Source organism: Nitrospirota bacterium (genome assembly GCA_016195565.1).
Classification (GTDB): Bacteria; Nitrospirota; Thermodesulfovibrionia; order Thermodesulfovibrionales; family UBA1546; genus UBA1546.
This window is the reverse complement of record JACPZK010000022.1, coordinates 1-57,671: the sequence shown is the minus strand read 5'-3', so window position 1 is coordinate 57,671 and position 57,671 is coordinate 1. Positions and strand designations below refer to the sequence as shown.

Here is a 57,671-nt window from a genome sequence, read left to right as displayed (position 1 = left end):
TAAATTGCTTACAGGTTATGGAAAGCCGTTGCTTTCACAAATGTTAATGTATAACACCTTGAACATGGAATTCAAAAAACTTTCTCTCCATAAAGATGCGCACTGTTATGTGTGCGGGAACAGGAAAAGAGATTGTGGATAATGTTAGGGAAAACTCTGTTTTTCTTGCGTCTCTGCACAAGCAAAGTAGAGTCTTTGAGAAAAGAGGCGGAGCGATTCAGAACAAATAATTACTAAGATGCGATTTTCCTATCCCTCCTCTTTTTGAATCCGGCACAAAAGCCCTCTTAACTGATAGCTGCCAAAGGCAGGGTCATAGGGAGGGGCATTATTGGTCAGCAGATTGGCATTTGATTCCCATACCCCGTAATCAGGTCCCGGCTTTTCAGGGAACCACCATCCGTGTTCAACATTGATAACATCAGGATGAATATCTTCCGTGATTAATGCCTTTAACCGTATACGGCCCCGCGGTGAACTCACTATTACCCAGTCACCCTGTTTAATACCGTGTTTTATGGCTGTATGGGAGTGAATTTCCACCTGTGGATACGGCCTGCGGTTCCGCAGGGATTTTATCTGGCGGTGTTCGCTGTGAAAAAACTCCAGCCTTCTGCTTCCTGTAGTAAGTACATAAGGGAATTCCCTTGCAAGTTCAGGAGACTGCAACGGACTTTCAGGAGGTTCCTTGTAAGTCGGCAGCGGCTCATAACCCATTTTTTCAAGCGCCTTACAATAAAGCTCAACCTTCTTAGAAGGTGTTCGGAAACCGTCTTTTTCATATTTTTTATACACGTGAGGAGGGGACACAAAACCTCGTTCTTTAAGCTCATGGAAATTAATGCCCAGAGGAGACAACTGATAATTTATGATGTCTTTAAAACTCTGCTCCGAGCCGGGCAAGTTCAATCTCACGGAAAGTTCATCCATAATCCATTCATCCTGACGGCATTGCCCTGTCTCAGTTGTCTTTTGCTGTGCCATAACAATATTTTCAGCGACAAGCGGATAGCCGATAACCTGCTCTACCTCGGGCCAGAAGGCTGCAGGGAGTACATAGTCAGCTATAGCAGCAGTGGGCGTCATAAAAAGATCTGTTACAATTAGAAGGTCCAGTTTTTGGAGGGATTCATAGACTTCTCTGGAATTGGCGACTGTGGTCAACGGATTGTTTCCGAAAATCAGTAAGGCCCTTATCCTGTAAGGCTCTCCTGTCCGCATTGCCTTAAACAGCGCTGGGATGTGTGCAGAGGGCATGAATGCGCGCCAGCCGCCAAGGAGTTTGAAACTTTCAGCCCCAAGGCGTTTTTTTGACATGCCGTCAGGCAGTTTGTCCTTCAGGGTAGGGTAGCCGCGAACTATATTCATCCCTATGATATCACCGCCCGGAATGTCAATATTTCCTGTCAGGGCGCGCAGTATGGCTATGGACCTCACGGTTTGCAGTGAATTTGAATTTTGCTCAAGGCCCAGTCCCCATTCAAGCACTGCGGGTTTATTTACAGCATACATTTTTGCCGCCTTAACAATATCCGCCGCCGGTACCCATGTAATAGCCTCCGCCCATTCAGGAGTAAATGGGGCTACATGGCCTTTTAATTTGTCAAATCCAAAGGTCCATTTTTCTACAAATTCTTTGTCATAAATCTCTTCTTTTATGATCACATTAATCATGGCAAGCGCCAGTGCAGCATCAGTGCCGGGGCGCACCGGCAGCCACAGGGCGCATTTTTTTGCTGTTTCTGAACGCCTCGGGTCTATTGCTATGCCGATAGCGCCTTTATCCAGAGACCTTCTTACAACAATGGATAATTCCCCGTCAGGCCCTGAAATTAGCGGATTATGTCCCCAGAAGAGTATGCACTTTGGCTGGGTATCTCCGTAATAATCCCCGACGATAAAGTTACCGTAGGTAAGGTTGCTTACCGTGATACGCGGGATAAAACATTGTGCAAGCCCCGGCTCATACCAGTTCGGGGTGCCAAGCTGGTTTGCAAACCGTACGGTATGCATATAGTGGTGGCGTCCTGTACCCTGTCCTAATGCAACAGACTCGGCGCCTGATTCTTTCCTGATGGCATCAACCCTTGAGGCTATTTCATCAAGCGCCTGCTCCCATGAAATTTTTTCCCATTCCCCGCCGCCTCTTTCGCCTTTCCGTTTCAGCGGGTCTTTCAGTCGGTCAGGATGATTGGCAATTTCGGGAGTACTAAGCCCTTTGATGCACATCCAGCCCTTGCTTAAAGGCGATTCAGGGTCGCCTTTTACCTTGATCACCCTGTCGTCTTTTACATGGAGAATTGCCCCGCAGCCGCCATGACATATCCTGCAGACGCTTTTAAAAATCTGTTCGTTATTTTGTGAAGCTGTCATTTTAGATTTTTTTGTGATAGTATCGCCCAGAAAGTGCCTGTGCCCAGCGAAACTGCCCTCACCGATAGAAAAAATGGCGATAGCAGGGCGACAATTAAATCTCTTGTAAGCGCCAGCCTGATGAATGGGAGGGTTGACAGAATAAATAAAATCAGACAGAGGATTACAGGATAAAACATCAGATTTGGCAGTAACCATGTAAGAGGCAAGCATGTTAAGAATAAAAATAAAAAAAGTATTTGTAATTTTAAGCTCTGAGGAGTATATGAATCCTTCAACATCTTGTCTGGATATCTTTTATAGACAACCATTCTCCAGTATCCCCTCCAGAATTTAAGACGGGCATATCTCTTTACAGAATCGGGGTGGTTCAAATGATAAACAATTGCGTCAGGATTGAAAACCATTTTATAGCCCGACCGAGACATTTTGTATGAAAGTTCCGTATCTTCATTATTTGCAACAGGAAAAGACGGGTCAAAGCCGCCTAATGAAATAAAAACCGATTTCCTGTAACCTGCAGAATATGTATCTACCATATCAATAGATTCAGTTTTTTTCAGCATATTGAATCGTTCTTCAAATTCTATCTGCGCAAACCGCGCTGTCAGTGTTTTTTGCTCTGTTTTATATGCTCCTTTGACTGCCATAACCTCAGGATTATTGAAGGGCACGGCCATTTTTTCTATCCAGTTTTTTCCCGGGATGCAGTCAGAATCCGTAAAAAGTATTATCTCTCCCTTAGCCTCCTTGGCGCCTGCGTTTCTTGCTGTAGCAGGACCCTGATTTGTCTGGAAAAAATATCTTACGGAAAACTTTTTTGCTTTTTCAGCGGTGCTGTCCGTTGACCCGTCGTCAAGCACTATTATTTCGTAAGCCTCCTTCGGGACAGACTGATTCATTAAAGATTCAAGACATTTCCCAATCGTACCATCTGCATTATAAGCTGGAATTATGACCGAGTACAGTATCATTTTTACTCCGTAATATCGGAGCCTCTGAAGAGATATTTTAAAAATGTCTTTGCGGACTTGAGGGTCCTTCTGATCTCCCTCGGGGAAAAGACCATCTGCCTTATCTTGTAAAAAAGATACGCGGGCCTGAGATAAAATTTCCTTCTCGCGTCATCGCAGAATTTTACCATCTCACCGGGTGACAATTCCTGTGTTTTAATTACGGTGTTATGCAAGCCGCCGGGGGTGAGCCATTTGGAAAAGTCTTCCGTGATAAGGTATCCCCTGTCTTTATACCAATGGTAAGCCTCGGTTCCGGGATAGACCATCACAGGATAAAACTGCATTGTATCGGGATTAAGGCGTTTGGCAAGGTCAAGGGTTTGTTTCATTGTCTCTTTTGTCTCGCCTGGCAGACCGGCCATAAAACAGCCGTGAATAAGGATGCCCGCCTTTTTTGCATTTTTCATAAATTCAAACATTTTCTCACGTTTAATATTCTTTTTCATGTTGTCGAGGATCATCTGGCTCCCGCTTTCAAAGCCGACGCAGAATGACCTGCATCCCGCCTCTTTCATTATCTTCATTGTCTCAAAATCAAGCCCGACCCTGGCATTAGCAGTCCATGATATTTTTATCTTTTTCTTTATTATCCGCTCCGACAATTCAATGCATCTATTTTTGTTGACAGTAAGTGTATCATCCTCAAAAAAGATCGCCTTTGTTTGGGGGAAATTTTCCACGATATATTCTATTTCGTCGACGACATTCGTAACGCTCCTCGTTCGAAAGCCGCTGCCCATCAGCGTTTGAGGGTAGACGCAAAAGGTGCATTTAAAAGGACATCCCCTGCTTGTTGTAATCGTTACCATTGGATAAAGGGCGTTCGGATTAAAGTAGTTTTCTATTTTTAGGAATTTTTTGTAGACCCGGCTTACAAACGGCAGTTCATCCAAGTTTTCTATATATGACCTGTCAGGAATATGCGTTATTCCTTTACCGCTTCTAAAACTTATCCCCTTGACATTATTCAAGTCTCCGCCTTTTTCAAGTGTTTTGGCAAGGTCTAACAGTGTATAGTCGTACTCATGCCGTGCAATTGCATCAATCTTATTATTTAAATTCAGTGTTTCCTCAGGAAGCGCGGATACATGTGTGCCGACAAGGGCTATGAAAGACGAAGGGCATATCTCCTTTAATTTGCCTGCTATAGATGTATCGTTATAAATGCTGGGAGTGCTTGTGTCAATAACTATAATATCCGGCTGGAGTTTTTTAGCTTTCTCAGCAACATCTTCCATGCTGTAATCGTCAGCAGGCGCATCAATCAGTTCAACTTCAAATCCATTTTCCATTAAGACGCCTGCGGCATAAGCAAGCCACATGGGAAAGTAAAGGGTCCCGCTCTTTGTAACCGCAGGACTCCTCTGGGGCCTTGAAAATTTTTTCAAAAACGGCGGATTAAGCAATAGAATTTTCATTTACGCAACCTTTCTTGTTATATCGTCATATTGTCTGATCTGTTCTGTCAGAAAGCCAAGCTTTCCTCCAAACTCAATAGCCTTTGTAGGGCAAACTAAGAAACAATATAGACAGCCTATGCATCCATTATTACGGTGCTCTGCAAGCCCTTCAGGCAGCTCTAATCCCACAGGGCAGTAGTCTTTGCATTTTGTACAGCCTTTTGTACAACGCCCCTTGTCAAAAGAAAAACCTTCAAATGACATTTCCTCCTTAATAAAATTATCCTGCCTAAGTCCGGAAAGAAAAAGCAGTTTGCCAAATAACTCGGTTGCTGCCAGATAGGTAAAAAATTTTGTGTTGCGGACAGCCAGAAAATACTTCTGCCTTTTAGGACTGTGTATAAAAGAGGCGAAGAAATTTGCCTTTGGTTTTTCAAACTCTTTAATTAAGTCATTGATGTCCTGACTTTGTATGAATTCGTGATAGTCTTTGGTTATAAGGCCTTTGTCTTCAGCCAGTTTTAATGTGGTGATTAAGCGGTAATCAAAATTGGCAATTTTTGCACATAACAGGTCTATGAGATAGGGGTTAGCTCCTAAAATAATAATCCCCATTTTTTTAGGTTTGCCCCTTGTAGGCCCGAGTCCTTCCATGGCTATCAGGCCGTCAACTATATGAAAATTTGGCTTTAAATGCTCATTTATATTTAAGATATTCCGCGCCAGACTCTGGTGTGTCTTTTTCTTGTTTTCCTGACCCACAAGGCAGCCCATCAGGTTTTTAAGGCACACACTCATTCCGACTTCAAAATGAGTTTTGAGTTTAGGCATATTGATAATAAAATCCGCCTCTGCGCAATCTTTTGCAATACCTGCTTTGACTCCATTTTCAAAAGCAATATAAACCGGTTCCGCGAAATTAAAATCAATTGCCTTAACGCCATAATATTTTGCCAGTTCATCTATTTTAAGCCGGGAAATGACGCTGATATTATTTCTGTAATAACCGCTGTTAGTGCCTTCCCCTATTGCAATATTTTTATATCCATTAACTTTGAGGTATTCAATGACCGCTGCAAGAAGCCTCAAATCAGTTGTGTTTCCTGTAAGAGCGTTCATGTTGGCGTTAAGGTTTGGCTTAAGCAATATTTTTGATGTCTTTGATGCAGGAAGCAGCTCATGATATTCTTGAAGAGACAAAAAGAGCCTCTCCTTAATTTCTTTTGCTGAGTAAGCCGTTATAATGTTCAGTTTGAAAGCCATTTGCCAAATCATACCCTAATGCCGGTGACATCTTTTGAAAAAGTCAAAGGCTTGTCACAGCATTCAATATTATAATCTTTCCGGTAGTTAGAAATTATTTCGCTCACGGTCTGAATCCGATTGTCTCTATATTTCACGAACCTGAACCATTCCTTTATGATTTCAGGACTATTCTCAAAATCTATTTCATGGGTAACGACCCCAAAGATTTCATTATCAGCAGATTTATGATATTCCTTCTTAAGCTCTTTAATATTTTTCGCATCAGATAAAATAGACATTCCCGTCTGAATGACATTTTTGCCGTTAAGTGTAACGTTCTTTGGCCTTGTCCTCGAATGACGAATTTTTATTCCTTGTGTGTCGTATTTAATGCCGTCAGGGTAATCATGCGCTTCATCAGTTATGGTCCCTGTCAAAATCTGATACGGGTGAATAAGTTCATTTACAGTATTTATCATGTCCGTAACATTTCCGCGATATGAGGAATTATTTTCTTTCCCCCGCCTGTTTGTATATCCGTCCCAGTCGCGGTGATCATAACCGTGGTGATGAAGCCCGGCTTCGTGCCCATGTCTCTGCCATCCCTTGAATAAATTGAATTTGTATCTGTCATTCAGTATGTATTCAGCCCATTGCGGCGTAAATTGCAGGGTCAGCTTTGCATCATACCGGTCTGCTAATTTAATAAGATCAACAGTTGCAGGCCAGAAGGTATTTTGATATTCAAGGCGTCTTGTATCTCCGCCAACCTCAAAATGTATTACAAAAAAAGTGGAGAAGGGGGCTGAGAAACTTTCATGCTTTTTAGCGCTTTTCATCCTTTCAATATTTTTTCAGGCAACTTCAGACCCTTATCAGCTATTTCATTCATAATATCCTTAACAGCCTCACAAACATCATCAGTAGTTATAGCCGTCATACATTCATTATGCACCCTATGATTACAGACATCTTCATCGCAGGTGTATCTGCATGGAAAATCTTTTTCAACTACCCTGTGGATATTGCCATAGGGGCCTGTCTCATTGCTTTTAGATGGACCAAAAATAGCAACTGTCGGCGTCTTCATGGCAGAGGCAATATGAAGGGGAGCGGTGTCATTGCATATAAAGAGATTAAATCTTTTCAGCAGGCTTGCAAGAATCCGCAAGTCGGTTTTGCCGGTAAGACTGACTGCTTTGGCGCTCATTTTCCCCATAATGTCTTCAATCAATTTTATTTCTTCCCCTGAACCCGTAAAAATAACTTTAGCATTATATTTTGATATTATCCAGTCAGCAACCTCTGCGTATTTCCGGGCGGACCAGCACTTCAGGCCTTTCCTGCCTCCTGGATGGATGCCTATGACGGTGTCTGAATCGGCAATTCCCTGAGCAGTTAATAAGGCCTTGCCGAAGTTCCTTTCTTCCGCGGTTAAATACAAATCCCACGCAAATTTACCTGTTTCGGCTCCTAAAAATCTTACAATGTCAAGATGGTACTCTACCTTGTGTTTTATTTTCTCATAAGGGACAATCCCCGTTAAAAGAAACCCTCCTCCTGCTACTTTATAACTAACCCTATGCCTTGCCCTGCAGAGATATGCTATAAGAAGGATGTCTCTAATATCGCCCCTCGCCTCTATTACCAGATCAAACCTTCTATTCCTCAACCTCTTTAAAAAATCCCCGAACGTCTCGGATTTTTCATAAAACCAGAAAGCGTCATAAGTAATGACATCATCCACATACGGGTTGCCTTTAAAGAGGTCCTTCGCGGCGTTTGCGGTCAAAAACGTTATCTGTGAGCCCTGATAAAACTCTTTTAAGGGCTTGAGCATCGGGAGCGTCATTATTACATCGCCTATGTAAGCGGTGCGCACAACGAGTATTTCCTTAACCTCCTCTTTCCGAGGAGGCGAATCTTTCCTCAATATCCTCGCAGGCGTCCAGAGCGCATAACCGATTACATCCGCTATCATGGTTGCCACCCGTTTCTTTTTGTTAATTATTTTGTAGAACAAACTCTCGGTCCTGGTATCTTTCCTGTGATGGTATCTTCTATGTTTTCTTAAGCCTTTTTACTTTGGGCGCACAGAGGCCGTTGAGTGTCCGGTAAAGCGCACCCGCGAACATATCAGCGGCCTTTATCACAGGCACCATGAATTTATTATTAAGAAACAACAGAACCGGCCCACTTATAAGTATCCGGACCGTCCAGACAGGAAGCCATCCCTTTTTAATGAGCGAGAAGAGCACATTGAAATACCCGAAGCTGCGCCTTGTGTAGCTCCTATTGAGTATCTCCTTTTCCTCATCATTTATAAACCCATCCTTCTTTGCCATATCGTACATCTGTGTGCCCGGATAAAGCACAAGCGAGAATGTCTGCAAATTATAAGGCTTCGGTATCCTGGAGATAAAGCGTAGGGTCTCTACCTTGTCCCTGTCTGTCTCGTATGGTGTATCGAGTATGAAGTCATAATGCGGGGGTTCGAGCCTGTCCTTGTATTTGTTAATTATGTTCATGGCCTTTAAGACCCGCTCATTAGACATATTCTTGCGATTGAATAACGCCTGCACATGGCTGCTCCCTGTCTGAATACCCATCTGTACACCCCTTAAGCCCGTGTCCACAAGAAGGGCCATCTTCTCCTCGTTTATTGTCAGAGGGCTTCCGAGAGCGAAGAAAGGAAGCCCTATCTTCTCTTTATAAAGCTTGCAGAATTCTTTTGTCTTCTCAAGGTTTCTTGAAAAAAACGAGTCGTCCGAGAACCAAATGTGCCCCACAAACGGCATGGTCTTCTTTACAAAAAGTAACTCCTCCACAACATGCTCCGGACTCCTCCACCTGAGGTAATCGTGGCCTCCGTACATGTTCTTAAGCGTGTCGTTTACACAGTAGGAGCACTTATGGGGACAGCCCCTGCCTGACATGGTTTGGTAACCGCACTTTGATATGAAATTCGAAATGTAACTTTCCTCCATCATGGTCCTCATTAAATCCGTCGTCATCGCAGTGATAGCGCCGTTATGCATAACAAAATGGTTCTCCATGCTGTAATCGGGTATGGGGTATTTATCGAGATCATCCGAGAGCCTCTCAAGAGGGTTCCTTATGATATTTCCATCCCGCTTTACGCAGAGGCCCCTGACACCGTCATAGTCCTCCCTCCTCTCCATCCTGTTGAGAAGCTCAAGCATAACCTCTTCCCCATCACCGATACATACCATATCCGCGTGCATGAGGCACTGCTCAGGCATTACAGTCGCGTGCACGCCGCCCCAAATGACAGGCTTTTTAAGCCTCTTTATCTTCTCGGTGATCTCGATAGCGCTCTGATAGAAGTTCGTCATGAGCGTTACGCCGATTATATCGGCATCAGCGCATAAAGGGATTATCCCCTCAAGGACACTATCGTTGTATCTCTTCGTATCGGCGATATCATCACCGCAAGGGTCAGGCAAAAAGATTATCTGTGTCTTGTGGCCGTGTTCCTTGACGTAAGAAGAGATATTTCTTATGCCGAAAGCAGTTATATCCGGATACGGCGAGATGAAAGTTATCTTCATGCATTAGCCTCTTTAACTTTTGTCTCTCTTAACATAATGGACAATCACATGCATCTTCAATGGCCTCAATATCCTGAAAGAGGTTGCAAGCTCATATACCACTGTCAAAGGGAAGATGAACTTCGAAAATACGAAGAACGAAGGGTCCCCTACATAGCCTGTAAACTTCTTCTCAAACCCCAACTCCCTCAATGCCTTATCGAGCTTGCCGACCGAATTGCATTTATAGTATGTCGGGAACGTGTCCTCCTCTATCTCCGGCGGAAGCGCCCTCTTTTTAATCCTGTCCCTTATACCTTCTGGCATCACCGCATTAAAGAACATGAGCGGGTTATATACGCTGTTCGTTACGAGTATCAGGCTCCCGTTATTCTTCAACACATTCCTAAATTCGCTGAATGCCTTTTTGGGCTCCGAGAGGTGCTCAACGACCCACTGCGAGACTATCACATCAAATGTCTCCTCCTTGAACGGAATGCTGTAAACGCCTGAGACGACCTTGTAGTCCATAGCGGCATTTTGCTTAATAGCGCTCAACTGCATGTCCATGCCCACGGTATAGGCAGTCTTACCCCTGTACTTGTTCATGATACCCTTTTTACCGCACCCCGCATCGAGCACCTTAATGTCCTTCCTTATGAGCGGGGCAAGACATTCGTCATAATAATCATGCACGCTGCTTAAGGAGTTAAAAATAGACTGCAGGAACTTCGGGTGCCTGCTCAGGCTGGCCTCTTTTTTCCTCTTCTCAATTTCGTCAAAGTATCTCAAGCTGAACCTTCTTCAGTATGGGTTTGAAGTTCCTGCCTTGCTAAACTTGCGGTTGGAATAGCCATGCCTAGAAAGAACCATATCAGCGTTCTTTTATACTCAAAATCCACAAGCCCATGCACTCCAATGGCTACAATCCCTCCCAAAATGGCTATACGCATAATTTGCATGTAGGACGATTGGTCTCCCTGTGGAACTATAAAACATCTGTAGAGGCTCATTATCAAACTGATCAGAATGCCTACTCCTATTACGCCAAAATCAAAAAGGAACGAAAAATATAGGCTATGAGAATGAACCTTTTTTAGATAATAATTGAAATTTCCCACCCCAAGGCCGAGAAACAATGTCTTTTTAAGCTTTTTAAATCCCTTCTTCCACATATGGACCCTGTCAGGCGCGACTTGCTTTGAGCTGCTCACGGTCTCAACTCCCCTGACCAACAGCCGAGGGGAGACCTTCGTGCGCATGACCGAGTTTAATATCGTGTTCTGCGCCTCAAAAATAGCAAATACGGATAAAAGGAAAATTATGCATATTAAGAAAAAGTGCCTGTTGTATTTTCTCGTGAAAAGGAAAATGAAAAAGGCCATAATAATCAGCACGCCAGTGCCGCCTCGTGACATGGCCAGAAGATTTGCAGCAATAGACAGGATTGATATAACAATCAGGATCAGCCTTCTAAATAATTTATTTTCCCAGGCAAAAAGTCCTATCGCGACCGCAAGTGTAAGGTTCATAAGAAGTGCTGATTCATGAGCATAGGTAAAAGCGCTCCCTCTTTTAATGTATCCGTCTGTTTCATATCCTGTCATAAGCTCTAATACGAATGCAAAATTCTTTGAAATGGAGTGCTGGTACACGAAAAGACCAGATGGGGGGTAGACTACAAAGTAGAGCAGGATGGTAATCAAAGCCTGAAGTCCGCCGGATATAACCCAGCACCACATTACTTTTCTGTGCATTTTTTCATCTTCAATGGAATTCACGAACAGGCTGAACAGACACGCGTTCAAAAAGACTATAAAAAGTTGAACAGTACTGTGCTCCAGATTTTGGGTATATAGCAATGTAGTGGCTCCATAAAGGAAAAGAATGATATTCGCTATGGCGAAAGGATTTCTAATGCCCTTTGATTTTATTACAGAGATCGTTGCAAGCATCATTCCAAGGAATGAGATTATAATTATTGGTGCGAAAATCGGTATTCTGTCGTTCATCGCAATGGAAAAGTGTATATTCTGCAGATCCTTGACCATAATACCAACGCTTCCGGCGCTGAAAGGAACGAGAAAGACCAACAGATAAACAGTCCACTTGTATTTTATAAAAAGAATGCAAGCCGCCAGAGAAGCAAGTAGTATCGGTATCAGGATATACCATTTAATAAAAGTAGATAAGACGGCTATTATAAATAGGACGAGCGCAAAAACGGACCACTTTAGAACAGCAGCCATACGCTCGAATTTTATAGAGTTGCAAGCTTCATAAACAGAATTCATAATGTTAGCCATACTAATTCTATTCGGTTAAGAAAACAGGCTCCCTTCCAATTTCGAAAGTGATCTTTCCATTCGATGCTTTTTTAATCTCAGTCCCTGAAATAGTTTCTACTTTCACGGACTTCGCTTTGCCTACCTCAAGGGTAACCGGCTGAGGCGCTACTATCTTCTTACTCGTTACAGCGGGCATATACATCTCATCCGTAGTATCGTAAAGTAAGGGATTTAGTGCGATCCATGCCCTGTGCCCCTTTTTATTTTTGAATTCCTCGATCCAAGGATTACTTGAATTAACCTTTCCGGAAATGGATCGAGAATATATCGGATATTCTTTTAGCAGCGCGACGAGGCGCTTCACTGCATAATACTGTTTCCTTTTGGCGCCGGTTTTGTCGTCTATTAATCCTGCAGTGCCCTGTGTCCTGACGCCTGTTATTATCTTCGCGCCGATGTTGAATTTCTGCGAGTTTGAAAGTGTGTGAATATAACTTTCCACCCATAGAACAGAGGCTTCATCCTCGTCAAGCCAGTTCCAGTTTTTCTTGCCGTTAAGCAAAAAAGGCGTGTCTACAAATCCTTCGGATATTAAAATTGGCCTGTCGCCGTAACCGTATTCGATGAGGATAGAGCGGTAAGTCTCAAAAAAATAATACTCCGAAGCCAGATCTCCTGGCCTGGTTCCCTGCAAGTAGGACGTGTTCTTGGGATAATCATGGAACATGAATACGTCAAATTTCGGTCTTGCCTCAAAATACGCCTTATAGAATGCCTTCGTATATCTTTCCACATGCTGCCTGCTCTCGTTGATAAATCCGGCTGAGCCAATTACGATATCCGGGTATACTGACTTGATCCTGTCGTACGCGGCATTGTCGACCCGTACCAGATCTAGTGCTGTAGCCCGCCACGGGGCGCGGCTCCAGGTACCACTCCCGTCATTTTCCTGATTCGGTTCGTTCTGTAATTCAATATAGCCGATACGCATGCTCTCCTTGTATCTCCTTATGAACTGATAGACAAATTCCGCGTAGGCTTTTGCGTTCTTTTGCCTTTCAATATCGATAGGAGAAATGAACATGGGGATTATCGAGATACCATATTTCATGGACAGACCGGCAAGGTTGTCGTAATCTATCTTTCTGTCCCCTGAAATCTTTTTTTGCCAAAACCAGCTTGTATCATCCGGATGGACGAAGTCCATCGTTACGAATATTTTGAGATGGGTGAATCCAATATCTCTGGCGACTTCGAAATATCCATCGAGCTTTTCGACCTTTTCAGTATCGGGGCCGGATATTTTAAGGCCATAAATAAACGGGATATGCTTTTCCACCTGTCCAGGCTCCTGCGCAACGGAGAATGTGAAAAGGCTTAAAAGGACAAAAACCATGCTTATAATTGAAACGCTTGTTTTCGTAAAGCCCTCCTGCTTCTCCCGAAAAAAACTTTGCGTGCGCTTAAGTCTGATAACCCGTACCTTTTGGTCTCCAAGTATCCTCTTGATCGCTGCTTTAGGACGAAATCCATGGAATCGATATTTGTTCAGCAGTTCCCTCTTTTTTCCGTTTTGTTATCATACCGATTTTTTGCCCCTTCTGCAACCTCGTTTCCACTTATCTGATGCCATGTTATGCAGAATTAATCACTATTTTTCCCACACTCTTCCACGATGAGCCTAAACCTGATTAAGGCAGTATGGAAGATTCCAGAATTCCATTTTGAACCCGTTCTCTCATTATCTGCAAGATCATCCCAAAATGACATGGGAATCTGAGGATATATGATTCAAAACTTCTTGCGAGCTTCTGAGTATTGACCGCAATCGTCTTTTCCTCGTCCTTAAAATAATCAAGCTCTATGGGCGACTCGAGAATCAGCTTATGGGTATTATCCCTGTTCCTGATGATAAAGGTCGGAATGATAGGTGCGCCCGTCTTCAATGCTATCCTTACAGGTCCCGGAGACAGTGTTGTCTCCATATTGAACATATTGACCTTGATCCATTTTTTTCCAACCCTGCCGTCCATCGCTATGGCTACCAGTTCGTTCCTTTTAAGAGCTTTAAGGGCAGCATGAAGAGATTGGTGCGCGCTTAAAAATGTGATAGGCAAACTGCTCGAATCCTTTCTTCTTATCTCGACCACCCTTTCGTATACTGGTGAGTCCAATTGTTTGACAACTCCCGGGCCGCCTGTAAGCTGGTTTACGAGATACCCTCTATAAGCAAGGGCGAGCGGGACAAGAAGGTGGGAGCCGAAATGGGATAAAAGTATTATAGCCCCTTTGCCCTCCTTGACTGCCTGATTCAGATATTCCAATCCTTCGATAGAAACGACCCGTTCAAGCCTTTCTTTGGTAAAATCACCGAAGATTACATTCTCAACCTGTCTTTTGTAATAAATAATGAAACTCTTATGCGCCATACTTTGCAGTTGTTTTTTAGATCCGTCCTTAAAGATTTTCTTAAGCTCGCTAATAAGCGTTTTTCTCTTTTTCGTGGCGCAAAGGTATGCAACCGTTGCGCTTATGGATGCCGCTCTGTACATGATTTTTAAAGGAATAAACCTAAGAATGGGGCGAAGGACAACCCATACGAACCATATAATTGTGTGTTTAACTGCCCTCATAAATCGCTTCATTCTATGTAACCCAGCGCCTTGAGGTTCTCGTGGACATTGTCCTCGTCTGACTTAGAATAGCCGTCTTTTTTATCACTATCGCTACGCCCTTTGGTGAACTTCACAGGATTTTTTTTAAGGAAGTCCTCGTCAAAAACCTCGGTCAGGACCTTGCCGTCAATGTCGTTAGGAACGGGAGAGTTCATCAAATGGAGAATAGTTGGCGCCAAATCTATGATTTCAGCGCCTTTGATCTCTTTTCCCTTCCTTATATGCTTGCCCTTTATTAAGAAAATTCCATGTGGAAAATGGTTGCCGGTTCGCGGATCATCGACGTATTTTTCTGTCACCCTGACCTCAACCCCGTCCTCTCTGAGACAAGCCAAGCCTGAAAGCACTACCCCCTCTTTCCACCATATAACGATGTCAGGGGCATTAGAAACATGCTTTCCATGATATACTTCCTCACCTTTGAAAACTTTCTCTATAACCCTCTGCCCTGTTTTTACATCTCTGCACTCGTAGAGTTTCTCAATAAGATTATTTCTCAATTGCTCGTATTCTTCACCATGGGAAATGATGCCGAAAGGCTCCCTTCCTTTTAGATTTATCCTCGGCTCATAATGGAAGAAAACTTTAGTTCTCGCCCAGTCATATGAAGAGAACCGCCAAGTAGATTCAACTTTATCCCTCAGATTCGGTACTAATCTGTTGAGAAATCCTTTGACACGCATATTTAGATGCTTGTTCATCTGATTATATATCGACTTGAGCGCTGCGGTTTGCATAGTTCTCAGTAAATTAACAGAGTATGATTTTTCGTTCTCTACGGCAAAGCGCATCTTTTTTAACCACAGAGGAAGGTATTGGGTCGCACCGTGGTTGGGACCATGTCCATGATCGGACATCACTATTATCGTCGTTTCCTCTCCTATTTTTTCGATTAATTCGGATATGATGCGATCGCATCGCTCGTAAATGTTAAAAATAGCGTCACGGCATTCTGTAGCGGCATGAGGATCGTGAAGAGGGTGTTGGGGATCCATGTAGTGCCAGAAATAATGCTGCACCTGATCTGTCGCGATAAAAAAAGCTATCAGCAGGTCCCAGTCACGGGTTTCCATAAGATATTTAGAAACCTTCGCATGCGCGTCAAGACTGTTTTTGATTGCCTCTATCGCCAGAGAGGGTTTATTCTCCACCATATACTTTTTAACCGTCGGGAAAAGAGGGTAACCCCCAAATTTTTTCAGTATCTCATCTATCATCTCAGGGGGATGTGAAAACCCCTTGCTTTTGACAGTAGGAGCGTTCCAGCCTGATATCATAAAGCCATCAAGTGTGTCGGCTGGGTAAGTCATGGGTACATTAAGCACCCCGGCCTTCTTTCCTGACTTGTTTAAAAGTCCCCAAAGAGTTTCTCCATCCCTGTCTATAGAACTATAGTAGTGGAGCTTAAGGGTGTTCGGCACAAAATCGAGAAAATTATAAAGGCCGTGCTTGCCCGGATTTTTGCCAGTGGCAAAAGATGTCCATGCAGATGGACTCATCATGTCAGGAGTTGATATTAACTCGCCGTAACACCCCTCTTCCATGAGCCTTGCGAGCGCAGGGAGTCTCCCCTCCCTGACCCACGGTCTTATTAGGTTGAATGTGGCTCCGTCAAGGCCGATGACAATTACCTTTTCTCTCATTTATTCCCCCTGTAATAATTGAATGCACATTACCGTATGGTTATGCTGTTGTCACCTAAACCGGTCTTGATCCCTGCGGCTCTTTTTAAAAACCCGATCTCCTCCTGAGAAAACGCCTTGAAAGCAAATAGCATGACAGGATATATCAAGAGTACCGCGCCGGTCGCTATAGCATAATTAATCCATGAGAAGGCGATAAGGAAAAGAACGATAACACACGCCGCGAGCGCTGGTTTGTATAAGACCTTTACAAAGCTGAACACATTGAATATGTCAGACAGGTAATAGAGGCCGGCTAAGAATATCACTGCCTGCGAAATAGGCACAGCAGCGCTTGCCGCTATATAGCCATAGTCCGGGACCATGATGAAATTTAAAACGAGGCTGACAAAAAGCCCAAGGGCTGTCAACACCACCTGATAGCGCTGCTTTTTCAGGCTTATGAAAAGGATTTCAAAGAATGTATTTAAAAAAAACAGACCCAGACCCAGTATTTGGATTTGAAGCGCAATTATGGATTTGGAAAATGCCGCACCGAACAGCAGGTAAATGATTTTTTCTGAGAAGATGAACCCGAAGATCATTATTGGCAGACTGACAATAATGAGGATCTTGGAAACAAAAAGAGCCTTTGTCCTCAGGATTTCCCTGGCGCTCTCATTTGCTGCCAACTGGGAGATGACCGGAAGCATAGCCAAGACGAAGGTCATCGGAATGACCTGCAATCGTGTAATCAGCCTGTAAGGAGCCTGGAAAAGGCCCAAATCAAAATTGCTGCTTAAAAGCTTAAGCACAAAAACGCCGGAATAAAGGTAGATTTGTAAAAGGAACTGCGATACGGCGATCGGCGCGGACTCCCTCAAAAGGTACAAAATAATATCTTTTTTTATACCAAGCATGGGAACTACAGAGAAATGCCTCATGGAGAAGAAAATACTTATACCAAGGCTTGAAATGTTGCTAAGAAGCATACCAATGAAGATATATCTCAATCCTAAATCAAGATATATTGCGGCGGCGGTAAATAACAGGGAAGAAAGGGAAATAAAAACTGACATGATGGTTTCAAAATGCATCCTTTCAAAGGCGACAAAAACAGAATTGAGCGTTCTGGTGGCGCCCATGGCAAGCATGGACAGGAGAATGACGAAGGCAAGGATTGCGCTGTCCGGCGAAAGATTAAAAAGTAATACATAGACAGCGGTTATGACTATAGCTGGAATGCCCAGCAGTCCAATTAGTGTTATTGCGCTGCCGATCAAAGCGCTGGCATTTTTCTTATCCTGGGAGATGTCCCTTGCCAAAATCCTTGGCCCGCCCATCAAAAGGAAAGGAAAAACTGTCCATATGACGGCTATAAGGAACGAATAAACGCCGAACTCTGCTACCCCCAAATAACGCGCAACGAGGGCCAAGAGCAAGAAATTTGATGCCACGTCTATGGCCCTGGCGGCCATACCCCATACTGTATTTTTTACTATAGTTTTAGACCGATCCATATGCTTTAGTTTTATTTAGCAAGCCTGCTGTCCCACTCATCCCAGAAGTGCCATAGGTACGGGTAAGCTAAAATATACCTCTCCATTTCTTTGGCAAAGCAGGCCATGTACTTTTCAACCGTCATTTCCTTAACGTCTTCCTCCTGACTGTTCAAAGGCTCGCAGATAATTGTTTTGTAATAGCCGTTCTTGTTTATAACAGTAAACATAGGCAATATAGGCGCCCCTGTCTTAAAGGCGAGTGTCGCTGCGCCTGCCGGCATCAGGAGTTTCGTACCCAAGAATTCCATCGGCATAAACTTGCCGATGAACTTTCCACCGCCCGCCCCGTCACCAGTGATCATCAGCACTTTATTTTTGTTGAGCCATTCCATGACGGGCCTTAAGAACGATTCGGCGGAAATTATCTTAGCCGGTATCATAGCCTCGTATTTTAAGCGTAATCTGAAGGCGACATTCCTTCCGACAAAACTACGCCCCTCGTCCGTTGGAAGCCCCAGCTGCATCATCCGGTAACCTAACAACCCAAGATTACAGAGCGGAAGTTGGGCAGGTCCGAAATGGGGATGTACGAGTATGCATCCCTTGTTTCCTTTCAGCGCATTATTCAGATTTGACAGACCCTCAAAAGCATGGAACTTCCCAATGCTGTCCAGGTTTAGTCCCGGAAATAAAAATATCTGGAGTTGGTTTACATAATGATTTCTGAAATATTTCCTCGCGACATTCCACAACTCCCTGTCACTTATCCTTCCCTGAAAGGCAGAGTTAAGATTTTGAAGAACGCGTCTTTTTTCCCCACGCGCTACCATGAAATGCATGTCCCCCATCAAGTTGAAAACCATAAATGCTAACCTTAACGGAAGGAGTGTAATCACCCATCTGAGCGGATACCATACAAACAATCTGAGGACATCCCTGTAAAAGCTCTCATGGACTATCATAATATTAAATTGGGCATCACAAACTTCTTCAGCGACTTCTTGAAGTTAATTAAGAAGCTAAAAAACGGATCCGCGTAGCTCCTGGTTACAGGGCAACTGTAAAAAAGCCTTTCAAGTCCTTTTTCATTCTGGGGAAGCAGGTCGTCATTCTCTTCTATCATCCCCTCCTCTACGGCGATCCTCTGCATGCCAGTTTCCGGCTCAATGCGTATCCATCCGACCCCAACGCTTCCCCTGCCAAATAACAAGAGGTTTACCGCAAGGTAGAGCTTCACGGTCTTTAGAAATCCCCAAAAGTCCTGTTGCGGGGGCGTGCAGAAGATGTTAAAGCAGAAAATGCCATCTTTTGCTTTCCTTGCTATTTTCAGTGTCCTGTATATGTCAGCCTCTGTTATATGCTTCCCCAGGGCCTTTAGGGATTTATCCGAAGCCGCATCGGGGGAAAAAGCCATATTATTGCACCCCGCAGCTATGGCGAGATTGAGAAGATCTTCGGTGAAATTCTTAATCTCAAACCATGCGTTCCATCTGACATTAATGCCCCTTTTTATTATTTCCTTGCATATAGCCTCCGCGTGCCCGGAAGGCACGTTAAAGACGCTGTCGGCAAACATGAATTTCCTAACATTAAACTCCCTGACCAGATACTCAATTTCGTCAACAATGCTCTGCGGGCTGCGCTGTCTCACCCTCTGGCCGTTCAAGAAAGGATAACTACAATAACTGCATTTGAAAGGACAGCCGCGCTTTGTTTGGATTCCAATATTGTTAGCGGGGGAATCAAGATATTGTTTTATGTCGAGAAAGTCCCTTCTCGGCATGGGCAGGCGGCTGACATCAGGCAGCGGCCTTGGGCCTGTAAATAAGACAACGTCCTTATCCCGATAAAAAATACCCTTGACCTTATGCGGATTGTCGATATTTTTCACAAGATCAGGAACGCTTTCGTCTCCCTCCATGTATACGCCGAAATCAAGTTCAGGTATCTGCGCCATAATTTTCTCGGCAAACATCGAAAAGCCGGCGCCGCCTATCATGACCCTTATACTTGGATCAGTCTCTTTTACCAACTTAACCGTAGGACTCACGGTCTTAAAATAATAAAATATGTCTTTTTTTTGCGTGGTATCTATATTCCTCAAGGAAATACCGACAATTTCCGGCCTGAAATCCAGGATAGTCCTTTTAAGTTCTCCATAAGGATCATCGTACAGATTAAGGTCCATCATGCGGACATCGTGCCCATTTAAAGCCGTGGCGATATAGCAAAGCCCCAGCGGGAATATATGGCCTGTATGTTCTTTTCTTCCCAGATAAGCCTGTATCAGCAATATTTTCACGAAGCGCTCTCCCCTGAAACAAATATGGATTGTTTTAAGCCGAATATCATAACGTAATGCTCAGGATAACGATGCATGTAATTTTCAAAAATATTTAAAATTTTTTTTAGATTTGCGCAAGTATCTTTTTCTTCATCACCCGTAATCTCCAGATCCATAGGCTTTTCGATTATTATGGTATGGGACCTCTTATTTCTCACATGGAATGTGGGAAGGACAACCGGTTTTGCTCTGAGTATTAGCTTCATTGCTCCTGTATAAAAAAGCGCTTTTCCACCAAGGAAATCTATAACCACGGATTTGCTCCCCTCTCTGCCATCGATCCCTATAGCAATGATTTCGTTATCCTTGAGTCTTCTGAAAACATCCCTAATAAAAGCGTCTGTATATATAAAATTTACCGGCAGGCTCTCTTTGTATTTCAGTTTGCTCTCGTACACGGTGGTGCGCAGATTATTGTACATGCGGCTAAACAGCCCTTCCCTTTTTTCCGGAGGGTTTCTGCTCCCGAGCTGGTTCAGTTTATATCCCCTGTAGCCAATACCGGGCATAATAATATGGGGATTACCAAAATGCCCATGAAGCAAAACAGCCCCCCTTCCGGACTTCAACGCTTTGTCAAGATTTTCCAGCCCTTTGATATCTATTATCTTTTCGCTGATATCCTTTGTCATTTTCGGATACAGCAATACCTCTATTGTAGAATAAAGCGAATTTCTGAAAGTATTTTTGATTATCTCCTTTGTAAGGGGTCCATCACCCCTCCTGTACATCGACGTGAGTCCGCGTTCTATCATCACCCTTTTTCTCTTTGAAAAGAAATAAATGAACGGAACAGAGAGGTCTGCAAGCGCATAATTGACCGAGAGCGGCATTTTCTGAACAAAAAATCTAAAGGGATACCAATATGTCCACCATTTCAGCAGGACAATAAACGTTTTAAGAGACCTCATACGCCCTTATGTTGATTTTTAAAAATCGCGGTCCTATGTAGATTCAAGACGACGCCAAATGAATTGATTCCTGATAATTTCATCGCCTCCGTAAACTCCCGCGCCTTTTTTTGAGAAGTTCTCCCCTTGGCGGCAATGAAGATGACTACATCGGCATATTTGGAAAGTGTCAGCGTATCGGAACCCATTTCATAGGGCGGTGTATCTATTAAAATAACGTCATAATCAGGCAAAAGATCGTCTATAAGCCCTTTGAAACGCTCCGAAGACAAAAAGCCCTGCGGATGGACCGCTGTATCGGTTATGATGTCGAGATTTTCAATCTGGGTATGGATTACCGTTTCCCTGGCGGGAATTTTACCAGAGATATAGTCAGAAAGCCTTGAGGAAATATCGAGTTTGAAAATCCTGTGCAGAGCTGGCGCCCTAAGATTCCCATCGATCATTAGGGTCTTTTTACCCTGCCCCCCCATGAGCGCCCCTATGCATGCGGTTATTATCGATTTACCTTCTCCTTTGGAAGGGCTTACAATAGAAATAACCTTCCAGTTACCTGGCCCTTTTGCAAGGTTTATCTTTGAAAGCAAATTATACACGGCGTCCGTGAACTGATTGGATTGAATTCCCTTGCTAATATCGAGATACTTTTTCTTAGCAACGGGCAAAATCTCTATTACATCCTGCCCCAGATACATTTTAACTTCTTCAGAAGATTCTATGGTTTCATCCAGGTACTCCAGCAAAAATATAAGGCTAACGCCCAGGAATGTTGCAATAAACACCGATAGAATCATAGGGACGGTCTTTTTCACGGGCGGGAAGTATACGTTGGACAGATTCGGCAAAACTACCGGCGGCTGGATAACTATAGCGTTTGCAATATCCAACTCTTTAGCGCTCACGGCCGTTTCAAGATTGGCCATCAGTGAATTATAAGCATTTTTTAAAATTTCAACCTCTCTTGAAAGACGATTCAATTCGTCTTCCTTCGTGGTGAGTAATTTAAGCATCTCCTTTCTTTCTTTTATCTGCGACTCCAATCTCTGCTTTATAGCTTCATCAGTAACTATGTCGATCTCGGCATTACCATACTTTTCTATGAGATTATCATAATAGCTATTTCTCTCTTTGATCTGAGTGGAGAAGGTCTTCTCAACCTCCTTTAAGATGACCTCTTTCGCAGAATCGGCCTGCTGCTGCAACGCCTTGACCTCCGGATGCTCCGTGGTCACTTCGGAACTGAGTTTGGCCATATTGAGCTGCGTGATAAGCAATTGTTTTTTGGCTTCGCTTACCACAGGGTTTTTCTCCAGTGTCGTCGAGCCTTCCCTGTACTCGGGTTGGGCGGAAAGGACTGTTTTTATTGACTTGAGGCTTTCCTTTTTCCCGCCGAGATTTCTGTCTGTCTTGTTCTGCTCTGATTCAAGGTTCGATATCTCGGCAATAAGCGTTGTCCTCTGACTTGACAAATCATACATCTTGTTCTTTATTTTATAATCTATCATATCCCTATCGGCTATAGAGAGATTTTTCCCCACTTCCAAAACCCTCTTCTTCAATACTTCAATGGCTTTTTCAGCCGTATCCCTGTACACCTTTGAAAAGTTCTCTACGAACCTCTTTATGACACCTGCAGCTATCTGCTGGGCCTCTTTTGGATTATCGGAATACCCTATGATTTTGAAGGTGTCCGAATCGGCCACATTCTCTATATTTACCCCTTTTTTCCCAAGAATAATCCCGATTGAGCTTGGGTCCACGAAATGGTCCTTTGTCAGGAATTCGCCGTCTTTGTCTTTTAATCCAAGCTCTGTTATCACTTTAAGAATGACACCGTCGCTTTCCAGCATCTCCTCTATCGTGCCCATGGCATTGCTTTTGTCCGTGAAATCGAACTTGCCAAACCCCGAAGGCACATCCTTTATGAAGCTCTGCTGAAATGTATCCAATTTAATCCATAGCTTTGAGTAGCTGTAATATACAGGAGATACAATCTTCATGAACATGAAGGCGAAAAGCGGCACGATGAATACGGCCAGAGCGAGGACCCATTTCCTTTTAAGGATGATTTCCCAGTATCTTCTTAGTTCCACTTTTCCTCCATATATTTATAATGACAGTTCAATAGTGTTTCTTTCAGGTATTTCCACGAGCGTCATAATCTTTTCTTCACAAAACTATCGACCAACAGCAGCGCTTCCTCGTGAACCCTCAATCTGCTGGCCTGTGAAATAACCTGATTCCATTGAAGTAATGGGCGCGATTATCCTTGACAGGTAATCAAAAAATCTGCTTACGTTAGCGATGGTTGTAGCAGGCACATAGATTATGTCTCCATTTTGTAAATAAGCATTTTGAGCAAAATCACCTTCCTTTAAAGCACTTTCTAAATTTAGCGTTACTAATTCAGGATTTTTCAAGCCGCCTCTGATAAGTAAAATAGTTTTTAATTTGGCATCTATGGTAAATCCCCCTGCCTTTGACATTGCCTCAAGGGCAGACATGGGACTTTCGAGACTAAATAATCCAGGAGTTTTAACCTCACCGAGGACTATAACTTTTTGACTCTTGACAGATGTGACACCAACTGATACCTGAGGATTAACCAAATACTTAGAGAGCCCATCCTTGAGCTTATCTCTTAACTGAAAAATACTTAACCCTCCAGCTTGAATGTCTCCAATCAATGGATAGCTTATTATGCCTGAGGGGTCTATCTGTATGGTCCTTTTTAAATCGTCTTGCCGATAGACAAGAATCTCAATAGTATCTCTTGGACCAAGAATGAATTCAGTAATCTTTACATCTTTAGGTGTTTCCTCAGGCGCCTGAGGGACATCAGAGGCTGTTGTTGAGGCACATCCGGTTAACAGAAGCAGACATATCAAACATGCAAAACTTCCCGATAGAATATACTTTACTGTTATTTTCATAATTAAATCTCCTGTATAGTTATATTGCCGTCATAGTTATACTATATATGTTGCATATATAGCAACCTCTTTTATGCAGCCCCTTTTCTCTTGATTACTGCGGGAATTGTCTTTATGAGTATTTTAAAGTCACGGGAGAGTTTCCAGTTATCAATATATTCCATGTCCATTTTCATCCAGTTTTCAAAAGAGATATTGTTCCTGCCGCTTATCTGCCATGTGCAGGTAATTCCGGGCATTACGCTGAAACGCCTGCGCTGCCAGTTTTTGTGAAATCCGTTATAGTCCCGCACCGGGAGGGGCCTTGGACCTACCAAACTCATATCCCCATTAATGACATTGAACAACTGTGGAAGTTCATCCACGCTCCATTTCCTGAGCCACCGGCCGGCCTTAAAAATCCTCGGATCATCTTTGATTTTGAATACAGGGCCATCCATCTCATTTTGCTCTTCAAGTTCTCCCTGTAATTCTTCCGCACCCACCAGCATTGTCCTGAATTTGAAGAGATTGAAAATCCGCTTATTATATCCCACGCGGTATTGAGTAAATAATACCGGGCCCGGAGCTGAGAGTTTGATTGCAATGGCGGCTATTGCCATCAAAGGCGAAGTTACTATGACTAATGCGGTCCCCAGAGCTATGTCAATGGCCCGTTTTGCTATGTATCTCCAGCCCTCCTGTGCGCTTGGAATCATCGTCAGCACTGTGAAATTTCCAAACTGTTCTGTACTTGGGTGGGCCATTTTAGTATCAAAAATATCGGACAAATGACGTATTATTATCCCCTGTTCCTCTGCCTGTTGAATAATTTTTTGAATTTCTTGATAGTATGATTTTACGGGCAGGGTAATAACTACCTCGTCTACTATATGGCTTTTCAGAATAGAAGGGAGGTCCTTAATGGTCCCTATAAGGTTTAGCTCTCCTGCAGGCAGGTGGATGTTCTCGTCAAGATAACCAATGACGCGGTATCCCATTTCCTTTTTTTCCTCAAGCATGCCTGCATAGTCGTAGGCCCTCTGGTTAGTTCCTACAATCAGCACAAAGCGAAGATTCCTGCCGTGAATGCGCACTTTTTTGAGGAGATATCTCAGTGTTGTTCTGAAAAATAATATAAATAATGTACTTAATCCCCAGAAAAATATTATGAAAAGCGGTGTAGTAAAGGTATTTTTAATGATAACGCCGACCAAGGTAATGATGGACGTTCCTATGGTGGTGGCTTTGATCAGGTCCCTCCATTCATTGCGTCCGCTGTCAAGTCTTCTGGAACGGTAAAGTTTTAAATTTTTAAACGTTATGTGCCATAAAATTGTTATTGACAAAAAACCGATGAAGTCTACAACTTTGATGCGCAGTGAATGCAGCTTATTTAGAGCGACATAATCTGCCTGATGTTCGGTCAGCAAATATGCGGATAACAATGCAGCAAACAAAATGCATATGTCTGCAAATTTTAAGAGATTAAGCAGTAATTGTCGCCGGAAATATAACATAATGTTTAGCTCTCATATTAATTTTAAGTTTTTTAAGAATCATTCGGGCACATCTCCGACCTCTCAGTCACATACACATATTGCGACTGTAATATTGAAATTTTACTGCCCCTATCTATAAACAAATTGTTACTTAGCCTGCTAAAAACAATTTCAAATCTAAAACCTGAAAAGATTGTTTGCCCTTATAATTACACCCTCACTATAATCTTTCCGTCTGTTCTTTCAGTGGAGGCCCTAAAGGCCTCTAAAACCTTTTTAAATGGATACCTTGCTGTAATCATTTTCTGGGGATTGAGCCTGCCTGACGCAATAAGTTTGATGATTGAAGAAAAGATGCCGTGGCCTGAATGCCCCCTTGAACCTATAATCTTATTGGCGCCGGAGACAAGGGCGTCAAGGTACATGGGGGTTTTAGTAGCTGCCCTCCCGAGGTATATAATCTTACTGTTTACGGACATTGATTTTTCCATTTCAGGGATTGTTACAGGCGCTGCGCCTGCTGCCTCAACCTGAATCTCTGCTCCCCAGCCATCTGTAAGTTCCATAATCTTTTTGCTGGGCACACATTTATCAATGTTAAAGGCGAAATCAGCGCCCATTTCCCTTGCTATACCCAGCCTCTCATTAATACTGTCAAAGGCTATAACTTTGCTGGCCCCTGCTATTTTTGCCAGCGCTATAGCGCCGAGGCCGATAGGTCCTGCGCCGTAAACGGCTACAGCAGCGCCCGGATTAAATCCGCCGCCTGCGATAAAGATGCCGTTGTAGGCGCAGCCGATAGGTTCAATAAGGGCGCCTATATCAAAGATTTCATCGCCGGAATATACCTTTTCCAGTTCATTAATCTTCCAGCAGTACCTTTCGCTTATGGCTGCATATTCTGCAAAGGCGCCGTCAGCGCTCAGTCCCATAAGCTCTACATTTCTGCACTGGTTTGGAGCTCCGTTTTTACATGGCTGACACGTCCCGCACCACATAATGCTTTCCACGGCTACTTTGTCACCGGCCTTAAGAGCAGTAACCTTTCTGCCGGTTTTTTCAACCACGCCTGCAAACTCATGCCCTAACACGCAGGGCAGTTTTGTCAGGCCTGAAAATATTATGTACCCAGCTTTATCGGTCTCATAAAGATGGGTGTCAGAGCCGCATATACCGCAGGACTTTACCCTTACGAGCACTTCATCATCGTTCAGGCCGGGTGTAGGAATATCTTTAACCTCAAAATGAGGATTGCGCCATACCTGACTGCCGATAAGCGCCCTTTTTCCTACCCGTTCATTTTCTGTAAGGGCATAATCTTTTTTAGGTTTCCACTTTGCATTAACGATTAGCGCTTTTATACTGCCTCCAGCTGTAATACTCTTTTGTTTATTTTCCCGCTTCCAATTTTAGGAAGGGAAGCTCTTATTTCAATTATCCGCGGCAGTTTATAATGAGGCAGCCGCTCCTTGCAAAATCCAAGAATTTCTTTTTCTGTTAAAAGCGTCCCGTTATTGGTAACTATTATTGCCTTCGGAACCTCTCCTCTCAGCCTGTCTTTAGCCGGGATGACCGCGGCCTCTTTTATATCCGGATGGCTCATTAATACCAACTCAATTTCCAGGGGATAGACTTTAAGCCCGGCTACCTTCATCATCCCTGTCTTTCTGTCCGCAAAGTAGAAATTGCCGTCTCTGTCCCTTCTTCCTAAATCGCCGCTGCAGTACCAGCCGTCTTTGAAACATATCTTGCCGTTTATTGGATTACCGTAATAGTTTTGGATAACCGCAGGACCCCTGAAAATCATCTCGCCTATTTCTCCGTCCGGAAGCTCATTATCGTTTTCGTCAACTATTTTTACCTCGTATGATGCGCATGGTTTTCCGACAGAGCCTGCCGGCATATATTCATTTGGACGATTGGCAAGGGCAATGCCGGTTGTCTCTGTACTTCCCCATACAGGAATAATAGGCACGCCGGTTTTCTGCCTGAACCTCTCAATAAGTTCTATTCTCGTATACATGCCGCCGCTTTCAGGAACCCTGAGCGAACTAAGGTCATAGGTCCTGTGCTCAACCAGTTCAATCAAGGTCTCATACATGGGCGATAAGCCCATCATAGTGGTGACTTTATGGTTAGCTATAGCCTCTGCGATTGCTTTGGGATATATTTTGTCAACCAATACCATGGTACCGCCAAGATATAGAGCTCGTGAAAAAATTTCATGCGGATGTGCAAAAGGGGCAAATATACACAGGTGAATGTCATCAGGTGTTAGTTTCAACGCATCTACCGCAGCAATGGTATTCCAGTAGATGTTTGAATGGGTTGTAACCGCGCCCTTGGGATTTCCTGTAGAGCCGGAGGTATAGTTCAAATAAACAATATCCTCCTTGTCAGGCGCAGGGCAGGGATTATCAGGGTTTTTATCTTTCTGCAGTTCTTTCAATGAAATATATTCTCCCTCATAATTTTCACCGGCAACTATAATTGAAATTTCTGAGTCCCTGGGAACAGCCCTCTTTGCAAGCTCTAAAAATTGCTTATGAACGATAAAATATCGGGGTGTAATATTGTTTAGAACAGCCGTTATCATGTCGTCCGGCAGCTCAAAATTAATTGGCACTGCAATGCCATGCGCCTTTGCAGCAGACAGAAAAGTTATAACAAGTTCAGGAATCCTCGGCAGCATGAACGCGACCCTGCCGCCTTTTTTAAAACCCATCTCCAGCAATGCATGCGTAAGCCTATTTACAGTCTCATTCAACTCCCTGTAAGTGAGCATAAAGTCATGGTAGACGATTGCTTTCTTTTCGGGAAATTCCCTTGCATTTTTTTCAAGCATTTCAACCAGAGTCATAACCAAACCTATCCCTTCTTGTTATTGCTCCCTATAGGTTATAATCTTCTATAGGTTAAACAAACTTTTCTTCATGCCAAAAACCTTAATCCCCCCCTGAAGTTCTCATCAGCGGGCTTGGACCACATTACCTCCGCATAAGCAGGCAACCTCGTTTCAACGTTATTAATTGGAAGATAGAGCTTTAAAATATCACCCTTCCTCAAGTCATAGTCTGTGGCGAGGCCTATACCTTCCGAGCTTATATCTACTCCAAGTCCATTCTGCTGAATATCCATAGATTGGCTGATTTTTGTCGCGCATATTTCAAAGCTGACTGGTCTGTTAAAGCTTTGTCTCCCACTAAACCTTTTTTCTGATTTGTGTTCCATACCTCCCCCTTATAGATGCAAAACTCATAAGGCTATTTAAACAGACGACTTTTACGTCATTATGATGGCACTGTTAATTTTGTGCTGGAAAATAGACATAGAAAGTTGTCATTGCGAGTGCAACGAAGCAATCTCGCCTTTTGAGATGAGATTGCCACGAACCCTTCGGGTTCTCGCAATGACAGGTAATTCAAGCGTTTATAGTTCTATGTCTATTTTTCGGTTTGTGTTACAAACTAACCAGGGTATTAATGTTAAGGTACGCTGTAACTTCATTTTCGTCAATCCCTCAAAAGTGGGGCTTTTAATGATTGGTGAGAACTAAGTTGAATTATTACTTTAGAGGATTTCGGTTTTATAAATTCTCACGATTGATATATAATACTTTGCAGCATTGAACAACTTTCTGAAATAGTTAAAAAAAGATTGCCTCCGGGGGTGCTTATCTTTGACAGCAATAACAGGTTGCTATATTCCAATAAGGCGGCCTTGGAGATGATTCCTGAACTTCAGGATGTTGAACAAACAGGGGAGACAAAAAAACAGTATATCCTTGAAGAAATCTACAAGCTATGCGATCAGATAAAAATCAATGTAGATGCAACAAACGCTATCCAGAAGGTTAGTTTAAATTGTAAAGTTCTGAATGATATCTCAGGGGATCCCTGTTCTTTGAGAGCCTTTCCTATAGATGAACGTGGAGGAGATATAAGCGCTACCCGTATCATGATTTTTGTTGAAAGAGTAACCGAAAAACGCACTGTGGATTTTGAAAAGGCGAAAAAAGATTATAGGCTTACAAAGAGGGAGCTGGAAGTGGTAACCCTGATATATCAGGGACTTTCAAACAGGGAGATTTCCGAGAAAATATGTGTCTCTGAATATACGGTTAAAGACCATATTAAAAATGTTATGAAAAAGATGGGAGTTGATTCAAGGAGTAAGATTAGCGCTTCCCTGAGATAAGAAATGTATAAGTTAAAGACTGTTGCGGCATTTTTCTCTACTCTGCGGCTCGCAGCCGAGCCAGCGGCCCTTTCTTTTAGATTTCGACTTGTATTTTTTTCACAATTTCCTAAAAAATCCTTTTAAGAATTAATGGGGATTGTTGAAGTTTGAGTACGGCACAGTGCCCGATATACGCACGCCTCCAAGCCTTTCTATTACAGCAGGTGCAGTTTTTTCGGCTGATCCTCTTTTAACCCCGATTGACATGTTTAATCTTGAGTGCTATATTGGAGGCAGGTTGGTGTCCATCAGATTGATAGGGCGCCCCATAATTTTCTCTATAGGAGGAGTCTATGGCAAATATCACAGCCTTTAAAAAGTCCTTACTCTTTTTATTGGTTCTTTTCTTTGCAGGCACAAGCGCTGCGCTTGCGCAGGATGTGGTAAAGATGGGGGTATTCCCGAGGAAACCTACCCTCGAGACTGTAAAGGCATTTGAACCCATGGCAAAATATCTCTCTTCCAAGATAGGCAAAAAGGTGGAGCTGGTAGTATATAAGGACTTTGCCGCCTTCTGGGATAGCATGAAAAAGAAGGAGTGCGACTTCGTACATCTCAACCAGTACCAGTACATAAAGGCACATAAAGATCTCGGCTACAATGTGATACTCATGAATGAGGAGTTCGGCTCAGCCAAGGTCCATGCAGCAATCGCAGTAAGAACTGATAGCGGGATTAACAGCCTTTCAGACCTGAAGGGGAAAAAGATACTCTTCGGAGGCGGAAAACAGGCAATGCAGTCCTATATCGGCGCCACACACATACTGAAAAAACATGGACTTAAAAAGGATGATTATACCGAGGATTTTGCAATAAACCCTCCGAGCGTTGTGTTCGCTGTCTTTAACAAAACTGCCGATGCCGGCGGCATCGGTGAAGTTGTCTTAAGCCTCTCCACGGTGAAGGAGAAGATTGATGTGAACCAGATTAAGGTTCTCGCCAGGGGAGATGAACTTCCCATGCTCTGCTGGGCAGTTAAGAAAGAGATGGACAAGGGGCTTGCGGAAAAGATTCAGAAGGCGATGATAGGGCTCAAAAACGAAAAGGACGGCCAGCAGCTATTAAAAAATGCTGAGGTGACAGATTTCATTATGGCTACAGATAAAGAATATGATATAGTCCGCAAGATTGTAAAAGAGGCATTAAATGAGGACTATCATTAATGCTTAATCTCAAAAGGATAGGCACAAAGATAATAATCATCGTTATTGCCATAATCATCATGGTGATGCTTGCTGTTACCACGAGGGTTGCAATCTCGGAGAAACGCGTCTTTACAAACGAACTTATGAATAAGGGTGAAAGCCTCGCAAAGTTCATGGCAAAGGTAGCGCCTGTCTCGATCATGACGTATGATGTGGCGATGCTGGAGAGCTATGTAAAGGAGATGACAACGGATAAAGAGGTCCTTTACGCGGCTATCCTTAATAAGGATGGCATTTTACTTTCAGCATATTTAGATAAAGAAAAGGGTATAACGGCTGGTCTGAGAATGGGAAAGGGAAGTGAGACCAAGGAACTCTTAAAAGAGGTCAGCTCAGCGAAAGATGTGATCGAGATAGAGCAGCCCATAGCACACCAGAATGAAAGGATGGGGACCATAAAGATAGGTTTAACCAAGCACCTGCTAAAAAAGAAGATAAGGGAACAGATACTGGCGATGGTTATTGTAAGCCTCATCGGAATCTCTCTGGCAATAGGAGCCATTGCAACGTATGTGACAAAAGGAGTCGTGAGGCCTCTCGATAGAGATGTCTCTTTTGCTCAAGCAATAGCCCTCGGTGATATGACTCAGCGACTCGATATAAAAACTGACGACGAGCTCGGCAACCTCGGTAAGACGCTTAATAAGATGGTTGAGGACCTGAAAGGTGTAATTGTGAAGATAAAGGATTCTTCGACCAGCATAACTACTATCTCTGCCCAGCTCTCAGCCACATCAAAGAGGCTCTTTGAAGGCGCCAATATCCAGATGGAATCCGTAGAGGTAACATCCTCTTCCATGACTGAGATGAATTACTCCATAAAGAGTTTAGATGAGTCTGTGGATGTATTATCACAGCTTTATAATGAGGTCTCCTCCTCCATCCTTGAGATGGTTACATCCATAAGCCAGGTTGCGGACAGCACCAAGTCGCTCTCCTCACTGGTAGAGACCTCCTCATCTTCTGTAGAGGAGATGTCAGCATCTATAAAACAGATAGCCGAGAATGCTGTCGTCCTTTCCACTGCTGCTGAAAAGACCTCTCTCACTATAAAGGGGCTTACCGATAGCATAAAGGAGATTGAGGAGAGCGCCGATAAATCGGCAGCGCTATCTGAAAGCGTCAAGAGAGACGCCTCTGAGCTTGGGACAAAGGCATCAGAGAAGGCGATAGTGGGTATGGAGAGGATGATGGGATCAGTGGAGAATGCAAGCCAGATAATAAACAGGCTTGAGGAAAAGTCCAAACAGATCGAACAGATACTCACAGTCATAACTGAGGTAACGGATCAGACAACCCTCCTTTCCCTCAATGCAGCCATTATTGCTGCACAGGCAGGAGAACATGGAAAGGGTTTTGCTGTTGTGGCGGATGAGATAAAAAAACTTGCTGACAGAACCGCTGCCTCCACAAAGAAGATCGCCCAGACAATAACTTCGATCCAGGGTGAGGTTCAGGAGGCTGTCACATCAATGAAGGAGGCCTCGATGATTGCCATAGAAGGAATGGGGCTGTCTAAAGAGGTAAGGGGCGCATTTAATAAGGTCCTCGACGGTTCGACCATGTCCTCGCAGATGACGCTGGAGATAAAGAAGGCTGCAAAGGAACAGACAAAGGCAGCCCATCAGGTCAATGAGCTGGTGCAGACAACCACCCAGATGGTGAGGGAGATAGCCATGTCCACTCAGGAACAGAAAAAGGGTTCAGAGCAGATGATGGACGTAGTTGAGACAATGAGGGATGTAGCAAGACAGGTTCAGCAGGCAACCGTTGAGCAGACAAAAGGCAGCAGACAAATCAGCAACGCCGTCGAGACCGTCAAAGACAGGGTCGAATCCATAACCAGAACCACCAAGGAGCAGCAGACAGGCAGCAACCAGACAGCCTGTGCAGTAGAGAAGATAAAGGATATAGCCAGGCAAAACCTTGACCTCTCTTTAGCAGTTAATGACGTCATTAATAACCTCGGAAGTCAGGCTAATTTTTTGAAAGAAGAGGTAAAGAAATTTATTATTGAGGCTGATGATAAAACCTGAGTTATCCACACTGCTTCGATAGATATTTAAATACAGGCAGCCCAAACCTGGCAAAAAGTTCGGTTATCTTTAAGACAGTTACTTCGAGCATATAAAGGCCAAAGACTTCAGCGCCTATAATTGATATATTAACGCTATTCATTATGTGTTTCTATATATTTTTTTAAGAAATATGCCCCGGCAAACGAGCCAATACTATCTGCCACTATATCATACACCGACGCATCCCTCATAGGCACAAAGGACTGATGTATCTCGTCTGTAATTCCATAAATAGAAGCTAAGGCCCATCCAAACAAAATATAACGCCTGACTCCTGAGTTCTTTAAGCTGTATGCCATCAAGAAACCTAAAACTGCATACTCTATAAAATGTATAATCTTATCAGCGCCATACGGCAGTTCATATTTAATCGGTCTTGAAAGAGATGAAAAATAAAATATCAAAACCATATAAGAAATTGTAGCGGACCAACTCAAAACTATTTTTATTCTCACCTTATCTGCCATTTAACTTAAACTCATAAATTTGCAGTAATTACAGCCGCCAGGCCTTCAATCTTTAAATCCTCTTCTGTAATCGGAACAGAAGAATAGAAATGGGCGTCATCGTAAGTATGCATCCCTTTGAAGTGCGTAACTCCAAAAACACTTTCTTTATTCACGGCTCCCTTCAGGTCAAAACCGTAATGGGGCAGGAGATAAAGGTCGGGCCCGTTCTCTGTATGGATGCCGATAAAGATCTCTTCCTTCGTGTAAACAGCCTTTATAACTTTTTCCCCCTCAAACTCAATCTTCAGGAGTTTTTCCTTTAATTCATTCCTTAATGGTTGATATTCAGACTGTTTGATGCATCCTCTGCCATATTTGCCTTCAAGGTGAATATAAATTCTTGAGGGATCAAGGCAGAATGCTTTTGAATCTGGAGTTATCCCCTTAAGCCCCTGAGAACCGTTCAATGTAAGGTATCTGTTTTCGACAAGCCATTTATTCAAATATACCTCTGTTTTTATTGGGGTAAAGCCGTGATCCGAGCAAGTGAAAAACAAGGCCCCGTCCTTTACAGCCATATAAGCCATAGCTCCTATGAAAGCATCAAGCTCCCTGTAAAATCGTTCAAATACATGGTAGTATTCTCCATCTATTGCCGAATCAAAGAAAAAATGATGCAGACGGTCGGTTTCCGTAACAGTCCCTATAAACAACTGCCATTCCTCATTTTCGTATAAATGTTTGATCGCAGTTTTTCTTTTCTGAAAAGCATCAAAAATATCTTTAAAGAAGGCTTCTGGATTTTCCTGCGCAAGCCTTGCATTTACATCAATACGGTAGCCGATGCTGTTCAGATATTCGTAGACCCTTTCCGGATACACAGCCTTTTTAAGGTCAAGAGCCACAAAGCCGCTTACCATGACGCCGTTTATAGGCCTTGCCGGGTACGTCTGGGGAATATTCAGCACAACAGACTTTACATTTTCCTTTTCCCAGAACGGCATTTCTTTAAGTGACGTAAAATTCGGAAATGTATAATCATAACTTTGCCTGTCTATCTCCATAAAACCGAATATGCCGTGCTCAGCCGGATTTTTGCCTGTTATAAAACTGCTCCAGGCGACCGAAGATATTTCCGGAAGGGTGGATTTCATCCTGCAAAGCCTGCCGCCGCTTGAGCAAAGCCCTGACAGCCTTGGCATTATCCCTCTTTCCATATAGGCGCAGAGCAGGGTATATGGAACGCCATCTATTCCCAGTATAACGACTTTTTTTTCTTTCTTTCCAAAGAGCCTATTAAACATTTGTCACCCGCTGTATTATTTACATATACCCTAACGCCCTGAGATGATCCATAACCTGTTCCTTATCCTGCCCCCTGCCGACCCTTTCCTGAGTATTTTCAAGATCCTGCATCCATGCGGGGATATCAGACGCCTTTCCTGTCGCACACCGCGCGCCGAGCGAGCGGTACCCGAGCTTGTATAATTTGTTATAAGGTATAGCATACTTGAAAATTGCTATCCAGATGTCGCGTTCCCTGAAATGGAGAATGGAATGTATTCTCGTGTGCTCCGGGTTGGTCCTCGGACTGAAATAATCTTCGTCTTTCCTTGCGGTCTGCTCATCCCACCTGATAGCTGTAGAAACAGCTTTGATATGATTCTGCGCAATGAATTCCCTCATAGGCAATGTTTTCATGAGATGATTACAAACAGTAGAATCAGGGATAAAAGGGAACCCGGCTTCATTAAATCCCATTTCCTGAAGAGCAGCCTGATTTGCCGCGGTCAGGGTTGAAACCCTGATTGTGTCACCAATGACAGGGGCTTTTGAACTGACATCCTCATTCTTCAGCCAAGCAATATCAAGCGCCCAACTGCTTTTGATATAACCGACAAACTCGTTTATCTCGTCAAATACGTCTCCCTCATCAATAAACATGCATACCGGCAGTTTTTTACCCATCTCATCACATGCCTGTTTCCATAACCATAGATTTGTTGTGCTGTCTTTGCCTCCTGTAATGGCTATCGCGATATTTTCAACGCCAAATCTCTCAACAGCTTTTTTTATGATAGATTTGGATTGAGCTGCTTTTTCGTCAATATGTAAACCCAGCAGCCTTTCTTTCTCATTAATATCAGTCATTCTTTCTTCCTTCCTCCACTTTTATTAAATATTTTCTTTATAACCAAACAAGTTTCGCCCTTTCTAATAGGATTGGCAGCCATCTCTTAAGAATAATCTGATACTCATAATGCATAACAGTTCTCCTTTGGTTGATTTTTACTATACCAAAAGAGTTACCTAATTACTGAGCATTAACAACGTTCATAAAATCTTCTGATATTGCTTCTTTCGCAGAAAACAGGCGCTACAATGGGAATCATTTTCATCGCTTACTTCAGTGTTTCTTCAAAATACGCTATGGTTTTCTTCAAGCCCTCTGACAGAGAGACTTTGGGTTCCCACTTGATTACATTCTTTGCAAGTGTTATGTCCGGCTGCCGCTGGGTTGGGTCATCAGGAGGAAGGGGTTTAAAAACAATCTTAGATTTTGAGCCCGTCATATCAATCACCTTTTCAGCAAGTTCCATTATGGTGAATTCATTGGGGTTCCCCATATTCATAGGCCCGGTAAAATCGTCAGGGCTATTCATAAGCCCGACTATGCCTTCTATAAGGTCATCCACATAACAAAAGCTCCTTGTCTGGCTTCCGTCGCCGTAAACAGTGATATCTTCTCCTTTTAATGCCTGCACTATAAAATTACTTACAACCCTTCCATCGTTCGGATGCATCCTCGGCCCGTAGGTATTAAAAATCCTTGCAACCTTTATTTTTAGTTTATGTTGGCGATGATAATCAAAAAACAACGTTTCAGCACATCTTTTGCCTTCATCATAGCAGGACCTCAGGCCGACTGGATTAACATTTCCCCAGTATATTTCATCTTGAGGATGTATTTGTGGGTCTCCATACACCTCGCTTGTTGATGCCTGAAGAATTTTTGCTTTTACTCTTTTAGCAAGTCCGAGCATGTTGATGGCGCCGTGAACCGATGTCTTTGTAGTCTGCACAGGGTCAAACTGATAATGAATAGGCGACGCAGGACAGGCAAGGTTGTATATTTCGTCAACTTCAACATAAAGAGGGAAGCAAATGTCATGACGCATAACCTCAAAATACGGATTGGACATTAGCTGAGCAACATTCGCCTTCCGTCCGGTGTAAAAATTATCTAAACAGAGCACTTCATAACCGTCATTCAGAAGTCTTTCACACAGATGCGAACCGAGAAAGCCCGCACCGCCTGTCACCAATATCCTTTTTCCCATTATTCACCAACCCCCATCTGAAAGTATTCAAATCCCAACTCGTTAAGTTTTTCTCTATTATACTGGTTCCTTCCGTCAAAAGTGATTTTATTTTTCAGACGGCTTACGCGATCAAATACGACAAAATTGTATCAACGTACAAAAGCGTAGCATATTCAATTCTTAAAAATACTTACAAATCAAGCCGTTATATTCTGGCATGATTCTGGCACAACCTTTTATCAAAAAGCAATAAAAGATAAGGTTCATCCAGTTTCTGGATTTGACAGGAGGTGAGGTTATGAAGGTAATAAGAAAGAAGCCATTAGGAATGCCTTACAGGGTTTTGTTGGCAGTAGTTGTTGCAGGTGTGATACTTATTCCGCTTATTCCGCTCGCTGCTAAGGAGGCGTGGGTATACACAAATAAGCCAGAGTTCTGTGTCTCCTGTCATGCGATGAAAGGTGAGTATCAAAACTGGTCTCACTCGGCCCACAGAAACTGGGCAGGATGCAGTGACTGTCATGTGCCGCAAGAGAGTATTGTTACAAAATTAGCAGGCAAGACAAGGGATGGTATTTATCACGGATATGCACAAATGTTTAACAGTGCCCATGACCCTATCAGGATATCAAGGCATGGTGAGGACACTGTTATGGGTAATTGTTTGAGGTGTCACGAGCAGTTGGTGGCAGGCATTATCCATAAAGATGACAGGAAGTGCTGGGAATGCCATAGAGGGGTTCCACATGGATATTAATATTAAAAAAGCTGACAGCTATCAGCTAAAGGTTCAAGAATAAAAAGGGGGATTCAATGCGGAAGAAAAATTATCTAATGACTGTCTTTTGTTTACTGCTTCTAAGCATACTCGCATTGGGCTGTGAACAAAAGGCAAAGACAGTTGCAACACCAATAACCATACCTGAAGGAGAGAAGGACCCTGCTGTCTGGGGCAGGCTATATCCGCTCCATTATGACAGCTATCTGAAGAACAGCGAGAGAACAAAAGGGTACAGCAAATACAGGAATGATGAGGAGTGCAGACTAAGCCCCTGGCCCTTTCAGCTTGTGCTTCTTGATGGTTGGGGAATGGGTGTGGAGTATAACGAGCCAAATGGCCATACGGACATGCTTAAAGACCAGTTAAGGATTGATGCCTCACGGAAAAAGGCGGGTGGTGTTTGCCTGAGCTGCAAAAGCCCCTATGTTCCTGAACTGAAAGAAAGATTGAAGGTTGATTACTTTAGAAAGCCCTATGATGAGGTCTGGAAAGAAATCCCAGAAAAACACAGGGAAATGGGTGTTGTTTGCGCTGACTGCCATGACCCAAAGACAATGGATTTACGCATAAACCGTTGGACCCTGATAGAGGCATTGAAGTCTATTGGTAAAGACCCGGATAAATTAACGAGGCAGGAGTTGAGAAGCCTTGTTTGTGCCCAATGTCATGTGGATTACAAGATTCCTAAGGACAAGGATAATAAATCCATTGGACTCTTATTCCCGTGGAAGAATGGTAAATGGGGGAATATCACTATCGAGGCTGTAATAAAACAGATCAAGGATGAAAACCTCAGGGAATGGAAGCACAAGGTCACAGACCAGAAGATGGGACATATCAGGCATCCTGAGTTTGAATTGTTTTCATCACCCGGAAGTGTGCACTGGGCAGCAGGCGTTGCATGCGCTGACTGCCACATGCCATATGAAAGGGCTGGTAAGGAAAAGATTTCTTCCCATAGATGGGAAAGCCCTCTTAAAAAGAATATGAAGGCCTGTATGCAGTGCCACAACCAGAGCCCTGAGTGGTTAAAAGAACAGGTATTGAACATTCAAGACAGGGTCAATCATATGTTTACAAAGGCAGGCTATTCAGTGGCCCGTGCAGCATTGATGATTGAGGCAGCAGAGAAAAACCCCCGCTCAGATAAGGCATTAATCAAAAAGGCAAAGGAAATATATGAGGAGGCCTATTATCGGAATACATGGATAGGAGCTGAAAACAGCATGGGTTTCCACAATCCACCTGAGGCTATGCGTGTATTGGGTGATGCCCTTGACCAGGGCAGACAGGCAGAGATGCTGGCAAGGGAAGCCATTCTCAAGGCAGGCGGAACCCCGCCAGAACTGGATATGGCAAGAATTGACCGGATAGTTTTGGAGAGGTATAAGTCTACGGATGGGAAGACTAAATTTAAGCCCAAGGTCCAGAGAAAGGCTGCGCTATTAAATCAAAAATAATAAAAAAAACAGAACAAGCAGCGCTGCTTATTGCTAATTTATAAAAAAGCTGTGGAGGGTATTGGAATGAAAAGACTATTATGTTTGGCGATTCTTTTAGGTCTCATGGTAACGGCAGGCATTGCATTTGCGGAAGAAACTAAGACAGATGTGCATGTGCAGACAGCGCCTGCCCCACAAAAGATCGACTCAGGAGATACCGCATGGATGTTAGTTTCTACAGCCCTTGTTATGCTGATGACACCCGGACTGGCACTCTTTTATGGCGGCATGGTCAGAAGGAAGAATGTCCTCGGAACCATAATGCACAGTTTTGTCATACTCTGTATTGTGAGTGTGATATGGGTTCTCTGGGGATATACACTCGCATTCGGGCCGGATAAATGGGGCCTTATAGGCGGTCTTGACTGGCTCGGTCTTAAGGGTGTTGGGCAGGAGTCAGCGCCTCTTGCGCCCACAATCCCGCACCTTATTTTCATGATGTTTCAGGGTATGTTTGCCGTAATAACACCAGCCCTCATTACAGGGGCATTTGCTGAGAGGATGAAGTTTTCAGCATTGATACTCTTTTCAGCGCTCTGGCTCACATTTGTCTATTCGCCCCTATGCCATTGGGTATGGGGAGGCGGGTGGATAGGAAGCACACTGGGAGCCCTTGACTTTGCGGGTGGGACGGTTGTTCACATCAATTCCGCAATTGCTGCCATTACTGCAGTATTTGTAATAGGAAAGAGACGGGGTTATGGAATGGAGGCAATGCCCCCGCATAACTTACCAATGACCATGCTCGGAGCTGCACTTCTGTGGTTTGGGTGGTTTGGTTTTAATGCAGGCAGCGCCCTGACATCTGGCGGGCTTGCCTCTGTTGCATTTGTTACGACTAACACTGCTACCGCTACTGCGGCAATGACTTGGTTGATTGTTGAATGGATACAGAGGGGGAGACCAACAGCCCTCGGTGTAGTCAGCGGAGCAGTGGCAGGGCTTGTTGCCATCACACCGGCAGCAGGTTTTGTGAGTCCTCTGTCGTCAATAATAATCGGAATAGGCGCCGGGATATTCTGTTACATAGCGGTAAACCTAAAGCAGAGACTCGGCTATGATGACTCCCTTGATGTTCTCGGCATACATGGAGTTGGAGGGACATGGGGCGCTCTTGCCACAGGACTTTTCGCATCTACAGCAATAAACCCTGCAGGCAAGGATGGTTTATTTTATGGCAATCCACCGCTCCTCGGCATTCAGGCCATTGCTGTAGTGGCGACCTTTGTATTTGTCTTTGTGACCACACTGATTATTCTCAAAATCGTTGACAGGATGGTAGGTCTCAGGGTTGATGAGGAGCAGGAGTTTGTCGGTCTTGACCAGTCCCAGCATGGAGAGAGCGGGTATATATTTTAGGATTGGGGCGCATCATTTCCCAACAAAATTGTAGCAGACAACAAAATTGTAGGCATTTAAGGCTTCAAATTTCTTTATAAAACAATTAGTTATGCATTGGCATGATTTTGGCAAATCACATATAAAAGGAGACGGCATATGGAATCCCTCAAAGAGAGAATCAATGAAATTGAGAGAGAGGAGATAATCAATGCCCTCAAGGAATGCGAGTGGGTTATGGCAAGGGCTGCAAGGAAGCTCGGCATAACCGAAAGGATGATTGGATACAAGATAAAAAAATACGGTATTAGAAAGGAGGGGGGACAGAGAGAGGCGATTGGATTTGTCAATAGCAGCAGATGGTGAAGAAAAAGCGCAGGTTTCCTGCAATAAGAAATTAGGAGGTGTTGTGATGAAAGGGTTAAGGATTTTGGTTTTTACAATGGTTTTGGTGTTTGGATTTTCCATCACCAGCCTTTATGCGGAAGAGGAGAAAAAAGCCGAAGAGGCAAAAGTAACCGGCAGTGCATCGGTTGGAGTATTTAACAGATATATCTTCAGAGGCTATGAGATTGGCTCCCACAGCCTTGTAGTTCAGCCTGCTGTTACGCTGACTTATAAGGGGTTTAGCGCAGGTTTCTGGAGCAATATTGACGGCAATGAGCATAGGACACAGTCTTTTGTGCCTGATAAGGCGGGGCATAAAAGCTTTAATGAAACCGATTTGACATTGAGCTATACATATTCAATAGAGAAACTCAGCCTTACAGCAGGGTATATCTATTACGCTATGAAATATAACAGTCCTCCCGGCGACACAGAGGAGGTTTTCTTGAGCGCAAGTTATGATATTATCACAAAGCCTACGCTGGCGGTTTACCGCGACATAACATCATATCCTGGAACCTATGTAAATTTTTCTCTTTCACATTCGGTTCCCGTGTATAAAAAAATAACCCTCGACCTTGGCGCTTCGGCAGGATATTTTGTGGGCAGCGATGATTACTGGAAGACATACGAGTCATCTACCGCGGCATATACTGGGAAGAAATACTCTGCATTCCACGACGGCATGTTAAAGGCGGGCTTTACGATTCCAATCGCAAAGGATTTGACTATTCAGCCTGTTGCGCAGTACTGGTTCCCGCTGTCCAGCAAATCAAAGAAGACAGTGGCAGGAAATTCTTATAACCCAAATGGGAAGCTTGATGACACCCTTGTCACAGGCATTAACCTGACATACAGCTTTTAAGAAAAATTATGATGGAGGTGTAAAATGAAACGTTTAGTAAGTGTTCTGGTTTTGATTTTCTTGTTTGCGGCAATTGGAGGCGCTGTGTTTGCAGAAGAGCTCAAAGTAGAGTCCCCTGCTCCGCAGGTGCCTGCAGCCGGGGTTCAGCCCTCACCTGCACCCGTGCCTGAGGCCGCAGCTGCGCCGGGACCTGCTCCCGCGCCAAAGCCGGATCCATCGGGCGCTAATACCGGCGGCGCAGCGGATGTGGTCGGTGCTTCGGCAGGCGCGCCCACAGCGGATGACTTGAAAAACATGGGGCCGAAAGAACCCCTTGCTGCGAAATTGGCGGATGTCATCGGCCACAATAGGATCTCAATCAATATAGTGTGGACCCTCGTGGCGGGCTTTCTCGTTATGTTCATGCAAGCAGGGTTCGCCATGGTCGAGACAGGTTTTACTCAGGCAAAGAATGCCGGACATACCATGGCCATGAACTTCATGGTCTATCCTCTTGGCATGCTTGGTTACTGGATTTGCGGTTTTGCGCTCCAGATGGGCGGTGTCGGCGCCGGGACCTTAAGCGGCGGGACCGCTCTCCTGACGAACGAATTCACCGTAAACCTTTTCGGAAAGGATTTCGGCCTCTTCGGTACAACGGGATTTTTCCTCTCAGGCGTGAGCTATGATGCTGCGATTTTCACGCTCTTCCTGTTCCAGATGGTATTTATGGACACGACCGCAACGATCCCGACGGGCTCCATGGCTGAACGCTGGAACTTCAAGTCCTTCGTTATCTATGCCTTCTTCGTAGGCGGCGTTCTCTATCCTCTTTACGCGAACTGGGTGTGGGGTGGCGGCTGGCTGTCACAGCTCGGCAAGAATTTCGGTCTGGGGCATGGTCACGTTGACTTCGCAGGCTCATCGGTCGTTCATATGGTAGGCGGTGTTTGCGCACTGGCGGGAGCGATGGTAATCGGGCCGAGACTTGGAAAATATAGGGACGGGAAAGTTCACGCGATTCCCGGACATCACATTCCCATGGCGATTGTGGGTACCTTTGTCCTCGCCTTCGGATGGTTCGGGTTCAATGCCGGTTCTTCCCTTGCCGGCACCGACTTGCGCATCGGAGTTATCGCCACAAATACCATGCTCGCATCGGCGGGCGGGGCCTTTTCTTCGATGCTGTACATGTGGTTCCGTTACGGCAAGCCTGACATCAGCATGATAGCTAATGGCCTGCTCGCGGGGCTGGTTGCCATCACAGCACCATGCGCTTTTGTTACCGCTCCTATAGCGGTGCTTATCGGTGTAATTGCAGGCGTTTTGGTTTGTATTTCCGTATTTTTAGTGGATCAGAAGCTTAGAGTTGACGACCCGGTGGGCGCCATCTCGGTCCACGGCGTAAACGGAGCATGGGGTGTCATCTCTCTGGGACTTTTTGCCGACGGCACTTACGGGGACGGGTTCAACGGTGTTGCCGGCACGGTGAAGGGCCTCTTCTACGGAGATGCCTCCCAGTTTGCCGCACAGTGTATAGGCACGCTGACCAACATTATTTATGTGTTCATCGTGTCCTACGTTTTTTTCAAGATTCTTGATATGATTATTGGTCTCAGGGTTCCGGAAGAGGTCGAAATTGAAGGCCTTGATCAGGCTGAGGTGGCTGTAACTGCTTATCCTGATTTCAATATACGTAAGTCACACAGATAGGAGGCGATATGAAAAAGATAGAAGCGATAATAAAGCCGTTTAAGCTTGACGAGGTAAAAGATGCCCTTAATAAGATAGGGGTGCAGGGAATGACAGTTACGGAAGTGAAAGGATTCGGAAGACAGAAAGGGCACGTAGAGCTTTACAGGGGGGCAGAATATGACATAGCCTTTGTTCCGAAGATAAAAATAGAGGTTGTTGTGCCGGACAGTCTTGCAGAGAAGGCAGTATCAACAATAGAGGCAGAGGCAAAAACCGGCAAGGTCGGAGATGGAAAGATATTCATCTCAAAACTTGATAATGTAATCAGAATAAGGACTGGAGAAAAGGGAGATACGGCTATATAAGAGGTTTCCCGGAAAAGGGGTAGGAGACTACCCCTTTTTTACGCCTAAGACCATACAAAATTGTATCAAGATACAAATTTGTTGTTATTTTATTTTGTAAAAATCTTTTAAATACAACAAGTTAAACACTGGCATGGTTCTGGCTACAAATGTTATCAATAGGTTATACCTGAAAAAGAAAAACAGGAGGATAAAAATGAAAAGGTTACTGAGTATTCTGGTTTTAGTATGTATTATGGCATTAGCAGGTTCTCTATTTGCCGAGGAGGTAAAGACTGACGTCCCCGCTGCAACGACTGCACCGGCTGTTACAGCACAGCCCGTACCGGCAGCGGTTCCAGCGCCGCCAAAGGTGGATAGCGGCGATACTGCATGGGTTCTGATGTCTTCAGCGCTTGTTATGCTCATGACTCCGGGGCTGGCTCTATTTTACGGCGGTATGGTGAGAAGGAAAAATGTTCTCGGAACAATAATGCAGAGTTTTATAACGCTCGGAGTTATAACCATATTATGGGTGCTTTATGGCTACAGCCTTTCATTCGGACCCGATAAATGGCACATAATAGGCGGCCTTGAATGGGTCGGGCTTAGAGGGGTCGGGCTTGAACCAAATCCTGATTATGCGGCAACCATTCCTCATCAGGCATTCATGATATTTCAGATGATGTTTGCCGTGATTACGCCGGCGCTGATAACAGGCGCGTTTGCCGAGAGATTCAAGTTCAAGGCGTATCTTTTGTTTCTTGTACTCTGGGCAACAGTTGTTTACTTCCCGCTGGCTCACTGGGTATGGGGTGTCGGCGGATGGATAAGAGAACTTGGCGCCCTTGATTTTGCAGGAGGCCTTGTTGTCCATATAAGCTCCGGTGTTTCAGCGCTTGCTGCCGCTATTATCGTTGGTAAGAGAAGGAAACATGGTGTTGAGCAGATGGCGCCTCATAATCTCACTATGACGCTTCTCGGAGCTGCTCTGCTCTGGTTTGGATGGTTCGGTTTTAACGGAGGAAGCGCCGTTGCATCCGGTTCTCTGGCAACATCAGCCTTTGTTGTAACTCATATTGCAACAGCAGCCGCAGCGCTTTCATGGATGTTTGCTGAATGGATTCACAGGAATAAACCGACTGTTCTCGGCGCGGCTTCAGGAGCTGTTGCAGGGCTTGTTGCGATAACACCTGCATCAGGTTTTGTCGGCCCTATGCCCGCTCTTGTTATAGGACTTGTGGCTGGAGTTTTGTGCTATATGGCTGTTAATCTCAAGGCCAAGCTTGGTTACGATGACTCTCTCGATGCAGTTGGAGTGCACGGCATAGGCGGCACATGGGGTGCGATAGCAACTGGTTTGTTCGCATCGAAATTAATAAACAGCGCAGGTAACGACGGGCTGTTTTACGGGAATGCATCGCTTTTGCTGAACCAGATAATAAGCATTGGCGCTGCATGGATTTATTCCTTTACGGCGACGCTCGTGATATTAAAGGTTATTGACTGGACTATTGGTTTACGTGTAAGCGAAGAAGATGAGGCCGACGGCCTTGATCTGAGCCAGCATGGCGAGAGCGGATATACATTATAAAAATTAGAAGTTAGAAATTAAAAGTTAAAAGCTTCTTAACTCTTAACTCTGAAACTAAAAGCGGAGGAGGCTGTGGCTGGATTAAGGCAAGATTCACGGGTCTGTCAGAATAGGGGCTGAAGTCTCCACAAGGTGGAGCGGATAGCCCCGCATGAGAACTTGTATGAGACGAATATATTGTACTAACATTTATAGTTTTGCAATGGTAGTTTAATATGGCCGAAAGACAGTCACAGCCTCCTTAATGAAGTAAGAAAAAAATAAATGCCATTCAAATAAAACTCAGCGTAATGTTATGCTATAATCTGCATACATGGTGAAGGTTAAAATATGCGGCATAACAAATCTTGATGATGCAATGGCAGCAGCGGATTTTGGCGCTGATGCTCTGGGTTTTGTATTTTTTAAAAAGAGTCCGCGGTACATTTCACCTGCAAATGCAAAAAAAATAATAAAAAAACTCCCTCCATTCATCTCAACGGTGGGTGTGTTTGTAAATGAGGATAAGAACACCATAGAAAAAGTTGCTTTACAGACGGGGATAAATATAATCCAGCTTCATGGAGATGAACATCCCAAGGCGTGCAATCTCTCAAAACCTGCCATAAAAGCAATACGCGTTAAGTCCATTGATAATCTTGAAATAATCTCTAAATACAGAGATAAAGTTTCAGCCTTTCTGCTTGACACATACACGCCTGAAATATTTGGTGGCACAGGTCAGATATTCAACTGGGACATTGCAGCAGAGGCAAAGAAATTCGGCAGGGTTATCCTTGCAGGAGGGTTAACTCCTGAAAACATAGAAAAGGCGGTACGCTTGGTTCATCCTTATGCTGTTGATGTAAGCAGCGGTGTTGAGGCAGAGAAAGGCAAAAAAGACCACCTTAAAATGAAGCTTTTTATCGAAAGGGCAAAAGGAATTCTTTGAAAAATTTAAAATTTAAAAATTTGGAATTCATTTATTTTTAATTTTAAATTTTGAATTTCCTCGGAGTTTACCCTTATCACTGTCTTTACATTCCCCCTCGGATTAAAATCGCCGGTGACTTCAAGAAATCTTGGTTTCAATTTCTTTTTAAGCTCTGAATAAATCTTGTTCGTTGACTCTTCATGCGAGATACGCATATTGCGGAATGAATTCAAATACAGCTTAAGCGACTTTAATTCCACAATCTTCGTGTCAGGGATATATTTTATGGCTATCGTTGCAAAGTCAGGATAGCCTGAGCGCGGGCAGAGGCATGTGAATTCAGAAAAACTTATATTGATTTCATAGTCTTTTTCAGAGTAGGGATTGTCCCACAACTCTAACCTTGCCGTTTTTATAGCCTTTTCTCCGTAGCGCATAGAAAAATTTAACACGCAAGTATTGACAAAAGCAAATATATTTTAGTAAGCTTTATCCAGTAGCAGTCCTTGTATTGCAAAAAACCCCCTCAGGATAGGCAATGCCTACCGGGTTTAATTATTAAATATAAAAAACCACCAGAGAAAATCCCTAAGAGGAGCTAAATATGGATAACATATCTATTTCAGAGCTAAAAGAAAAGACCATTGACGAACTTACCACCGTTGCAAAGACCCTGAATGTTGACGGCGCATCAGGTATGAGGAAGCAGGATATCATATTTGCAATACTTCAGGCGCAGGCTGAAAAGACAGGAAATGTATTCGGGGAGGGCGTTCTTGAAATACTGCCTGACGGTTTTGGATTCCTCCGCTCGCCTGATTACAGTTATCTTCCCGGCCCTGATGATATTTATGTTTCGCCTTCCCAGATTCGCAGATTTATTTTGAGGACAGGCGACCTCGTTTCAGGCCAGATAAGGCCTCCCAAGGAGAGCGAAAGATATTTTGCGCTCCTCAAGGTAGAAGCAGTAAACCATGAATCTCCTGAAGACAGCATAAACAGAACGCTTTTTGACAACCTTACTCCGTATTATCCCACCGAAAGAATAAAGCTTGAATATGACGCAAGTGATTATTCAACAAGAGTAATGGATCTTGTAGCTCCTGTTGGCAAAGGGCAAAGGGGGATGATAGTTGCCGCGCCGAGAACAGGGAAGACAATGCTGCTTCAGTCAATAGCAAAAGCCACGAAGAAAAACCACAGGGAAATACATCTTATAATCCTCCTGATAGACGAAAGGCCTGAAGAGGTTACTGACTGGAAAAGGCAGGTTCCGTCAGCAGAGATAATAAGTTCAACATTTGATGAGCCGCCTCAGAGGCACTGCCAGGTCGCCGAGATGGTCATAGAAAGGGCAAAAAGGCTTGTGGAGTGCAAGAGAGATGTAGTTATTCTTCTTGACAGTGTAACAAGGCTTGCCAGGGCTTATAATGCAATTATGCCCACAAGCGGGAAGGTTTTGTCAGGAGGGCTTGACTCAAATGCCCTTCAAAGACCTAAGAGATTTTTCGGCGCTGCCCGGAATATTGAAAACGGCGGCAGCCTTACAATCCTTGCCACCGCGCTGGTTGATACAGGAAGCAGAATGGATGATGTTATCTTTGAAGAATTCAAAGGCACAGGCAATATGGAGCTTCACTTAGACAGGAAGCTCGTTGATAAGAGAATATTCCCGACCATAGACATAAACGCATCAGGCACAAGGAAAGAGGAGCTGCTTGTTGATAAAGATGTGTTGAATAAGATGTGGATACTGCGGAAGGTCTTAAACCCTCTGAGCACAGTTGAAAGCATGGAGTTTTTGCTTGGCAAGCTTACAGGCACAAAGGCCAACAAGGACTTTCTTGATATGATGAATAAATAGATCTCCCAACTTTTCCTTGTCAATCTCCGTATTGCATAGATATAATACATACTATGCGTGTTCCTTTTGATTGGTTAAAAGAGTTTGTTGACATCACTAAAAGCCCCGAAGAAGTAGCGGATATGCTTACAATGGCCGGACTTGAGGTGGAGGCCGTAGAAAAGCTGGACGGAGATTTCGTATTTGAGGTTAATGTTACTCCGAACAGGCCTGACTGTCTGAGCATTATCGGCATTGCGCGGGAGCTTGCCACAGCAATAAACCTGCCGCTAAAGCATCCTGAGCATGACATAAAAGAAGAAGCTTCGGATGCTGGTTTTAAGATAGAAATACTTGATGCAGACTTATGCCATAGATATGCCGGAAGGGTTATAAAGGGAGTAAAGATTGCGCCTTCTCCGGACTGGCTTAGAAACAGAATTACCAAATGCGGCATACGAACGATAAATAATATAGTGGATATAACAAACTATGTCCTCATGGAATCAGGCCACCCGTTACATGCGTTTGACCTTAATACGTTGAAGGGGAAATCAATAAAGGTGGCGCTTGCAGAGGAAGACTGCAATATTGTGACTCTTGACGGCATAGAAAGAAAATTGCCGCCGGATGCGCTTCTCATATGGGATGCAAAAAATCCTGTAGCAATTGCGGGTGTCATGGGAGGCGCTGAAACAGAGGTTAGTGATTTTACTCATGATGTGTTTCTTGAGAGCGCATATTTTGAACCAGCATCAGTCAGGAGGACCTCAAGGGCTTTGGGCCTTAAATCCGAATCATCTTACAGGTTTGAAAGAGGCACGGACATTGAGGCTTTGAGTAATGCGCTTGACAGGGCAGCATACTTAATCCGGCAGGTTTCAGGCGGAATGGTCTATAAAAAAGTTGATGTTTATCCAAAAAGGTTTGTCCCTGTAACTGTGGATGTGAGATATGACAGGGTCAATAAGGTTCTGGGAACAGAGATTCCTGACAAAGAAATGGTGGATATAATTAAGAGATTGGGCCTTGCCGTGGATTTACATAAGGACTATTTCACGGTAGAACCTCCGGCATTCAGGACTGACCTTAAGACAGAGGCAGATATTATTGAGGAAATTGCAAGGATTTACGGTTATCAGAATATACGGACCACAATTCCAAAGGCCGCTATTTCGGGAGGGAACCCGGACAGGAAACAAGCTTGCGCTATTAGGATAAAAGATGTCGTGAGAAAAGCAGGGTTCAACGAGGCAATAAATTACAGCTTCATGGCTGAAACAGACCTTGATATTTTTGATATCACAGCGGAAGACAGAAGGCGTAGGGCTGTTTCAATAAAAAACCCGCTAAAAAAGGAAAGTTCATTGCTCCGGACGACGCTAATCCCATCGCTGGTTGAAAATTTTATGCGTAATTTCTCAAGAGGCATAAGAGATATAAGAATTTTTGAGTTATCCAGAGTATTTGAGGACATAGGACGGCCGCTGCCTCTTGAAATCATGTGCCTTGGCGGGGTCTATTACAGAGAAAGAAAACCATCTTTGTGGAAAGAAGAAGCGCAGGGTTTCTATATAGTCAAGGGGATGATTGAAGACTTGTTCGGGGACCTGCATATCAAGGGCTATGCATTTTCTCCTTCAAGCGAGCCTTTCCTTCATCCGGGACAGTCCTGTGAGATTCGCATCTCAGGTTCACGCATTGGCTTTCTCGGAGCTGTTTCGCCTATGGTGGTTGAGAAGCTTGATCTGAAAGTGCCGAAACCCGAGATAGTTGTGTTTGAAATAGACCTTGACAGGTTAGTTTCCCTGATCCCTGCATCTATGGAGTATTCGCCGATACCGAAGTTTCCATGTATTGAACGTGACATAGCAATCATTGTGGATGATACACTCAGAGCGTTCGACATTGAGAATCTCATAAGGGCGTATCCCTCGGAACTAATAGAGGATGTTTCCATCTTTGATTTTTATAAAGGCAGAAATATTCCTGATGAAAAGAAAAGCCTTGCATTTACGGTAAGATACAGGTCGGATAACAGAACACTTACGGAAGCGGAAGTGGAAGAAATGCATCTTAATATTGTTAAGTATATCACAGCAGAGACAGGCGGAAAGTTGAGGGTGTGAGGGCCTGTTGAGACCGGTTATAGGTATAACAGCAGACATCGAGGACAACCGCTTTAAACTCAACAGGGATTATGCAGCGGCTGTTGAGAATGCCGGCGCCTGTCCTGTATTGCTGGCGCCTTCCCGTAATGCCGCGGATATTGCTTTAAGGATTGACGGAATTCTTGTCTCCGGAGGAAGCGACCTCCATCCCTCCTATTACAACGAAGATATAAATTATGAGATAAAAATTGTTGAAAGGGACAGAAGCGGCTTTGAATTTGCAATAATTCATGAGATAATAAAGTTGAAGAAGCCGGCGCTCGGCATATGTTATGGGATGCAGCTTATAAATGTTGCTTTTGGAGGAAGCCTTTATCAGGATATAAGGCAGCAGGTTCCGGCGGCAATAGAGCACAGAGAGGGTTGGCATACAATTAAAATAGACGATAATAAACTTATAGATAGAGGCGAGTTTAAGGTTAACAGTTCTCATCATCAGGCGGTAAAGGCTATTGGGCAGGGATTGAATGCAATTGCCTTTTCTCCTGACGGCATCGCAGAGGCAGTATGCTGCGAGGATTATCCGTTTCTTCTTGGAGTGCAGTGGCATCCTGAGCGGCTGCAGGACAGCCTGTCAGAAAAAATTTTCAGGGCTTTTGCGGAGGCGGCAATTGAGGGTAAATAGATTTTATGTCGTAACCTCTATATTCATACTGCTTGTGCTTGGCTATCTGTCATACCAGATACTTAAGCCGTTTTTTAATGCCATTGCATGGGCAATAGTTTTTACTATAGTCTTCTATCCTGCATATACGTTTATATTGAGGTACGGCAGATCCAGATTTTTTACGTCGTTTATAACAACAGCCTTAATTCTCATTGTGATTGTTGCGCCTTTTATCTATCTCTCCTTTGTTCTTCTGGAGGAGCTAAAGGATATTGCTGAAAAGATTGACAAGGAAACAATTGATTCTATCAAGAATATTTTCACTTCTCCTCATGTTGTGCGTTTTACTGAGAAGATTCAATCCTATTTCGGCATTGAAGGCGTTGAGATAAGCGATGTTATCCTTGGGGGGATTAAGAAGTTTGGCAAGGGGCTGGTGGATAATCTTTCCATCTGGGCGGCGAATATCAGCAGTGCAATAATAGATTTCATATTTATGGGATTTGCGGTATTTTTTCTCCTGAGGGATGGGCCTGACATTTTGCAGAAAATAGGGAATTATATTCCTTTTTCTGAAAATCAGAAAGACAGGCTCAGATTTCAGGTGAAGGATATGGTAGTGTCAACAGTTTACGGCGGAGTTGTGGTTGCGATTGTTCAGGGAGCGCTCGGCGGCATTGCCTTTTTTGCGTTAGGCATTAATGCGCCTGTTTTATGGGGGTCTGCAATGGCAGTGATGTCGTTTCTTCCCATGCTTGGCACTTTTATAATTTGGGGCCCGGCAGTGATATATCTGCTTATCAAAGGCAGTTATATGAAGGGCATAGCGCTCTTGCTTTTTGGGTCGCTGGTAATAAGCATAGTGGATAATATTCTGAGGCCTGTCATAATAAGCGGAAGGACAAAGATGCCGACTCTTTTGATATTTTTCAGTGTTATCGGCGGGATAAACTTTTTCGGTTTTATCGGGTTTGTAATCGGGCCGCTAGTTCTGGCGCTGTTCGTATCAGTATTTGAGATATTCAGAGGTACAGAAGAAGGAGGGACAAATGCTTAACCATGAAGAACTAAAAGAGATTGCAACACTTCAGGCTGATGGCAGTTATTTTGTGAGTCTTTATCTGAATGTAAGTCCTAACACAAAAGGGAATTATGTAATACATCTTAAGAATATGCTCAAAAATATTTCAGAAGAAACGGATAAGACGATACTTAAAAAGATTAAAGGCGATATTGAAAAGCTTGAGGCGTTTGTCACCGGCAATAAGAGGGAATTCAAAAAAGGGCTGGCAATTATCACTTCTTCTGAAAAATCATTCTGGAAGGAATATCATCTTGCGGTCCCTGTAAAAAACACAATAATAGTGGATAAGACTCCGTATATACAGCCGCTGCTTGATATACTGGATAATTATAAACAGTATGCTGTGCTTCTTGTTGACAAGGAATCTGCGCGTTTGTTCCTTGTGCATCTTGGCGAGATAGAGGAATACGGTGAGGTGCATACGCCGGATGTGCCGGGGAAGCATAAAAGAGGAGGATGGTTTTCTCTGTCAGGACACAGATTTGAACGGCATATAGATTATCATGTAAGCCTGCATATAAAGGACGTTATAAAAAAACTGGAGTCATTTCTGGCAGCTGAGCGGATAGAAAGGATAATAACAGGAGGTTCCGACGACGCCGTTGCAAAGGTAAGGGAGATGCTTCCAAGGGCAGTCAGTGAAAAAATTGTGGGCATTTTTCATGCCGAGATGTTTGCGAATGTCAATGATGTATTTGAAAAAGTCAAACCTGTGATAAGCGAGTCTGAGAGCATGGCGGAGAAAGCGATTGTTTCTGATTTGCTTACAGCAGCCGGTAAAGGGCAGAATGCAGTAATAGGCATAGAGGATGTTCTGAATGCGCTTCAGGAAGGAAGAATAATGAAGCTCGTATTACTGAAGAATCTTAAAGATGAAGGCTACGAATGCCGGAACTGCAGGAATCTTTCAAAGCAGAAAGTATCTGTCTGCCCTTATTGCAAGGGAGGGATGGAGGAAGTCAATTATCTTATTGACCTCGCAGCGCAGAGAGCAGTGGAACAAGGTTCGCTGATAGAAGTGATAGCAGATAATAAAGAGCTGTTGGATGCAGGCGGTATAGGAGCATTTCTGAGATTTTAAGGCATGTTAACCCTGTTAGAAAAGCTTCCCTTTTCTAACAGGGTTGGAACCTATACAATCAATAAAAACCCGGAGACATTCAAGAGGTGCAATTGAAGCGTAAGCTTTATCTTGAGACAACCCCGCTGAATGAGGCTATAGAAAAATGGCTCAGGAGGCTTGAATCACAGGGTTTTCTTAAAGCTTTTCCCGGAGAAAAAGTAATGGTCTCGGAATCCCTCGGAAGAATAACAGCAGAACCTGTTACGGCAAGGCTCTCATCTCCTTTTTATCATTCATCTGCAATGGACGGATATGCCGTTAAATATCAGGAAACCTTTGGCGCGTCCGAAACATCCCCCAAAAAACTTAAGTTAATTGAACAGACAGTTTATGTTGACACAGGAGATCCGATGCCTGATGGTTTTAATGCAGTGATAATGATAGAAGATGTAAATGTAATTAGTTCACGGTTCACGGTTCACGGTTCACAGGATACTGATGAATACATAGAAATCACCGAGCCTGCAACTCCATGGCAGAATGTAAGGGTGATTGGCGAGGATATTGTTGCCACAGAGCTTATACTTTCTGAAAATCACAGAATAAGGCCTGTTGATACAGGCGCAATGCTTGCGGGGGGATATGTAGATATTAACGTCAGGAGAAAACCGAAGGTGGTAATTATCCCGACAGGCACCGAAATCGTAGAGCCCGGAACCAATTTTAAAAAGGGAGATATTATTGAATACAATTCAAGGGTGCTCGGCGGCCTTGTTTCTGAATGGGGAGGAGAGCCTGTTAGATTCAGAATCGTCCCTGATAATATTGACGCGTTAAAAGATGCAATTTTAGAGGCTCATAAAGTTGGAGACATGGTTGTTATCAATGCAGGCGCATCTTCAGGCTCTAAGGATTTTACATCAAGAGCGATAAGCGAAACAGGTGAAGTGATACTTCACGGGGTAAGCATAAAGCCGGGCAAGCCTGTAATATTAGGCCTGGTTGAAAACAAGCCTGTGCTTGGCATTCCGGGATATCCAGTGTCAGCATTCATAACGTTTAATCTTTTCGCAAAGCCTGTGATTTACAAATGGCAGGGTATAGAAATGGAACCCCCTGAGGTTTTGAGGGTCGTCCTTTCAAGGCAGGCTGCTTCAACTCTCGGACAGGAAGAATTTTTAAGGGTCAAGATAGGGAAGGTCGGAGATAAATTCATTGCCACTCCTGTTTCGCGCGGGGCAGGAGTTTTGATGTCGCTTGTGCGTGCAGATGGTTTTGTGAGAATACCTGCCATGTCTGAGGGAATAGGCTCAGGTTCAGCGGTGAATGTAGAACTGCTCAGAACAAAAAACGAAATAGAAAATACAATAGTATGTATTGGAAGCCATGATAATGCGCTGGACCTTCTATCAAATGCACTGAAAAAGAAATATCCCGGACTCTCGCTTTCGTCAGCCCATGCCGGTTCAATGGGCGGGTTGATGGCTTTAAAAAAAGGAGAGGCGCATATTGCAGGAACACATCTGCTTGACGAGGAGACAGGAGAGTATAATGTCTCTTCCGTAAAACGGCTCCTTTCTGACAGGAGGATCGTTCTCGTAAATTTAGTTTACAGGGAGCAGGGGCTTCTTGTGCTGAAAGGAAACCCGAAAAATATAAAAGGATTTGAAGACCTGACAAGGGAAGATGTTGTTTTTATAAACCGGCAGGCAGGCGCCGGGACCAGGTTATTGACAGATAAACACCTGCGGGAATTCAGAATAAAACCTGAAGATGTGAAAGGATATGAAAGAGAGGAATACACTCACATGGGTGTTGCATCAGCGGTGCTTACAGGCATTGCAGACACTGGACTTGCGATACTTGCATCAGCGAAAGCGCTCGGTCTTGATTTTATCCCTGTTGCAAAGGAGCGCTATGACCTTGCAATCCCGTTTGAATTCTACGATACAGAAATGATAAGGGCTTTGTTAAGCATTATCAGGGAAGATAATGAATTCAGGGAAATGGTTGCAAAGCTCGGAGGTTATGACGTAAGCGATATGGGCAAGGTTATGTATGCCGATGGCGCGTAGAACCAGATACCAGAACTTCTGCCTGACGCTTCCTCAGAAGCAGGGCTCTTGTTTTATAGAAGAACACAGGTCTAAGACGGACCTGTGCTATAATTGAATAAACGAATAGGAGAGTTGAAAATGAAGGAACTGAAACGCATAACATTTGATCCGAATGTAATGGGCGGTAAGCCGTGCATCAGAGGTATGCGTGTAACCGTGGGAACCATTGTAGGACTTATCGCATCCGGATACACTCACGCCCAAATACTGAAAGCATATCCATACCTTGAAGAAGAAGATATTCAGGCAGCGCTTACCTATGCCGCATGGAGGTCTGAAGAGATCGACGTTCCTCTTGTTTCTGCATGAAAATCCTTATAGACATGGATCTTTCTCCTGAGTGGGTTGAGATATTCAAGCAACAAGATTGGGAAGCTATTCACTGGTCGGAAGCTGGAAATATAAAGGCAACCGACAAAGTTGTTATGGAATGGGCGAAGGAGAGAGGTTATATTGTATTTACACACGATTTGGATTTTGGAGCGCTTTTAGCAGCTACCCATTCTAATGGTCCGAGCGTTATTCAGGTTCGTACGCAGGATGTCATGCCGCAAACCCTCGGCAGCAGGCTGGTGCAGATACTTCAAAAATACAAGATAACTCTTGAAAGTGGAGCATTTATTACGGTTGACGAAGTAAGGGCGCGAGTAAAGATTCTGCCTTTTTAATCCCATATATTCACCCTCCAGCCAGTATCACCGCACCCGATGAAATGACGATGTGAAAATTACCTTGACAGGAATATCCCCCTTTTGTATCTTAAGTTGCAAATGCTCTTTTTATGGAGGACAAATGGGATAACTAAGCCTCTGGCATTAATCATGCACAGACAGACAGACAGACAGACAGACAGACAGACTTTCTAACTTATAAGTTTAAAGTTGAATTCAAGGCGTGATATAACACGCCTTTTTTATTTTTCTTCAAACTTGCCTGTAAATGGGTGTGTAGGGAGAGGACTTGTGAGGAATTTAAGAAATTCATTATCCAAACACGATGCCATCTACCTGCTTGACTTAATACTTGCAAATCTCTCATGTACCAAGGAAGAGGAATTAAGAGAACTTATAAATAAACTGAAATCTTTAATCCCATTTGAATTTGCTCTCTGTGGATTGGGAGAGATAACCACTAATTGTACGGTAAATTCTTACAATATCATAAATATAAGCTATCCTTCAGATTGGCTTGAGTTTTATGTTTTGCAGAGATTTGATAAGGTTGATCCAATTGTAAAAGAGAATTTTTTAAATTTTAGATTGCAATACTGGGCTGATACATATAAAAAAAGCATGACTTCAAAAGTGTTTATTTCACATGCAGAGGACTTTGGATTGAGAGGAGGCTATACTGACGGATTAAGAAATTTTAAAGGTAACACAGGGAGCCTATTCTCTTTTGCAGGGACTTCAATAAAACGCTGTCCAAGGACGGAGATTATACTGAAGTATCTTGTTCCTCACCTTCATCAGGCATTAACTCGTATTTTGCGTCAGAACAAAACATGCAATACCCCACTTTCACCAAAGGAAAAAGAAGTGTTGAAATGGTTGAAAGAAGGTAAAAGCACATGGGAAATATCCGTAATTCTTTCTATAAGTCAAGATACTGCAAAGTTCCATATCAAAAACATTATGCAAAAGTTTGGCGCTGTAAAGAGAAGTCAGGCTGTTGCAATAGCCCTTGAACAAGGAGTGTTTGATATTGAGTGAACCATCTAAGCATTGATCTTCCCCCGTTTTCACGGACACTCTTTTTAAGTTAGGCTGCCATAGCCTCCAGCTCAAAAGATACCGGTGAACGGTATCCCAGAGCTGAATGCCTCCTCTGACGATTATAGAACATCTCAACATATTCGAAAATACTTTGCATAGCCTCTGCCCGTGTTTCATACCGGTAATCATAGACATGCTCTGTCTTTAAGGTATGAAAGAAACTCTCAGCAACCGCATTGTCGTAACAATTACCCTTTCTGCTCATACTCTGGATAAAGCCATAAGCCTTCAGTACATCCCTGAAATCAGAGTTTGCGTATTGAACGCCTCTGTCAGAATGAAATACACAACCTGTACCGGGCTTCCTTCGCCCTATGGCCTGATACAAGGCTTTGACAACAAACTCGGCTGTCAGTCGGTCACTCATAGCCCATCCGACTACCTGTCGGGAATACAGATCCAATATTACAGCCAGGTACAGCCAGCCTTCCATGGTTGCAATATATGTAATATCAGATACCCATACGGTGTTTGGCTTGTCTGCCGCAAAGTGCTGACTCAGGAGATTGGGAGCAACAGGCAAATTGTGCTTTGAGTTCGTTGTAGCCTTGAATTTCTTTTTTGCCTTGCCGGTAATGCCATGCATCTTCATTAACCTGGCTACACGGTTTTCGCTGCACTTTGCTCCTCTGGCCTGTATGTCCTTGGTTATCCTGGGACTTCCATAGGCCATACGGCTGTTTTTATGTGATTCTTTTATCTCCATGAGTACTTTCTCATTTTCCTTCTGCCTCTTGCTCTTAGGCTGTCTCTTCCATGCGTAATATCCGCTCCTTGATGCTCTCAAGACCCGGCACATCCTCTGCACCCCATGCCAGGAGCGATACTGGTCCATGAACCAGTATTTCATTTGGGGTGTTTTTGTAGGGTTTGACGAAATTAGGAACAACTGGTAAGTTAGTCCTCCGGAAGGAGGAAGCAGATGGCAAGAAAGAAATGGAGCGCAGAAGAGAAGCAGAAAATGGTATTGGCAGGCTT

50 protein-coding genes (1 of these 50 running past the window's edge) are annotated in these 57,671 nt (G+C 43.7%); 22 read left to right on the top strand and 28 right to left on the bottom strand.

Features of this window, described 5'->3' with window-relative positions:
• Nucleotides 1-142, top strand: partial view of a HesA/MoeB/ThiF family protein gene (locus tag HY035_07605; protein MBI3378247.1) — the 3' end only. 596 nt of this gene lie to the left of the window's left edge; 142 of the gene's 738 nt are visible here — the last part of the coding sequence; its start codon lies off the left edge, out of view; the stop codon is at nucleotides 140-142.
• Nucleotides 143-249: 107 nt separating this feature from the next.
• Here HY035_07605 and HY035_07600 read toward each other — a convergent pair whose 3' ends face one another.
• The 22 genes from HY035_07600 to HY035_07495 all read right to left on the bottom strand — a co-directional run bounded on the left by HY035_07600 (nucleotide 250) and on the right by HY035_07495 (nucleotide 28,572).
• Nucleotides 250-2,373, bottom strand: a complete 2,124-nt coding sequence (locus HY035_07600) for a molybdopterin-dependent oxidoreductase (protein MBI3378246.1) — start codon at nucleotides 2,371-2,373, stop codon at nucleotides 250-252.
• Entirely contained in the window at nucleotides 2,370-3,347 is a 978-nt protein-coding gene (locus HY035_07595; protein ID MBI3378245.1) for a glycosyltransferase, read from the bottom strand. The genes HY035_07600 and HY035_07595 overlap by 4 nt, the downstream gene beginning before the upstream one ends.
• Before the next feature lie 2 nt (nucleotides 3,348-3,349).
• Nucleotides 3,350-4,807: a radical SAM protein gene (locus HY035_07590; GenBank protein MBI3378244.1), complete on the bottom strand. Its 1,458-nt coding sequence runs from the start codon at nucleotides 4,805-4,807 to the stop codon at nucleotides 3,350-3,352.
• Complete coding sequence (locus HY035_07585; GenBank protein MBI3378243.1) at nucleotides 4,808-6,052, bottom strand: DUF362 domain-containing protein; 1,245 nt, start codon at nucleotides 6,050-6,052, stop codon at nucleotides 4,808-4,810. It abuts the gene before it with no gap.
• Nucleotides 6,053-6,060: 8 nt separating this feature from the next.
• Nucleotides 6,061-6,873: a hypothetical protein gene (locus HY035_07580; protein MBI3378242.1), complete on the bottom strand. Its 813-nt coding sequence runs from the start codon at nucleotides 6,871-6,873 to the stop codon at nucleotides 6,061-6,063.
• On the bottom strand, nucleotides 6,870-8,057 hold the full coding sequence (locus tag HY035_07575) for a glycosyltransferase family 9 protein (GenBank protein MBI3378241.1): 1,188 nt from the start codon (nucleotides 8,055-8,057) through the stop codon (nucleotides 6,870-6,872). The genes HY035_07580 and HY035_07575 overlap by 4 nt, the downstream gene beginning before the upstream one ends.
• Nucleotides 8,058-8,094: 37 nt before the next feature.
• Nucleotides 8,095-9,606: a B12-binding domain-containing radical SAM protein gene (locus tag HY035_07570; GenBank protein ID MBI3378240.1), complete on the bottom strand. Its 1,512-nt coding sequence runs from the start codon at nucleotides 9,604-9,606 to the stop codon at nucleotides 8,095-8,097.
• 12 nt (nucleotides 9,607-9,618) lie between these two features.
• Nucleotides 9,619-10,377 carry a class I SAM-dependent methyltransferase gene (locus tag HY035_07565; GenBank protein MBI3378239.1) on the bottom strand — a complete coding sequence of 253 codons (759 nt, stop codon included), beginning with the start codon at nucleotides 10,375-10,377 and terminating at the stop codon, nucleotides 9,619-9,621.
• Nucleotides 10,374-11,597: an O-antigen ligase family protein gene (locus HY035_07560; GenBank protein ID MBI3378238.1), complete on the bottom strand. Its 1,224-nt coding sequence runs from the start codon at nucleotides 11,595-11,597 to the stop codon at nucleotides 10,374-10,376. Before HY035_07560 ends, HY035_07565 begins: the two co-directional genes overlap by 4 nt.
• A 301-nt stretch (nucleotides 11,598-11,898) precedes the next feature.
• Nucleotides 11,899-13,212: a hypothetical protein gene (locus tag HY035_07555; GenBank protein MBI3378237.1), complete on the bottom strand. Its 1,314-nt coding sequence runs from the start codon at nucleotides 13,210-13,212 to the stop codon at nucleotides 11,899-11,901.
• A gap of 352 nt (nucleotides 13,213-13,564) precedes the next feature.
• Nucleotides 13,565-14,506 carry a lysophospholipid acyltransferase family protein gene (locus tag HY035_07550; GenBank protein MBI3378236.1) on the bottom strand — a complete coding sequence of 314 codons (942 nt, stop codon included), beginning with the start codon at nucleotides 14,504-14,506 and terminating at the stop codon, nucleotides 13,565-13,567.
• 8 nt (nucleotides 14,507-14,514) lie between these two features.
• Nucleotides 14,515-16,191, bottom strand: coding sequence for an alkaline phosphatase family protein (locus tag HY035_07545; GenBank protein MBI3378235.1), 1,677 nt, complete (start codon nucleotides 16,189-16,191; stop codon nucleotides 14,515-14,517).
• 29 nt (nucleotides 16,192-16,220) lie between these two features.
• On the bottom strand, nucleotides 16,221-17,648 hold the full coding sequence (locus HY035_07540; GenBank protein ID MBI3378234.1) for a flippase: 1,428 nt from the start codon (nucleotides 17,646-17,648) through the stop codon (nucleotides 16,221-16,223).
• A gap of 53 nt (nucleotides 17,649-17,701) precedes the next feature.
• The gene (locus HY035_07535; protein MBI3378233.1) at nucleotides 17,702-18,634 is read right to left on the bottom strand and encodes a lysophospholipid acyltransferase family protein; all 933 of its coding nucleotides are present in this window, start codon (nucleotides 18,632-18,634) and stop codon (nucleotides 17,702-17,704) included.
• The gene (locus tag HY035_07530; protein ID MBI3378232.1) at nucleotides 18,631-19,974 is read right to left on the bottom strand and encodes a cobalamin B12-binding domain-containing protein; all 1,344 of its coding nucleotides are present in this window, start codon (nucleotides 19,972-19,974) and stop codon (nucleotides 18,631-18,633) included. Before HY035_07530 ends, HY035_07535 begins: the two co-directional genes overlap by 4 nt.
• The gene (locus tag HY035_07525) at nucleotides 19,971-20,927 is read right to left on the bottom strand and encodes a lysophospholipid acyltransferase family protein (GenBank protein MBI3378231.1); all 957 of its coding nucleotides are present in this window, start codon (nucleotides 20,925-20,927) and stop codon (nucleotides 19,971-19,973) included. The genes HY035_07530 and HY035_07525 overlap by 4 nt, the downstream gene beginning before the upstream one ends.
• The gene (locus tag HY035_07520; protein ID MBI3378230.1) at nucleotides 20,924-23,020 is read right to left on the bottom strand and encodes a polysaccharide biosynthesis tyrosine autokinase; all 2,097 of its coding nucleotides are present in this window, start codon (nucleotides 23,018-23,020) and stop codon (nucleotides 20,924-20,926) included. The genes HY035_07525 and HY035_07520 overlap by 4 nt, the downstream gene beginning before the upstream one ends.
• A gap of 84 nt (nucleotides 23,021-23,104) precedes the next feature.
• The gene (locus HY035_07515) at nucleotides 23,105-23,860 is read right to left on the bottom strand and encodes a polysaccharide export protein (protein MBI3378229.1); all 756 of its coding nucleotides are present in this window, start codon (nucleotides 23,858-23,860) and stop codon (nucleotides 23,105-23,107) included.
• 71 nt (nucleotides 23,861-23,931) lie between these two features.
• Entirely contained in the window at nucleotides 23,932-25,299 is a 1,368-nt protein-coding gene (locus HY035_07510; GenBank protein MBI3378228.1) for a sugar transferase, read from the bottom strand.
• A 251-nt stretch (nucleotides 25,300-25,550) separates the two neighbouring features.
• A complete protein-coding gene (locus tag HY035_07505; GenBank protein ID MBI3378227.1) occupies nucleotides 25,551-26,540 on the bottom strand; it encodes an alcohol dehydrogenase catalytic domain-containing protein in 990 nt (329 codons plus the stop codon).
• Between the two features lie 158 nt (nucleotides 26,541-26,698).
• Nucleotides 26,699-28,201 carry an AMP-binding protein gene (locus HY035_07500; GenBank protein ID MBI3378226.1) on the bottom strand — a complete coding sequence of 501 codons (1,503 nt, stop codon included), beginning with the start codon at nucleotides 28,199-28,201 and terminating at the stop codon, nucleotides 26,699-26,701.
• Between the two features lie 71 nt (nucleotides 28,202-28,272).
• The gene (locus tag HY035_07495; protein ID MBI3378225.1) at nucleotides 28,273-28,572 is read right to left on the bottom strand and encodes a PilZ domain-containing protein; all 300 of its coding nucleotides are present in this window, start codon (nucleotides 28,570-28,572) and stop codon (nucleotides 28,273-28,275) included.
• Between the two features lie 495 nt (nucleotides 28,573-29,067).
• On the opposite strand from HY035_07495, the gene HY035_07490 reads away from it, so the two are divergent.
• The 3 genes from HY035_07490 to HY035_07480 all read left to right on the top strand — a co-directional run bounded on the left by HY035_07490 (nucleotide 29,068) and on the right by HY035_07480 (nucleotide 32,821).
• Nucleotides 29,068-29,538, top strand: coding sequence for a response regulator transcription factor (locus HY035_07490; protein MBI3378224.1), 471 nt, complete (start codon nucleotides 29,068-29,070; stop codon nucleotides 29,536-29,538).
• Between the two features lie 335 nt (nucleotides 29,539-29,873).
• Nucleotides 29,874-30,743 (top strand): phosphate/phosphite/phosphonate ABC transporter substrate-binding protein, encoded by an 870-nt coding sequence (locus HY035_07485; protein ID MBI3378223.1) that lies wholly within the window; start codon nucleotides 29,874-29,876, stop codon nucleotides 30,741-30,743.
• The gene (locus HY035_07480; GenBank protein ID MBI3378222.1) at nucleotides 30,743-32,821 is read left to right on the top strand and encodes a HAMP domain-containing protein; all 2,079 of its coding nucleotides are present in this window, start codon (nucleotides 30,743-30,745) and stop codon (nucleotides 32,819-32,821) included. The genes HY035_07485 and HY035_07480 overlap by 1 nt, the downstream gene beginning before the upstream one ends.
• Nucleotides 32,822-32,955: 134 nt before the next feature.
• Here HY035_07480 and vanZ read toward each other — a convergent pair whose 3' ends face one another.
• The 4 genes from vanZ to HY035_07460 all read right to left on the bottom strand — a co-directional run bounded on the left by vanZ (nucleotide 32,956) and on the right by HY035_07460 (nucleotide 36,653).
• Nucleotides 32,956-33,330: a VanZ family protein gene (gene vanZ / locus HY035_07475; GenBank protein ID MBI3378221.1), complete on the bottom strand. Its 375-nt coding sequence runs from the start codon at nucleotides 33,328-33,330 to the stop codon at nucleotides 32,956-32,958.
• Nucleotides 33,331-33,341: 11 nt separating this feature from the next.
• Nucleotides 33,342-34,616, bottom strand: a complete 1,275-nt coding sequence (locus tag HY035_07470) for an alkaline phosphatase family protein (protein MBI3378220.1) — start codon at nucleotides 34,614-34,616, stop codon at nucleotides 33,342-33,344.
• Nucleotides 34,617-34,635: 19 nt separating this feature from the next.
• Nucleotides 34,636-35,463: a phosphoadenosine phosphosulfate reductase family protein gene (locus HY035_07465; protein MBI3378219.1), complete on the bottom strand. Its 828-nt coding sequence runs from the start codon at nucleotides 35,461-35,463 to the stop codon at nucleotides 34,636-34,638.
• A gap of 251 nt (nucleotides 35,464-35,714) precedes the next feature.
• Nucleotides 35,715-36,653 (bottom strand): SDR family oxidoreductase, encoded by a 939-nt coding sequence (locus HY035_07460; protein ID MBI3378218.1) that lies wholly within the window; start codon nucleotides 36,651-36,653, stop codon nucleotides 35,715-35,717.
• 280 nt (nucleotides 36,654-36,933) lie between these two features.
• On the opposite strand from HY035_07460, the gene nrfH reads away from it, so the two are divergent.
• From nrfH to HY035_07415, 9 genes are all read left to right on the top strand, one after another.
• A complete protein-coding gene (gene nrfH, locus HY035_07455) occupies nucleotides 36,934-37,392 on the top strand; it encodes a cytochrome c nitrite reductase small subunit (protein ID MBI3378217.1) in 459 nt (152 codons plus the stop codon).
• Between the two features lie 56 nt (nucleotides 37,393-37,448).
• Nucleotides 37,449-38,876: an ammonia-forming cytochrome c nitrite reductase subunit c552 gene (locus tag HY035_07450; GenBank protein MBI3378216.1), complete on the top strand. Its 1,428-nt coding sequence runs from the start codon at nucleotides 37,449-37,451 to the stop codon at nucleotides 38,874-38,876.
• Nucleotides 38,877-38,942: 66 nt separating this feature from the next.
• The gene (locus HY035_07445; protein MBI3378215.1) at nucleotides 38,943-40,277 is read left to right on the top strand and encodes an ammonium transporter; all 1,335 of its coding nucleotides are present in this window, start codon (nucleotides 38,943-38,945) and stop codon (nucleotides 40,275-40,277) included.
• A gap of 138 nt (nucleotides 40,278-40,415) precedes the next feature.
• On the top strand, nucleotides 40,416-40,622 hold the full coding sequence (locus HY035_07440) for a hypothetical protein (protein MBI3378214.1): 207 nt from the start codon (nucleotides 40,416-40,418) through the stop codon (nucleotides 40,620-40,622).
• Complete coding sequence (locus tag HY035_07435; GenBank protein ID MBI3378213.1) at nucleotides 40,600-41,508, top strand: hypothetical protein; 909 nt, start codon at nucleotides 40,600-40,602, stop codon at nucleotides 41,506-41,508. Before HY035_07440 ends, HY035_07435 begins: the two co-directional genes overlap by 23 nt.
• 24 nt (nucleotides 41,509-41,532) lie before the next feature.
• Entirely contained in the window at nucleotides 41,533-43,200 is a 1,668-nt protein-coding gene (locus HY035_07430) for an ammonium transporter (protein ID MBI3378212.1), read from the top strand.
• An 8-nt stretch (nucleotides 43,201-43,208) separates the two neighbouring features.
• Nucleotides 43,209-43,547, top strand: coding sequence for a P-II family nitrogen regulator (locus HY035_07425; protein MBI3378211.1), 339 nt, complete (start codon nucleotides 43,209-43,211; stop codon nucleotides 43,545-43,547).
• Nucleotides 43,548-43,743: 196 nt separating this feature from the next.
• Nucleotides 43,744-45,120, top strand: coding sequence for an ammonium transporter (locus tag HY035_07420; GenBank protein ID MBI3378210.1), 1,377 nt, complete (start codon nucleotides 43,744-43,746; stop codon nucleotides 45,118-45,120).
• Between the two features lie 313 nt (nucleotides 45,121-45,433).
• Nucleotides 45,434-46,051 carry a phosphoribosylanthranilate isomerase gene (locus tag HY035_07415; GenBank protein MBI3378209.1) on the top strand — a complete coding sequence of 206 codons (618 nt, stop codon included), beginning with the start codon at nucleotides 45,434-45,436 and terminating at the stop codon, nucleotides 46,049-46,051.
• Between the two features lie 5 nt (nucleotides 46,052-46,056).
• On the opposite strand, the gene queF is transcribed toward HY035_07415, so the two are convergent.
• Nucleotides 46,057-46,470, bottom strand: a complete 414-nt coding sequence (gene queF / locus HY035_07410; protein ID MBI3378208.1) for an NADPH-dependent 7-cyano-7-deazaguanine reductase QueF — start codon at nucleotides 46,468-46,470, stop codon at nucleotides 46,057-46,059.
• 176 nt (nucleotides 46,471-46,646) lie between these two features.
• On the opposite strand from queF, the gene rho reads away from it, so the two are divergent.
• The 9 genes from rho to HY035_07365 all read left to right on the top strand — a co-directional run bounded on the left by rho (nucleotide 46,647) and on the right by HY035_07365 (nucleotide 56,630).
• Nucleotides 46,647-47,897: a transcription termination factor Rho gene (gene rho / locus HY035_07405; GenBank protein MBI3378207.1), complete on the top strand. Its 1,251-nt coding sequence runs from the start codon at nucleotides 46,647-46,649 to the stop codon at nucleotides 47,895-47,897.
• A 53-nt stretch (nucleotides 47,898-47,950) separates the two neighbouring features.
• The gene (locus HY035_07400) at nucleotides 47,951-50,005 is read left to right on the top strand and encodes a phenylalanine--tRNA ligase subunit beta (protein MBI3378206.1); all 2,055 of its coding nucleotides are present in this window, start codon (nucleotides 47,951-47,953) and stop codon (nucleotides 50,003-50,005) included.
• 7 nt (nucleotides 50,006-50,012) lie between these two features.
• Nucleotides 50,013-50,672, top strand: coding sequence for a gamma-glutamyl-gamma-aminobutyrate hydrolase family protein (locus tag HY035_07395; GenBank protein MBI3378205.1), 660 nt, complete (start codon nucleotides 50,013-50,015; stop codon nucleotides 50,670-50,672).
• Nucleotides 50,659-51,711 carry an AI-2E family transporter gene (locus HY035_07390; protein ID MBI3378204.1) on the top strand — a complete coding sequence of 351 codons (1,053 nt, stop codon included), beginning with the start codon at nucleotides 50,659-50,661 and terminating at the stop codon, nucleotides 51,709-51,711. Before HY035_07395 ends, HY035_07390 begins: the two co-directional genes overlap by 14 nt.
• Entirely contained in the window at nucleotides 51,704-52,819 is a 1,116-nt protein-coding gene (locus HY035_07385; GenBank protein ID MBI3378203.1) for a hypothetical protein, read from the top strand. Before HY035_07390 ends, HY035_07385 begins: the two co-directional genes overlap by 8 nt.
• Nucleotides 52,820-52,905: 86 nt before the next feature.
• A complete protein-coding gene (locus HY035_07380; protein MBI3378202.1) occupies nucleotides 52,906-54,876 on the top strand; it encodes a molybdopterin biosynthesis protein in 1,971 nt (656 codons plus the stop codon).
• A gap of 120 nt (nucleotides 54,877-54,996) precedes the next feature.
• Nucleotides 54,997-55,227 (top strand): DUF433 domain-containing protein, encoded by a 231-nt coding sequence (locus HY035_07375; GenBank protein MBI3378201.1) that lies wholly within the window; start codon nucleotides 54,997-54,999, stop codon nucleotides 55,225-55,227.
• The gene (locus HY035_07370) at nucleotides 55,224-55,586 is read left to right on the top strand and encodes a DUF5615 family PIN-like protein (GenBank protein MBI3378200.1); all 363 of its coding nucleotides are present in this window, start codon (nucleotides 55,224-55,226) and stop codon (nucleotides 55,584-55,586) included. Before HY035_07375 ends, HY035_07370 begins: the two co-directional genes overlap by 4 nt.
• A 294-nt stretch (nucleotides 55,587-55,880) precedes the next feature.
• On the top strand, nucleotides 55,881-56,630 hold the full coding sequence (locus tag HY035_07365) for an autoinducer binding domain-containing protein (protein ID MBI3378199.1): 750 nt from the start codon (nucleotides 55,881-55,883) through the stop codon (nucleotides 56,628-56,630).
• A 49-nt stretch (nucleotides 56,631-56,679) separates the two neighbouring features.
• Here the strand turns inward: HY035_07365 and HY035_07360 are convergent, their stop codons facing one another.
• The gene (locus HY035_07360; protein MBI3378198.1) at nucleotides 56,680-57,582 is read right to left on the bottom strand and encodes an IS3 family transposase; all 903 of its coding nucleotides are present in this window, start codon (nucleotides 57,580-57,582) and stop codon (nucleotides 56,680-56,682) included.
• Between the last annotated feature and the right edge of the window lie 89 nt (nucleotides 57,583-57,671).

Coding starts and splice junctions, on each gene's coding strand:
- HY035_07490 (MBI3378224.1), top strand. CDS start 29,068: ATGATTCCTGAACTTCAGGATGTTGAACAAACAGGGGAGACAAAAAAA.
- HY035_07370 (MBI3378200.1), top strand. CDS start 55,224: ATGAAAATCCTTATAGACATGGATCTTTCTCCTGAGTGGGTTGAGATA.
- HY035_07480 (MBI3378222.1), top strand. CDS start 30,743: ATGCTTAATCTCAAAAGGATAGGCACAAAGATAATAATCATCGTTATT.
- HY035_07420 (MBI3378210.1), top strand. CDS start 43,744: ATGAAAAGGTTACTGAGTATTCTGGTTTTAGTATGTATTATGGCATTA.
- HY035_07385 (MBI3378203.1), top strand. CDS start 51,704: ATGCTTAACCATGAAGAACTAAAAGAGATTGCAACACTTCAGGCTGAT.
- HY035_07470 (MBI3378220.1), bottom strand. CDS start 34,616: ATGTTTAATAGGCTCTTTGGAAAGAAAGAAAAAAAAGTCGTTATACTG.
- HY035_07495 (MBI3378225.1), bottom strand. CDS start 28,572: ATGGAACACAAATCAGAAAAAAGGTTTAGTGGGAGACAAAGCTTTAAC.
- HY035_07500 (MBI3378226.1), bottom strand. CDS start 28,201: ATGACTCTGGTTGAAATGCTTGAAAAAAATGCAAGGGAATTTCCCGAA.
- HY035_07525 (MBI3378231.1), bottom strand. CDS start 20,927: ATGAGGTCTCTTAAAACGTTTATTGTCCTGCTGAAATGGTGGACATAT.
- HY035_07535 (MBI3378233.1), bottom strand. CDS start 18,634: ATGATAGTCCATGAGAGCTTTTACAGGGATGTCCTCAGATTGTTTGTA.
- HY035_07540 (MBI3378234.1), bottom strand. CDS start 17,648: ATGGCCGCCAGGGCCATAGACGTGGCATCAAATTTCTTGCTCTTGGCC.
- HY035_07485 (MBI3378223.1), top strand. CDS start 29,874: ATGGCAAATATCACAGCCTTTAAAAAGTCCTTACTCTTTTTATTGGTT.
- HY035_07450 (MBI3378216.1), top strand. CDS start 37,449: ATGCGGAAGAAAAATTATCTAATGACTGTCTTTTGTTTACTGCTTCTA.
- HY035_07545 (MBI3378235.1), bottom strand. CDS start 16,191: ATGAGAGAAAAGGTAATTGTCATCGGCCTTGACGGAGCCACATTCAAC.
- HY035_07590 (MBI3378244.1), bottom strand. CDS start 4,807: ATGAAAATTCTATTGCTTAATCCGCCGTTTTTGAAAAAATTTTCAAGG.
- HY035_07400 (MBI3378206.1), top strand. CDS start 47,951: ATGCGTGTTCCTTTTGATTGGTTAAAAGAGTTTGTTGACATCACTAAA.
- HY035_07465 (MBI3378219.1), bottom strand. CDS start 35,463: ATGACTGATATTAATGAGAAAGAAAGGCTGCTGGGTTTACATATTGAC.
- HY035_07570 (MBI3378240.1), bottom strand. CDS start 9,606: ATGAAGATAACTTTCATCTCGCCGTATCCGGATATAACTGCTTTCGGC.
- queF (MBI3378208.1), bottom strand. CDS start 46,470: ATGCGCTACGGAGAAAAGGCTATAAAAACGGCAAGGTTAGAGTTGTGG.
- HY035_07585 (MBI3378243.1), bottom strand. CDS start 6,052: ATGGCTTTCAAACTGAACATTATAACGGCTTACTCAGCAAAAGAAATT.
- HY035_07550 (MBI3378236.1), bottom strand. CDS start 14,506: ATGAGGGCAGTTAAACACACAATTATATGGTTCGTATGGGTTGTCCTT.
- HY035_07445 (MBI3378215.1), top strand. CDS start 38,943: ATGAAAAGACTATTATGTTTGGCGATTCTTTTAGGTCTCATGGTAACG.
- HY035_07440 (MBI3378214.1), top strand. CDS start 40,416: ATGGAATCCCTCAAAGAGAGAATCAATGAAATTGAGAGAGAGGAGATA.
- nrfH (MBI3378217.1), top strand. CDS start 36,934: ATGAAGGTAATAAGAAAGAAGCCATTAGGAATGCCTTACAGGGTTTTG.
- HY035_07595 (MBI3378245.1), bottom strand. CDS start 3,347: ATGATACTGTACTCGGTCATAATTCCAGCTTATAATGCAGATGGTACG.
- HY035_07515 (MBI3378229.1), bottom strand. CDS start 23,860: ATGAAAATAACAGTAAAGTATATTCTATCGGGAAGTTTTGCATGTTTG.
- HY035_07430 (MBI3378212.1), top strand. CDS start 41,533: ATGAAACGTTTAGTAAGTGTTCTGGTTTTGATTTTCTTGTTTGCGGCA.
- HY035_07415 (MBI3378209.1), top strand. CDS start 45,434: ATGGTGAAGGTTAAAATATGCGGCATAACAAATCTTGATGATGCAATG.
- HY035_07600 (MBI3378246.1), bottom strand. CDS start 2,373: ATGACAGCTTCACAAAATAACGAACAGATTTTTAAAAGCGTCTGCAGG.
- HY035_07560 (MBI3378238.1), bottom strand. CDS start 11,597: ATGAACGACAGAATACCGATTTTCGCACCAATAATTATAATCTCATTC.
- HY035_07375 (MBI3378201.1), top strand. CDS start 54,997: ATGAAGGAACTGAAACGCATAACATTTGATCCGAATGTAATGGGCGGT.
- HY035_07580 (MBI3378242.1), bottom strand. CDS start 6,873: ATGAAAAGCGCTAAAAAGCATGAAAGTTTCTCAGCCCCCTTCTCCACT.
- HY035_07460 (MBI3378218.1), bottom strand. CDS start 36,653: ATGGGAAAAAGGATATTGGTGACAGGCGGTGCGGGCTTTCTCGGTTCG.
- HY035_07425 (MBI3378211.1), top strand. CDS start 43,209: ATGAAAAAGATAGAAGCGATAATAAAGCCGTTTAAGCTTGACGAGGTA.
- vanZ (MBI3378221.1), bottom strand. CDS start 33,330: ATGGCAGATAAGGTGAGAATAAAAATAGTTTTGAGTTGGTCCGCTACA.